This is a genomic window from Algoriphagus faecimaris (assembly GCF_900101705.1).
GTDB classification, from domain to species: domain Bacteria; phylum Bacteroidota; class Bacteroidia; order Cytophagales; family Cyclobacteriaceae; genus Algoriphagus; species Algoriphagus faecimaris.
Genome location: NZ_FNAC01000031.1, coordinates 1 through 56,660 on the forward strand (window position 1 = coordinate 1; position 56,660 = coordinate 56,660).

Below are 56,660 nucleotides of genomic sequence, written 5' to 3' on the forward strand. Positions count from 1 at the left end.
AACCATCCTCCAATTGGAGCAACTTGGTGAAAAGTCCCTCTGTAAACATCTTTTTGCTCAAAGGTAATCATTCCATTAAATTCAGGGTAGAACCTTAAAAAATTTGTTTAAAGACCAATTAGATAGCTTTTAATTCAATTTAGCGTTTTTCAGAAGATCCTAATTTAATTCACTCCGTTTTAGGAAGACTCGAAAATCCGTGTGTAGCAAATTCGAATTAAATGTATCAAGCTAATAGAATCTCTGCTGGAATTTTTAATCCTTTATATAATGACTTAATCATACCCAAAGTCAAACCTCTTTTTCTATTAAGAATCTCACTTACTCTACTCTGACTACCAAGGTATTTTACCATATCGGTTTTAGTCATTCCCATTTGTTCCATTCTAAACTTGATAGCATCAATCGGGTCAGGCGGAGTAATGGGATAGTTCTTCATCTCGTAGGACTCAATCAAGGTTACCAATAAATCTAGCTCATCACCTTCAGGTGAATCTTTTCTTGCTCCCCATAATTCTTCAACCCTGCTAAGAGCAGAATTATAATCTTCGTCTGTTTTAATTGGCCGAATATTCATAATCAAATCGTTTTTACATCAATTTTATCATATTGTTTATGCGTTCCTATGAATCTTATGAAAATCACTTGAAACTCATAGTCAATCGCAACAACTAACCTATAATCATTGCCTTTTATATTGAAAACTACTCTTCCCTCTCCGACGATACTTGCACTTTTAAATTGTTCTTTTAGCTCGTTTGAATTTTTCCACTGAGCTGCTTTAGCATCATGATACCAAGCCCTTAATGAGGCTTCAGAATCTGAGTATTCTGACTTTTCAAAGAACTCTTTTATGGTTCTGAAGGCAATAATTCTCATGATTCAAATATACAAAAAACAATCTATTTTTTCCCAAATTGGGATATTCTGTTTTCCTGCTTGTCTAGCAGCGCAGCAGAATGGGCTTGGCGTTGAAATTTACAAGAGCGATACAAAATTTTGAAAAAATTAAAACTCTCAAATTCATAAATACCGAAGATGGATAATTTTTTCAGTAAAACTTAATCCTCCCTTTTCCCCTGATAAAGTTCGTATTTCAATAATCGACAATCAATCGTTCCATTCCAAAATTCAATTCTCCGACTGGCTTTTAGGCCTACTTTTTTGGCGAGTTGCATATTTCCAGTAAAAATATAGCCGCGATAGCCAGCACATTTTTGCTTCATAAAATCCCCCATTCGCTTATAAATCTCCTCAAGCTCGGCTTCCTCACCTAGTCTCTCTCCGTATTCAGGATTAAAAATGATCACTCCACGGGGTTTTTCAGGAATAGGTGTTTCGGCAAAATCGCAGACTTCAAACTGAATCATATGATCCACTCCTGCGGTAGCCGCATTTTCCTGTGCAAAGGAAATCGCTTGCAAAGAGATATCAGAAGCAATGATTTTGAGTTCGGGAATCTCGGTGATTTTGTTTTTCAATTTGGTCACTTTAGCCTGATAAGCAGCTTCATCATAGCCCAAAATGGATTGAAAAGCATAGTGATCTCTAAAAAGCCCGGGGTATCTTTTGGTTGCCATCAATGCGGCTTCGATCGCCAAAGTCCCTGACCCACACATGGGGTTGATAAAAGGTACTCGGGTATTCCATTCTGTTGCATAGATCGTGGCTGCAGCCAAGTCCTCCATCATAGGAGCTTTGCCAGGAATTTTGCGATAGCCGTGCTTGGCGAGCGTATCTCCTGAAGTATTGATATAGACATTGGCGTGATTTTCTTTCCAAAAAATCTGAAAAACCAAACCATTAAAATCTGAACCAGAATCTGGTCTTCTGCCAAACTTATCCCGAAAACGATCTACGATAGCATCTTTTACTTTTACATTCACGATTAATGGTGTGGTTACCGATTCATTATCCACGACAGAATTAACCGAAAAATACCCATCCACATCCAAATAGTCCTCCCAAGGAATCGCCTTCATTCTACGATAGATATCATCCGCATGATGGAGATAAAATGATTTGATTTCGTAAAGCACATGGGAAGCCGTGCGGAGATGTAGGTTTAAATCCATACAATCCTCAAGAGAAGCCCTCAGCTCCACACCCGTTCGACTGACTGATTCAGGTACAAAGCCCAATTCGCGAACTTCCTTTTCCAAATACGATACCGAGCGATCCTTGCAAGTGACAAAGACTTTTTCCTTCTGATTAAAATCAAGCATGCACAAAAGTAGGGATTTCAGTTCAATCCTTATGGGCAAGCCTTAGCCACTATTCCAATATTTTTATGCGGAAACCCGCAAACGATTGCGTAATTTCAAGGAATGGCAATTTGTAGCAATCGCCTGAAATCTTGAATTTAGAAAACGAATTAGCATATTAAATCCATGAACAAACATTTCTTGAAATTTCTACCGGTACTTTTATTCCCTCTGATATTCGCCTGCTCCACGCCTGAGAGTAGCACTGATAATTGGAAAGAATTATTCAATGGTGAAGACCTCAGTGGTTGGAAAGCCGTGGCCGGCACTGCCGAATTTTCTATCGAAGACGGTGTGATCGTTGGAACGGCAGTAGCCGGATCTCCTAATACCTTTTTGATTACTGAGGAAAGCTTTGGTGATTTTATATTAGAACTTGAGCTAAAAGTAGAACATGAAACCTCCAACTCCGGCATCATGGCCCGCGGACAATATGATCCCCAAGCCAGAGACGGAAAGGGTTTGGTCTACGGCTATCAAGTAGAGGCAGACCCCACCGACAGAGGCTGGTCAGCAGGGATCTACGATGAAGCACGTAGAGGCTGGCTTTACCCTCTCGAACTTAATCCTAATGCCAAATCTGCTTTCAAAATCGGTGAATTCAATCAATACCGCATCGAAGTCATTGGCGATGAAATAAAAACCTGGCTCAATGGTCAGGAAGTAGCCTATGTAGTAGATGATACGGATAAAAGTGGATTCATCGGGCTACAAGTCCACAGCATTTCCAATCCAGAGGATGCCGGAAACAAAACTTACTTTCGAAATATCCGCATCAAAACCGAAAACCTAGACCCGAAGCCCTTTAATTCAACTGTTTTTGTGGTCAACAACCGACTCAATCAGCTCACTGATTATGAGCTTACTCAAGGCTGGAGATTACTTTTTAATGGCGAAAACGCAGAAGGCTGGGTAGGTGCTTATAAAGAGACTTTTCCAGATTTTGGCTGGTCGGTCAATGAAGGTGTTTTGACCATCGCTGCTTCAGGCGGAGGAGAATCCACCAATGCGGGAGATATTGTGACAGAAGAGCAGTTCTCAGCCTTCGATTTAGCGTTTGATTTCAAACTTAGTGAAGGAGCCAATAGTGGTGTGAAGTATTTTGTCACCCTTCAAGAGGAAAATACCGGTTCGGCTATAGGATTGGAATATCAGATTCTGGATGATGAAAATCACCCTGATGCCAAGATGGGAAGAGAAGGAAACCGGACTCTAGCTTCCCTTTATGACCTGATCAAAGCCGAAAAGCAAGATCGATTCTTAAAGCCAATCGGCGAATGGAACAAGGGAAGAATAGTCGTTCATCCAGACAATAAGGTGGAACATTACCTTAATGGAATCAAAGTGCTAGAATACACAAGAGGATCTCAAGACTACAGAGACCTGGTCGAAATCAGTAAGTATAAAGTTTGGGAAAACTTCGGAGAGGCACCTGAAGGGCATATCCTACTTCAAGATCATGGAGACGAAGTCAGCTTTAAAAATATCAAAATTAAAACCTTGAACTAACCACCCTAAAACCATGCATAACCAGAAAAGAAGAGATTTTATCAAAAAAAGCACGGCAGCCACCCTAGGCCTTTCAGCCTTTGGAGCAGTGGGTTTTTCAGCAAAATCTTATGGGAGAATCATCGGAGCAAATGATCGATTAAATGTTGCCATCGCAGGCTTAGGCAGAAGACTTGGTGCATTCTATGAGCCCATAGCTCTGCCATCTTCCAATGTCAACCTGCTTTATCTCTGCGATGTCATGCAGCGTCAGATGAATAATGCTGCTTCTAATTTTTCCAAGCATATTGACTATCAACCCAAGCTTGAAGGAAATATCATGAAAGTATTGGAGGACAAAGATTTGGATGTTCTCATCAATGCCACTCCGGATCATTGGCATGCGCCCGGCACTTGGTTAGCCATGGAGCGTGGAAAGCATGTGTATGTCGAAAAGCCCTGCTCGCATAATCCTCGAGAGGGAGAACTTCTCATTGCTTTGCAAAAGAAATACAACAAGGTCGTGCAGATGGGAAATCAACAGCGATCTGCGCCAGAAAGTCGAGAGATCATTACCGCTATTCATAATGGAGCTATTGGGAAGGCATATAAAGCTGTGGCCTTTTATTCTAATGCAAGAGGCGAAGTAGTCAACCCCTCTCCTGCCCCTGTGCCGGAAGGGTTGGATTGGGAACTATTTCAAGGACCAGCCCCCCGCAAACCTTATATGCATGACACTTGGGATTACAACTGGCACTGGTACGGTTGGGATTATGGGACCGCTGAAACAGGCAACAATGCCACCCATGAATTGGACGTAGCCCGATGGGCCCTGCAAGTGGATTATCCGGAACAGGTTTTTGTCGACGCAGCAAAGGAGCACTATCCTAATGACGGCTGGACCATGTATGACACCATGGAAGCAACCTTTAAGTTTAAAAACGGCTCGACGATCATTTGGGACGGCAAAAGCCGAAATGCCTACAATACCTATGGTTCAGATCGAGGAACCATCATTTTCGGTACCGAAGGAAGCGTTTTTGTCAATAGAAATGGCTACAAACACTATGACCGAGCTGCCAAATTGATTAAAGACAGTAGCTCTAGCGGTTCGGAAGCTGGTACAGCCCTAGGAGGCGGAGGAGATATGAGCACTACCCACGTGGTCAACTTCTTCAATGCTGTCAGAGGTAAAGAGAAACAAAACTCCAATATCGAAGAAGGAGCGGTCAGCACCTTGCTTTGCCATTTGGCAAATATCGGCTATAGAACCGGAGAGATACTGGAATGCGATTCCTCCTCAGGCCGAATTACCAATTCTAAAGAGGCCATGAAGCTATGGTCTAGGACCTATGAAAAAGGCTGGGAACCGCCGAAGGTTTAATTCTATAAAAGCCACTTCACTCAGAGGTGGCTTTTTTTATCGTACTAAAGTAGACTCACGAATTGTCAATTTGCTAGGTAAGGAAATCACCTCATTTGGCAAATCTGGCTGTCGGGGTTTAGTCAACTTTTTAATTAGGATTTTTGCACATTCTTGACCAATAGCCTCTGCAGGTTGTGTAATCGTGGTGAGTGATGGATTCAAAAGATTTGGAATGCTCATATTGGAAAAAGAAATCACTTTAAGGTCATCGGGAATAGACAAATCGGTCTTTTTAACGGCATGATAGGTAGATAGAGCTAACTTTTCCACCGAAGCCAAAATTCCATCCGGACGAGATTTAGAATTCAGCAGTTCGGTAATCAGTTGGATATTTTCCGCATCCTGATGACTACAGCAAATACTTAATCTCGACTCAGGTTCAATACCCGCATTTTTCAAAGCATCCAAATATCCTCGATGTCGTTCGCGGGTGATAGAAAGTTCCATGCTCAGCATCAAAAATGCGATACGTTTACAACCCTGCTGTAATAGATGTTTTGTTCCTTCAAAAGCACTTTCATAATCATTGGTGATAAATTTTGTAGTGGGGATCTCAGCACATACTCGATCAAAAAACAAAATCGGTAAACCACGCTCATAAAGATTTTTTAAATGGGAAATATCATTTGTTTGACTCGAAACAGACATTACAATAGCATCTGCTCTTCCATTTTGAAGAAGCGAAACAATTTTTTTCTCCTTTTCCACATCCTCATGGGTACTATAAACTAATAAATGATACCCATGCTCAGATGTGATAGATTCGATTCCATCTATGACTTGGGCAAAAAAATTATTGATACGCTCCGGAATAATAACTGCGATGGATTTGCTTTTGTTTTCTCGGAGGCTTCTGGCGAAAGGATTGGGTTGATAGTTGAGTTTCTCGGCCATTGAAATAACCTTTTTTTTAGTAGCCTCAGAAATTTCGTAACTATCATTCAAAGCTCTTGAAACGGTCGATGGGGCAAGTTTTAACCTTGCTGCCAGTTCTTTTAAGCTAATACCGTTCTTCATTTGGTTTTAGGGTTTATCGGCTAAAAATCAACAAAATCAGCTTCCAAATAAAATTGATTCGGATAAATGGTGTAAAATATTCGAAAACGATTTCGTATTTAAATGTAAGAAAACCTCTAATTCGAGGTAAATTCAAGGGTACAAAAAATTTAAATATCAGTACCTAAACTCCATGAATTCAGCAAATCAGCCCATGTCTTTTTTATTCGATGATTTCCTACTTCAATCTACCTACGCCAAAACCTTATATCATACCTACGCCAAAAATCTCCCGATCATCGATTATCATAATCACCTCCCTCCTGCTGAGGTAAATGGCAACCGGCAGTTTAAAAACCTGACAGAAGCTTGGCTTGCGGGCGATCATTACAAATGGCGGGCAATGCGCACGCTGGGAATTCCTGAGAAATACATCACCGGAGAGGCAGGCCCCGAAGAAAAATTTGAAAAGTGGGCTTATTCGGTCCCTTTTACGATTAGAAATCCCCTGTATCATTGGACCCACCTGGAGCTCAAGCGCTACTTTGACTTTGAGGAATTATTGTCAGAGAAAAATGCAGCAGAAGTTTATGCGCATTGCAATCAGCTACTTCAAACTCCTGATTTTAGTACCCTTGGACTCTTGGGAAAAATGAAAGTGGAAGTCATTTGCTCCACGGATGACCCCATCGATTCATTGGGTGATCATGTGGATTTTGCTCAGAAAGGAAATTCACTACAGCTCTACCCTGCCTTCAGACCGGATAAAGCTTACGCCATTGAAAACCCAGAATCTTACCTTTCTTATTTGGAAAAATTAGGGCAAGCGGCTAATCTCAAAATCGATTCTTTTGAAGATTTGCTTGCGGCACTTCAGGTTCGGATAGCTTATTTTCATCAAAGAGGCTGCCGACTTTCGGACCATGGTTTGGAGCAACTTTATTATTTTGAAGGTGAAGACTATCAAATCGAGGAGCTTTTTACCATGATCCGATTTGGAAAAAAACTGAGTGATTCAGAATCTCGATTTTTCAAATTCAAAACTCTACAGGCCCTTTGCCGCATGTATTTTGAGAAAGGTTGGGTGCAGCAATTTCACTTAGGTGCACTGCGCAACACCAATACTTATCAATTACGGCAGTTAGGTCCAGACACAGGATTTGACTCTATCGGGGATTTTGATCAGGCCAAAGCCCTTGCGGGATTTTTGAATTCTCTTGAGGAAAGCGAACAGCTCACTAAAACCATATTGTACAATCTAAATCCTCGGGACAATGCCATTTTTGCTACGATGATTGGTAACTTCAATGGAGGAGAGATCAAAGGCAAAATCCAATTCGGTTCGGGATGGTGGTATCTTGACCAAAAAGACGGCATGGAAGCACAAATCAATACCCTTTCCAATATGGGCTTGATTTCTTGTTTTATCGGGATGCTGACCGATTCGAGAAGTTTCCTATCTTTTCCAAGACATGAATATTTCCGAAGAATACTTTGCAATCTTTTCGGGCAGGATGTTCAAAATGGAATCCTCCCTTGGGATGAAAAATGGCTGGGAAAAATCATTTCAGACATTTGCTATCAGAATGCTTGCAATTATTTCGACTTTTCACCTAAAAACTTTGATTTAAAATCATGAAAACCAATCTATTTGACCTTACTGGCAAAAAAATCGTCTTTTCCGGTGCTACTGGAGTGCTGGGGCACACCATGAGTTTACATTTGGCAAAAGAAGGAGCTGAAATCATCATTTTGGGACGCACAGAGACAAAAATGACACAGCTGCTTTCAGAAATAGAAGTGGCTGGTGGTACAGGAAGCGGCTACCGCTGTGATGTAACGGATCCGATCAGCGTGCAGAATGCCGCCGAGAGAATTAAATCTGATTTTGGAACGGTAGATATATTGATCAATGCAGCAGGTGGCAATATGCCTGGGGCAGTGGTGACTCCCGATCAAAATTTTCTCGATTTGGATACCAACTCCCTTAAAAATGTCATCGATCTAAACTACATGGGAACGGTTTTACCGATCAAATTTATCCTTCCATTGATGCTTAAAAACAATAGAGGTAATATACTAAATATCAGCTCAATGGCAGCATCAAGACCTATGACAAGAGTAATGGGGTATGCATCTGCAAAAGCGGCGATTGACAACCTCACCAAGTGGCTGGCGATCGAACTCGCCTCCAAGCATGGACCCAACTTTCGTGTCAATGCACTAGCTCCTGGATTCTTCCTAACCGAACAAAACAAAACCCTTCTCACCAAATCCGATGGGGAATTGACAACGAGAGGTAATCAAATTATTTCCCATACGCCGATGAATCGATTTGGTGCTCCAGAAGATTTACTTGGCACCCTGCAATGGCTTTGCTCCGATGCATCTGCCTTTGTAACAGGATCAGTCATTCCGGTAGATGGAGGATTCAGCGCCTACTCAGGCGTTTAAAAAATTATTCAACCCAAAAAACATAACCTATGGCTTATAAAATGGAACAAACCATGCGCTGGTATGGTCCAGGTGACCCAGTTAGTTTGAGCGATATCAGACAAGCTGGGGCAACTGGCATTGTCACTGCCCTTCATCACATTCCCAATGGAGATATCTGGACTCGGGAGGAGATTCAGCTTCGCAAAAAAACCATTGAAGATGCCGGCTTAACTTGGTCCGTGGTCGAATCTGTGCCCGTTCATGAGCAGATCAAAACGAGATCGGGTAATTTCGAAAAACTCATTGCCAATTATCAGCAAACCCTCCGAAATCTAGCTGCTGAAGGGATTTTTACGGTTTGTTACAACTTTATGCCTGTCCTGGACTGGACCCGAACAGACCTTTTCAAAGAACTACCTAACGGTGCAAAAGCGCTTTTTTACGAAAAGAAGGCCGTTCAGGCTTTTGATCTTTTTATCTTGAAAAGGCCTGCTTCTTTGGAAGAATATTCCAAAGAAGAGATAGCCGAAGTAAAAAAATACTATGAGGCGCTAAGCTCAGAAAAACATCAATTGATCATTGATAATATTTTAAAAGGACTGCCGGGTTCGGAGATTGGCTATACTTTGGATGAATTTCGGGCTATGCTTCAAACCTACGATGGCATCGACGCTCAAAAACTTCAGGCGCATCTGCGCCTATTCTTGGATGCAATCGTGCCAGTAGCTGAGGAAGTGGGAGTCTACATGACCATACATCCGGACGATCCACCATTTTCCCTTTACGGCTTGCCAAGAGTGGTCTCCACGGCAGCAGACGTACGTAGAATCATCCAAGATAATCCCAGTCCGCATAATGGACTTTGCTTTTGCACGGGAAGTTATGGAGTAAGGCCTGATAATGATTTGCCTGCCATGGTTGCCGAATTTGGCGATCACATCAATTTTATCCATCTCCGAAGTACCAAGCGGGATGAAGCCGGCAACTTTTTTGAAGACAATCACTTAGAGGGAGATGTTCCTATGGTAGCCGTCATCGAGGAAATTCTAAACGTCCAAGAAAAGCGAGGCAAATGCATCCCCATGCGCCCTGACCATGGCCATCAGATGCTGGATGATTTACAGAAGAAGACCAATCCAGGATACTCAGCGATTGGAAGGCTCAAAGGTCTTGCTGAAATCCGAGGTGTGGAGGAAGCTTTACTTTATACTAGAAAAAAATGACGGAAAAAGAGAAAATGCTTGCAGGTCAGCTTTATCAGGCTAGTGACCCTGAACTACTCGAGGAGCGGCTAAGAGCAAGAAAATTACTCCACAAGTTAAATCACTCAGACCCTGAGGACATGAGCTTTCGAAAGGAAATTCTGAATGCGCTTTTTGGAAAAGTGGGAGCTAATTTTTGGGTCGAGCCTCCATTTTTCTGTGATTATGGTTCCAATATCAGCGTAGGCGATGATGTATTTTTCAACTTCAACTGTGTGATTTTGGATGTGGTCAGCGTTAGCTTTGGCGATCGGGTATTGGTGGCACCCAATGTGCAATTTTATCCGGCGACCCACCCCATTGATTCCAAAACGCGGGGTGAACTTTGGGAATACGGAAAAGAAATACAGGTGGGTTCGGATGTTTGGATAGGTGGTGGAAGCATCATTTGCCCCGGAGTAAAAATTGGAAATCGCTCTATCATCGGTGCAGGATCTGTCGTGACCAAAGATGTCCCTGAAGGCGTAATAGTAGCTGGAAATCCTGCAAGAGTGATTCGGGAGCTCGAAAAGTAAACTGAATCGCCGATCAACATCTACGATTAATCAATCAAATCTCATTTTTAAAATTTGATTTCGAAGACATTTACTTATTTTTGATCGATTTGATTTGAAACCCTTTTAGAAAGAAATGAAAAGAATTTTAGTAAGTGGAGGTGGTGGATTTTTAGGAAGTCACCTTTGCGACAGATTACTCAAAGAAGGAAATGAGGTCCTTTGTGTGGATAATTTTTTCACAGGAAATCGCAGAAATATCCATCACCTATTGGACAATAAGAACTTCGAATTGCTTCGACACGATGTCACCCATCCGCTTTTCGTGGAAGTTGATGAAATTTATAACTTGGCTTGCCCTGCCTCTCCTATTCATTATCAGTTCGATCCCGTTCAGACCACCAAAACTTCGGTAATTGGAGCCATGAACATGCTCGGCTTGGCCAAGCGACTCAAGATCAAAATTCTTCAAGCGTCTACTTCAGAGGTCTATGGAGACCCAGAAATTCATCCGCAGCCGGAATCTTACCGGGGAAATGTCAATCCCATTGGGCCTCGAGCTTGCTACGATGAAGGCAAAAGATGTGCAGAAACTTTGTTTTTTGACTACCACCGTCAGCACAAAGTTGATATCAAGGTGATGCGAATTTTCAACACCTACGGACCGAGAATGCATCCCAATGATGGACGTGTGGTCAGTAATTTTATCGTACAGGCATTGAAAGGCGAGGACATCACGATCTATGGAGATGGCAAGCAGACTCGATCCTTCTGCTACGTAGATGATAACATCGAAGGCATGTATCGCCTGATGAATTCCAGAGATGGATTTACCGGGCCGGTTAATATTGGAAATCCGGGAGAATTCACCATGCTTGAATTGGCAGAGCTTGTGATAGAATTAACCAACTCAAAAAGTAAACTAGTTTTCTTACCCCTACCTCAAGACGATCCCATGCAGCGAAAGCCGATTATTGATTTGGCCAAAAAAGAATTGGGATGGGAACCCACAGTGCCCCTTAGAGAAGGACTGGTTAAGACGATTGAATATTTTGAGGGGGTGATTTAAGAAACCCTCCAAAAACCAAAAAGCCCGAGAAGATTTGATTTTTCTCGGGCTTTTTTAATGTTTTTTTCAAAGTAATTGCTCACCATTTAAACGGGAGGATTTGAAAATATCATTGAATAACACAATCAATCAACCGTTTAAAATATCACCAAATATTACAAACATGGGCCTTTATTGGTCAAATATATTGATTCAATAAGCATTTTTTTTGCTTGGACTGATAAGGAAAATGAATTTAAAAAACTAAATTAACAGATAGAAAATAAGGAAATGACGTAAATAGAATTTGCTTGGAGAACGCAAATTTTGATAAGATTTTTAATCAATGAGTGAACAAATAAAAAGACTGAAACCGAGAAAGGCGCTGAATAAAGCCTTTCTGAAAGTAAAACCCAACAGGACTGAAATCGAAGGTTTCAAGGCGAATCTTATCCAATTACTTGACCGAACCAATGACACGGAGTCTGAAGAGTTTCATAAAAACCTTGTTATTGATTTTCTCAAAAAGACCTATTATGACCCAAATCATTTCATCAATACCAAAGGAAGAAACGATTTGGTCATTCACAATGGGGACAAGGCAAAAAGCACAGTTGGTGTAATCATCGAGGCCAAGAAACCGACCAATAGGACAGAAATGATCTCATCTGACAAGCTGAATGCAAAGGCTTTTCAGGAATTGGTACTTTACTACTTGCGAGAGAGAATCACACAAAACAACCTTGAAACTAAGCATTTGATTATTACAAATATCAATGAATGGTTCATTTTTGACGCTAACACTTTCGACAGACTTTTCGCCCAAAACAAGAAACTCGTCAAGCAATTTCAGGACTTTGAAGGTGGTAGATTGGCAGAAACCAGAACTGACTTTTTCTACAAGCAAATTGCCGAGCCTTTTATTGCAGACATCAAATCCGAGATTGAGTTTACCTACTTCAATTTGCAGGACTATCAAAAGCCTTTGCGAAATGAAGACAAAGCAGATGACACCAAACTTATTGCGCTTTTCAAACTCTTATCCCCTGAACATCTTTTAAAACTTCCATTCACGAATGACAGCAATAGCCTTGACAAACGATTTTACAGTGAATTGCTGCATATCATTGGTTTGACGGAAATAAAGGATGGCAGTAAGAAACTTATTCAGCGGAACAAGGCAGGCGAACGACACACCGGAACTCTCCTAGAGGATGCTATTATTCAATTGGACAGTTTGGACAAACTGAGTCGTTTAGAAAAGCCAAGCCAATTTGGAAAAGACCAGCAAGAAAGACTTTTCAATGTGGCACTTGAGCTTTCAATCACCTGGATCAATAGAATTCTTTTTCTGAAATTATTGGAAGCACAACTGATCACTTATCATAAGGGAGATAAGTCTTATTCGTTTCTGAATCTTGATAAAATCAAAAACTATGATGATCTGAATAGCTTGTTTTTTCAGGTTTTGGCAAGAAAACATGAGGAGCGTAACGAAGATGTTATCAAGGCTTTTGAGAAAGTCCCTTATCTGAACTCCTCGCTCTTTGAACCTACTGAAATTGAGCAGGATACTCTTTTTATCAGTAATCTTCGAGACGACAAGTCAATTCCGATTATTTCGTCAACCGTTCTGAAAGATCAGAATGGGAAAAAGCGAACAGGAAGACTGAATACCCTGGAGTATCTGTTTGAGTTCCTGAATGCTTATGATTTCAGCAGCGAAGGCTCAGAAGAAATTCAAGAAGAAAACAAATCTCTGATTAACGCTTCGGTTCTTGGCTTGATCTTCGAGAAGATTAACGGTTACAAAGACGGTTCATTCTTTACTCCTGGCTTCATTACCATGTACATGTGTCGTGAGACCATTCGCAAAGCCGTAGTTCAGAAATTCAACGAAACCAAAAATTGGAAATGCCAAGATCTTGAAGAGCTCTATGATCAGATTGAAGACCGGCAAGAGGCCAATGAGATTGTAAACAGCTTAAAAATTTGTGATCCTGCCGTGGGGTCCGGTCACTTTTTGGTTTCGGCACTCAATGAAATGATTGCCGTCAAAAACGACTTGAATATTCTACAAGACCGAAACGGTAGACGGTTGAAGGAATACCAGGTAGAAGTAGTCAATGATGAACTTATCATCACAGACGAGGAAGGAGAACTTTTCGACTACAATCCAAACAACAAGGAGAGTCAACGCATTCAAGAAACACTTTTTCACGAAAAGCAAACTATCATTGAAAACTGCCTTTTCGGAGTGGATATCAACCCAAATTCCGTCAAGATTTGCCGTTTGCGTTTATGGATTGAGTTGCTAAAAAATGCTTACTATAAAAACTCTACTGAACTCGAAACACTGCCAAACATTGACATCAACATCAAATGTGGTAATTCTTTGGTAAGCCGATTTGCCATCGATGCAGATTTGAAGCAGGCCCTGAAAAAAAGCAAGTGGTCTATAGACAGCTATCGGGTGGCGGTGGATACCTATAGAAACGCTCAAAATAAAGAGCAAAAAAGAGAAATGGAGAAGTTGATTGCTGATATCAAATCAGATTTCAGGAGTGAAATTTCCAATAATGATCCTAAACTTAAGCGAAAAGCCAAGCTAAGTGGAGAACTCTATAATCTTACGATGCAGACAGGGCTATTCGATGAATCCGCCAAAGAAAAAAGAGATCGGAAAAAGCGAATAGAAAAACTGGAAGTAGAACTCGAAAAGCTCAGCACCGAAATCGAAGAAATAAAAGCCAATAAAATTTTTGAAAATGCTTTTGAATGGCGTTTTGAATTTCCAGAAGTGCTCAATGATGAAGGTGATTTTGTGGGATTTGATGTGGTGATTGGAAATCCGCCTTGGGGTGCTTCATTAACAAAAGAACAAAAAAAGTACTTTAAGGCAAAGTATGATGAAATTGATAGTTCAACACCAAATACATATGCATATTTTATAGGTCTTTCTTTTCAAATTAGTCGCTCATTAATTACACAGATTTTGCCGGATAGTATTTTAGTTAAAGACTTCGAAAAAACAAGAATGCTCTGTTCTAAAAGTCTTTATAAACTGTCTTGGTATCAAAATACCGCAATACCAGATATTGTTAGACCCTTTTTAGATGTAGAGCATGATGTCTGTACTTTATTTATTGATAAAACATCTAATACTGAAGTTTGCAATATTTATACAAGATTTTACAGAAACTCAAAAGTAATTGAAAATAATGAACTTATAACAAAGGAAAACTTTATTTTAAAAGAATATGATTATACTTACAATATTCTTTTGAGCTCAGCTCATATAGCAATTCTTAATAAGCTAAGGTCTTTTCATACTTTAAATGAATTCCTCCAATGTCATGAAGGTATACATTCAGGTAATATTAGAGAAAAGCTATTCAAAAAAGAAAAAGTTTCAAGAAATGAAAAACCCATGTTTCTTGGGGGTAGAGCGGGCGATAAAATTGAGAATTATATTTCTTACAGGTCGGGGTGGTTTGTTGATTATAGAGAAAGTATAATTGATAAATCAAATGGAGAGTATGCCTCTTTGAGAGATGAAAACATCTTTAGTCAACCGAAAATCTATTTAACAAGAACAGGCAATCCATTTAAAGCTTTTATTGATGAAGCAAATTATGCTTCAAACAATTTCTTCTCTATTCAATTCAAAAATTATAATCAAAATAGTTATTTTAGTCTATTACCAATATTAGGGTTGCTTAACTCAAAATTTGCAAATTACTATATTCGAAAAATTATTGCTCCTTCACTAGGAAATACATTTGTAGAAACGAAAATAATTCATTTGCTTAAATTACCTTTCAATCCAATTCTGATTAAAGATGAAAAATTAATTCAATCCATAATTAATATAATTGAAGTCAAAAAACAAGACCTAACAGCAGATACTAAGACCCTTGAAAAAGAAATAGACCAATTAGTTTACCAACTTTATGGACTCACCGAAGAGGAAATAGAGATAATTGAAAATAGCGGAAAATGAGCATAGCTAGTATCGCTAGATAAAATAGTCACCATTAACTGAGAAGTAAACGGGTTGAGAAAATTGATCCTATTAAAGCTGGCTTGTTACAGTAAGGATAATAGCAGCAAAAGATGACCCGGTACATCAGAGAATAGAAAAATGAAAGAGCCACAAAAAATATCCATCCGTTTTTTTGATGACCGTGAGGTGCGTGCCTTGTGGGACGAGCAAAACGCCAAATGGTGGTTTTCGGTTTTGGATATTGTGGCAGTGCTTACCGATCAGGACGATTACACCAAAACCCGGAACTACTGGAAATACCTAAAAGCCAAACTAAAGAAAGAGGGTAGTCAGTTGGTTAGTGCCACTACCCAACTGAAGTTAACTGCCGCAGATGGAAAAAAATACAAGTCAGATATGCTGGACTACAAAGGCATTATAGCCTTAGGAAAAACATTTCCAAGTACAAAAGCCAATCGATTTATTGAATGGTTTACCTACAGCGACGAAAGCATAGACGGAAAAAGTAAAAAGAAGGCTTATGCGCTTTTTGACAGTTCGTTTCTTGAGCATATAGAAATAGGAACTTCTAAAGGATTGCAGCAGATTCATGCCTACTTGTTTGGTGGCTTATATGATTTTACCGGGCAAATCAGACAAAAAAATATATCCAAAGGAGGTTTTCAATTTGCTTTAGCTCGGTTTCTTGATTCCACATTAAAGCATATAGACTCGATGCCTGAAAACTCGTTTGACGAAATTGCTGAAAAATATGTGGAGATGAATATTGCTCATCCCTTCTTGGAAGGCAATGGGAGAAGTGCTCGCATTTGGCTGGATTTGATATTGAAGAAGCGTCTAAAAAAATGCGTCGACTGGAGTAAAATTGGTAAATCTGAATACATGCAAGCCATGGTGAAAAGTGTCACAGACAGTACCGCTATAAAAGGACTACTGGAGAAAGCCCTTACCAGCAAAATTGATAGTAGAGAGATGTTTATGAAAGGAATTGACTACTCCTACTATTATGAGGAAAATGAATGATTTCAAAAAGGATAGGTATTGAATTAACCCTCCAAAACCAAAAAGCCCGAGAAGATTTGATTTTTCTCGGGCTTTTTCCCGACTTCGGTCTCCCGTCTCCCGTCTTCGGTCTTCCGTCTCCTGCACTGTAAAATGAGTTTTGTCGACAGAATTCCAGATAATCACATTATTTTCTTACTGCACTTTCTCCTGATGGGCTTCTTTGATTTTTCGGCGAAGGATTTTTCCCACATTGGACTTGGGAAGTTCCTCAGTAAAATGTACTTCCTTAGGTACTTTGTAATTGGTCAGGGACTCATGACAGTGAGCAATGATCTTTTCAGCTGTTACTGAATTCTCATTTTTTACTACATAGGCAACTACCCTTTCGGTAGATTTAGGATCGGGTATTCCGATCACGCCTACTTCTAAGACACCCGGAAAGGATGCAATCACATCCTCTACTTCATTAGGGTAAACATTAAACCCAGAGACCAAAATCATTTCTTTCTTCCGGTCTACGATTTTCACAAAACCATCCTCATCCATTACCCCTATATCTCCACTCTTAAACCAATCCCCAACCATCACAATTTCTGTCTCCTCAGGACGTCTCCAGTAGCCTTTCATGACTTGTGGGCCTTTGATCAAGACTTCGCCTCGATCTCCAATAGGTATAGCTTTTCCCTCATCATCGGCAATCATCACTTCGGTATTGGGAAGTGGCACCCCAATGGTACCGATTCGCTCGGTTCCGTCAATGGGATTACAGGTGGCTACCGGGGAAGTTTCGGTCAGTCCGTAGCCTTCTGCCAAAGGAACTCCAGTTACTTTCTTCCATTTTTCTGCTGTGGCTTTTTGAACGGCCATTCCCCCTCCTACAGCTATCTTCAATCCGCTAAAATCGAGCTGCAGAAATTTCTCCTGATTGAGCAATCCATTAAATAGCGTATTCACTCCTGTAAAGACCGTAAACTGATGCTTTGCTAAATCTTTGATAAAAGCATTCATATCCCTAGGATTAGTAATCAATAGGTTATGTGCGCCAATTTTTAGCATAGCTAGACAGTTGACTGTCAAGGCAAAAATGTGATAAAGTGGCAAAGCAGTGACTACGATTTCCTCCCGCTCCTTAAGTTTGGGCTTCATCCAAGCAGAAATCTGCTGCATATTGGCTACAATATTTCCATGAGTCAATTCGGCACCTTTGGATACTCCTGTAGTCCCTCCTGTATACTGCAAAAAAGCCGTGTCCTCTAAGGACAGTGTAGCTGGAGAAAATGAATGCGAAGCCCCTTGGGATAAGGCTGATTTTAGGCTAATTACTCCAGGGATGGAATACGCAGGCACCATCTTTTTGATGTACTTGACCACCAAATTGACAATCGTGCCTTTCAGGCCACCCAAAAGATCTCCCAATTCGGTGACTATAATATGCTTTGCTCCGATGTGGGAACGGATCTTTTCAAGGTTATGAGCAAAATTGGCCACAATCACGATCACATCCGCCTCTGCATCATTAAACTGATGCTTCATCTCAGCAGGTGTGTAGAGGGGATTAGTATTCACAACTACCATTCCTGCTCGCAGCGCTCCAAACATTACCACAGGATACTGCAAAATATTCGGCATCTGTATCGCTATTCGGCTTCCCTTTTCCAATCGGAGCACCTGAGTCAAATAAGCTGCAAAATGTCCACTCAATCGATCCAAATCATGGAAGGAAAGGGTCTTCCCCATACATTCGTAGGACACTGAGTCCCCATACTTTCGGACACTTTCTTCAAAAAGTTCCGAAATACTGGAATAGGCCTTTACATCTACTGATTTATCAACTGAGGCAGGGTAGTGCTGTAACCAAGAGAATTCATTCATACATCAATTATTTTGGGTGGATTGCTATTTTAAATAATTCGGACAAATAATGTTTACTCGAAGCCCAATTTTATTTTAAAATTTTCCTAGCAATCAGTTCTTTCATGATTTCATTGGTTCCTGCATAGATCCGCTGTACTCGTGCATCGGCATAAGCTCTAGCCACTCCATACTCCCACATGTAGCCATACCCCCCATGAAGTTGGACGCATTCATCGGCCACCTTGCACTGCAGCTCGGTCATGTTGTACTTGGCCGCAGAAGCCATGGCAGGATCTAGTTTTTTCTCATTGTGAAGCATCACTAGCTGATCGCAGTAAATCCTACCCTGCTCCAATGCAGCAGTCATCTCCGCAAGCTTGAAACGGGTATTTTGAAATTCTGAAAGACTTTTACTGAAAGCCTTACGCTCTTTCACATAAGTCACCGTCTCATCCAGCATGTACTCTCCCAAGGCTACTGCTGCTAGGGCTACAACAAGCCTCTCTTGTGCCAATTCGGTCATTAAATATTTAAAGCCATCCCCTTCTTTTCCCAGTAGGTTTTCTTTTGGAACTTTCACATCCTCAAAAAAGAGCTCGCAGGTGTCTTGGGCATGAAGACCTACTTTTTCGAAGGGCTTTCCTTTAGAAAAACCAGGCATCTCTCTATCAATCAAAACTAAACTGATACCTTTTGCCCCTTTTGATGGATCGGTTTTCACCGCCACTACGACTACATCAGATAGGTAACCATTGGTGATAAAGGTCTTGGAACCGTTGATCAAGTAGTGATCTCCTTTGTCTTCGGCACTGGTTCTCATTCCCTGCAAATCCGAACCCGCACCGGGTTCAGTCATTGCTACTGCACCTATGTATTCGCCGGAGACCATCTTAGGAACATATTTTTTCTTAGCCTCTTCCGTAGCATAATGCAAAATATATGGCAGAACAATATCGCTATGAAGCGGATAACCAATCGCAGGGCCGGAGCACCCACTGAGTCCCAATTCTTCGATCAATATGGCATTGTATCGAAAATCCTGAATATTCATTCCTCCCAATTCTTCTGGGGCCTGTATTCCTAAAAATCCATTTTCTCCTAGCTTGAGCCAAGATTCTCGGGAGACCATTTTCTGCTTTTCCCATTCGTCATTGAAGGGGGTAATCTCTTTTGCGATAAAATCGCGAACACTTTGGCGGAAAAGATCATGCTCTTCCGTAAACATCATTCGTGGTAGTCCAAACATTTGGGTTTATACTTTATTGGTTTATCCTTCAAAAATAAAGATTTCAGTCGTTTTCCTTCTTATAAATGAGATTAGATTCATCGAACGGTCAAATCCAATTGGCAATGGGTTCAAACTTGAAATGAACAACACAAAAAAGTCCCTGATCGAAATCAGGGACTTTTGAATGTAGCTTCTTAAATGCGATTAGAAATATAGCTTCTTGCTTCTTCCTTTGGCATCCTTCAATTCGAAATAAACATCCTCAGGCGATATACCTCTTAGTTTGTAATTCTTTCTAAAGCCTTCCTTCTGAGATACATATTCAGAAAAAATGGTTTTATCATTCAAATTGTGCTTAAGGCTTACTTCTACCCCAGGCTCTTCAAGTCCGATGACTGATAAATTAAGCGTCTGCTGATCGACCACTTTTCCATATGCCATCAAAGGCAAGTTTTCTGCAGCAATACGTTTTTCGAAAGTAGCTACATCATAGACGACCTCTTCTTCATCTGTAGTGATTTTGACCTGATAAGCACCACAAGGCATATCATTCAAATCGTAAGGAAGGATCATTTGCTGATCAGTGACCGTTACTTTTTTGGTGTGGAGGATTTTGCCCTCCTTGTCCATTAAGACTACTTTTACTTTTCCCACTCCCTCTTTCAGTAGGACATTTACTTTTTTAAATTTTGCCTTGACCTCTGAGTTGGCAGCCAAGTCCTCAGCAAAAGAAGAGCTGAATAATCCGGTCGATAAAAGACCTGCAAGTGCGAATGTGAATAGCGTTTTCATAATTTTGTTGGTTTAGTATTGTTATGCCAGTCTAATTGCGAAGGATATACCAATTCAAAATCATGAGTCACTCTCATCAAACTAGGAAATCAAATTTTTTTGTAAATTTTAAGGGATTGTTAAAATTATATTTTGGACAAACCGACAATAATTCATGAAACCTGTATAAAAATTGGTCAATAGCCTGTCCAATTGTATCAAAAACGTACAGATTTAAGGAAAAAGAATTCCTCCTTAGGTTGCATTAAGTTGGGTTTATTAATGAAATTTAATTTGAATATTTTTTAAAAATTTGGAAGAGTCCTAGACCTTACAAAAAAACCTGTACGCTTTTGTACAGGTCTTGTCCGTTCCAACACAATTCCCGTTAGGAATCAGCCTCTTTTCAATTCGTTAGCAACTTGCTTCACTCGGTCTTTGATGGAAATGCTACTGATATCGAGGTCTCCGGAGGTAGCTTTGAGAAAATCCACCACTGCTCCCTGATGATCTGTAGATTTACCTTCGGCTAGCGTCACATAGCGCATCGTAGTCCAAAGCAAAGTCTTCAGATGACTCTTGACATCATCTGTCATATAATATTCTACCACGACAGTATTATGATTGTGCCAAATGATACGGCTCATGATTCGCACCCACTCTCCTACCATGGCAGATTTGACATAGCTGATGTTGTGATTATAGACTACCCAAGCGGATTTATACTTACGAATCATATCAAACATCTCCACTCCATATAATTTGGGAACCTGATCCTCACGGGCATTGAAGAAGTAGTCAAAATACTTTGCATTATTCAAATGCTGCAATGGATCGCAATCTTGGAAACGAATCACTACTCGACTTTCCGTTTCTTGGGGATAATGCTTTTCGGGATTGTATTCAAACATGGGCTTAAATTTGGGTAGAAAGAATCACTTTTACTCCTGCACTTTTCAGATCGACAAGGGCCTGATCTCCATCTGAAGGATTTAAATTGACGGGACGTGTCGCATCGGCGATCAAAAAGGTGTCAAACCCCAAACTTATAGCATCTAATGCAGTAAACTTGACACAGTAATCCTGAGCCAATCCGCATACATAGACTTTTTCGATTCCCTTTGATTTCAGAAAATCTCCCAATCCAGTATCTCCTCTCCGGGCATTATCAAAGAACCCTGAATAAGAATCTACCTTCGGGTTTTTCCCTTTCTGGAAAATTCCGGCCCAACGGCTTTGATCCAAGTCTTTATGAAATTTTGCCCCCTCTGAATCCTGCACACAGTGTACGGGCCAAAGAATCTGCTTCAATCCTTCTAGTTGAATGAAGTCACCGACATTTTTACCTTCATGATTGGCAGCAAAGCTTTTGTGATCTGCTGGATGCCAATCTTGGGTAGCGAGGATAAGGTCAAATTCGGCTTGTAGCATATTGATTACAGGAATGATTTCATCTCCTTGATGGACTGCCAAAGCTCCTCCAGGGAGGAAATCATATTGTACGTCGACTATTATCAGGGCAGAATTAGAATTCATCTTTTTCATTTTCAAATTTTTTCGCTTTTAGTACCAACTCCATTCTTAGATGATGGAGATTTTCTTCCAAGCCTACCGGGTAAAGATGCGGGTTGACCAGTCGCTTATGAGAACTATCAAAAGCTGCTAATTGGCATTTTGCTCTTTCTTTGATGTCCAGAAGGCTTGGGCTTTTATAGATTACTTTTCCCCCTTTAAATATCGGGATCAGTAATTCTTCCTCTTGGTAAAAAGCCGGCATAATCCGCTTTCTTCTGGTAGGGTCAGAGGGGTCAATGATGACCGTTCCTCGCGGATTGATTTCTTGATTTTCGAGGTAAATCATATCAGCTACAGCTTTCCCATTGGAAGAATACCGTCTGACTCTATGCGCCCCCGGTATATTTATTTTTAGGGATTGTTGGGAGAGTTTGATTTTTGGCACCCATTCTCCCGTCTCATCTTTGATGGCGGAGAGCTTGTACACCGCACCGAGTGCAGGTTGATCAAAGGCTGTAACCAGTTTAGTTCCTACCCCCCAAATATCAATCGAGGCCTCCTGCGTATTTAAGGAACTGATCAGATGCTCATCGAGGTCATTGGAAGCGACGATTTTGGCATCAGGGAATCCAGCTTCATCCAGCATTTGCCGAGCTTTGTTGGAGAAATAAGTCAAATCTCCCGAGTCTATACGAATACCCATCATCTCTTTTCCTTTGGCTCTGAGTACCAAACCTACTTTGATGGCGTTTTTGATTCCATTGATCGTGTCATAGGTATCGACAAGGAAAATGCATTGATCGGGAAATGCATCAGCATAGGCTTCAAAAGCCTCCAACTCTGTCTCGAAAGACATGATCCAACTGTGGGCATGTGTGCCAGAAACAGGGATTCCGAAAAGTTTTCCCGCCATAACATTACTCGTCGAGCTACACCCCCCAATAAAAGAGGCCCGACTTGCTGCTAATGCGCCATCGATCCCTTGAGCTCTTCGCAGACCAAATTCCAAAACGGGTGCTCCTTTAGCGGCTAAGTTTACGCGTGCAGCCTTGGTGGCGATAAGCGTTTGAAAATTGATAATGTTCAAAAGTGGGGTTTCCAATAATTGACATTGAATCAAAGGACCCTTTACCCGAATAAGGGGCATGTTAGGAAACACCACCGTGCCCTCTTCTATCGCTTCGATATCACAGCTAAATTGGAGATTATCCAAATAATCCAAAAAACCTTCTTCAAAAACGGCCGATCCATCTTTGGCTTTCATCTCACCGAGATACTGTAAATCCTCTTTTTTAAACTTAAAGTTATCCAGATAGTCGATCACATAGTCCAATCCTGCCGTCAGGGTAAATCCACCTTGGAACGGGTGCTTTCTAAAAAAAAGATTGAAAATCGCTTCCTGCTCCCCTTTTCCCGATTTCCAGTAGGCATAGGCCATGGTCAATTGATAAAAATCCGTCAGCAGCGTCAAGCTTCCTTGATATAAGTCTTTGGTAATTTTCATTTGCTTAAATTGATACTAAAATTAAAACAGCCTTTTGGACTTCCCGAAGCAATCCATGATTTCTTTTTAAGAAAATTCAAACTCAGGGCATTTCAAAAGAATTATTGAAATTACGATTACAAATCAAAAACCTGTTTCGACCTAGAAGTGAAATAGCCCATGAAGCCAAAGAAAGTATTTAATGATGAAGAAATCATTCAAATGATTCAGCATAAATCAAATCAAAATCAAGCCTTAAGTCAGCTTTATTCCCAGCATTACGGAATGCTGGAGCACTACATTCTGAGCAACTCAGGAGATGCAGACGATGCGGCGGATACCATTCAGGAAGTGATGCTGGTCTTTGTCAGACTGATACAGGAAGCCAAATTCAGAGGAGAATCGACCATTAAGTCTTTTCTGTACAGCATTACCAAAAATCTTTGGATCACAGAAATCAGAAAGCGAAAATCCACGCAGGCCAGAAATGAAAAGTACTATGATGAAGCAGAAAATCTATCTCCCGACATCAGCAAATCAATAAGCCAACAGGAGAATTTGAATTATATTATGAGGCTTTTTTCTGAATTAGGCAAAACCTGCAAATCCATTCTAACACTCTTTTATTATGAAGAAATGAATATGAAAGAAATCTGCGAGCGATTGGATTTCAGCTCAGAGCAAGTTCTGAGAAACAAAAAATACAAATGCCTAAAATCTCTTACTGAGTCTGTCAAAAACTCTCCTGAAGTTGCTCATAATCTGAAAAAAGCTTTGCGTCATGAATAATAAATTTGAAATAGATCAATTGGAAGAATACCTTCAGGGCACTTCATCTCCCGAATTAACCCGTCAGATCCAATCCGAGCTCATCAAAAATGAAGCCCTCAGGGTAGAGTTGGAGAGTTTGAAGCTTTCCACTGAGGCTATAAAACTGGCTGGATGGAGAGCAGAAATTCAAAAAGTGCAAGAAAGCTATCTGCATGAAAGAAAAAGTATTAAAGCGGAAACCAAGCAGGTAAACTTAGGTCTATGGCTTGGTAGAATCGCAGCAAGTTTACTTTTTCTCTTGGTAGGCGCGGCCACTTTAATGGTGATTACCATCAGCCCAGAATCTTTCCTGGAGTCCAAGACTGTTTCTTATTCGGTTCCTTTGACTCGTGGCGAGACAGATATTTCTGACCTCGAAAATGAATACAGAAATGGAAATCATGAAAGAGTCCTCGAATTAGTAGACAAAACTTTGGATCCAACTACAGAAATGAGTTTTCTGGCTGCTATGTCGGCCTTAGAGTTGAAAGAAGGAGCACAAGCGGAGCAATTGTTGAAAAGCATTGAAACTGCCAATCAATCTGTCGGGGCAAATCTCTATCAAGATGAAGTGGACTATTATCTAGTCAAAGCAAATATTTTGACCAAAGACTACGCGGAGGTTCAAGAAAGAATACAAAAGATTCTAAATGACCCGAATCATACCTACAGTAGGAATGTTTCGAGATTGGATCAGTGGAAAGTAAAGATTCTCAATTTGAAAAATTGAAAGTATTGAAATTTAGCGAATCGTAATACCCCAGAAAATGAAGACTTTCCGCCCTTCATAGCTTTCATTTCAAAAAAACCACACACCTACAAATCGTTGAAAATCAAGTAGAAATAACTTATTTCAATATTTATTTGAAAAAAAAGGATCAGGCTGGTTACATTTTTGCAAACAGGTACGACCAAGAAATAAACCAACATACATTATGAAAAACCTACAAAAACTATCATTTATTGGAGCGATTGCTCTTATAACCTTATTTTCATGTAATTCGGATGATGAGCCTACTGTCATCGGAGAAGGTGAAGTGAGAATGGGTATAGGAGTCAAACTTAGTAACAACAGTGTTCCCGGAGCTAGAGTCACTGCATCGGGATTGGATATTCGATCAGGATATCTTCAGGTTAAGGAGATTGAACTGGAAACTGAAGGTGTAGATGAAAATGGGGAATTTGAGCGAGAGATCGAGTACAAGTTTCCTGAAATCAAAAAAATTGATTTCAATGAATTGGATCCTGGCGTGGATTTCTTCATCAATATCCCTGCTGGAAATTATGAGGAGATCGAATTTGAAATCGATCTAATTGATAATAGAAATGAGCCTTCAATTTATCTTGAAGGAATATTTAATAAGCAGGACGGAAGCAGCATTCCTTTTAGGCTGGAAGTATTTGGAGACGATGACGATGATTTGGATTTTGAAGTAGAATTAGAAGCTGAAGACGATGAGTTGTTCTTCTTAGACGGAGTCAATAATCCATTGGCCCTTCTGGAGATAGACGGACAAGGTTGGTTTTCTGGCATAAGCAACGACGAGCTTGAAAATGCAGACTTAACCGACGGTGTATTGGTCATTAACAGATCAACCAATCAGTCAATCTATTCTAGAGTTTTGCAAAAGATCGAAGATTCAAGTGAAATCGAACTGGAATTGAAGTAAGGGCAACAATTTCAGCGATGCAATCCGGTGACGAAAGTTGCCGGATTTTTTTTGGGGTAATTATTTCAACAAACTCTTTTATCCCTTTGGCACAGGTCAATACTCAGTTCGATAGAGAATACTCTTTTTTCCTTCTTCCCAAATAAAAAATTACTATCAAGCTAATCACAATCCCAAGACCCCAAAACCAACTATTGCTTCTCCGCTCTTTCTCCACTTGACCGATCAAAATAGTATTAGACCAAAAAGCGGGATGCCGAAACTGAGCCATTTCAGGGTCGGAAAGCAATTCCAACTTGGCAGTCTGCAGAGCCTGAGAAGCGGTCTGTCCTGATGCTAATCGCTTATAAAATTTTTGTGACAGATAACTAGCTACCCGGTCCTCAGTCAGCCAAAGTGTGGTCACTACCTGTTTGGATCCTGCCAGCATAAAGCTCCTCGCCAAACTGATAGCTCCTTCCGATTCACTCAATTGTCCGCCTCCTGTCTCACAAGCACTCAAATACACCAATTCCAAGTTGTCAAATTGCTGAAAACTCAATTCCTTAGAAAACAACCGAAAGTTTTGATTTTCAGGGTAAAAGGCTATAAAGGAAGCATCAGGATCATCCGGAAAGGCCTTGGCATGGGTAGCCAAGTGGAGAAAGCGGGCATTTTGACATTGCTCCATAAATCGAGCAATTGTAGCTTCTCTTCCCAGATACTGTTTTCCGCTAAATTGACTCAATTCTTCTGCCGAGCCATAGAGCATATCTAATTCGGATGAATAAGCGGGTTCGTCCACAGAGAATGGAGCAAATCCCACTACTTCATCGAGCTTGAATTTCAAATTTTCACTAGGCACAATCTGAAATGCTGAAAGCTGATAAATCACAGGATGCTCCTCAATCAAAAAGCCTTCCTGATAGGGAAAGGCCTCAAAAGGTAATCCTCCAAATCTACCATGAGGAATAATCATTAACCTAGCATCTTTTCTCAAATTATCAGTCCAATCTTTAAAAAGTAAGCTGGAAAAAGAAATTAAATATTCAGGAGTTTGATACCGGACTCCTGCGGGCAATTTTTGCATTTCAACTCTCCATTGACTTAATTTTTTTAAGTCTAGGTAATCAAAATCCACCTGTTTGCCTTCCAACACTCCCTGATAAAACTTAAATAGGTAAAGCCTAGATTTCCCTTCAAAAAAAGAAAGTATGGTCAGATCATCTGGGATACCTTCTAAAATAGAATTGAAATTTTGACTTGTCTCTAAGTTCGTTTCGACTAAAAAATCATTTTGTTTTTCCCGCAATCGGGAGAGGGAAACCTGGAGTTCATTGTATTTATCTTCTAATTCTTCTTGTCGCTCCGGGTTTTCACTTGAAAACAATTCTTCATAGACCCTGGAAATGGCATAAAGCAGGTTATTTTCTTCCTCCCGCATCGCTAATGGTATTGCAGCTTCAGCCCGTTGTACCTGTCTATTTTTATTGATTCTAAGGGCATTGGCTTTACTTTGTTCAGCCCATTCAAAAGCCAATTGAATCCTATCCACTGCTAAATCGGAATAGCTAAAAAGAAACGCTATCCCCTCTCTATAAGCAGAAAGCACTTGATCACCTAAAAAAACTCTTGCTTCATCATTATCAAACTTTTGCCCGATGTAATTGGCAAGTTCGAAAGCAGATTGATAAGTCTCTTTACCCAGAGAATACCACTGCAAATCCCCAGATTCAGCATACAGTTTCCAAGCTGCCTTGGCCTTAAATGCCTGCATTTCGAAAAGTGAAATCGAAGACATTCCCAGTTCAAAATTTTCTGGATTGGAAAAGAGATCGGAATTAGTAAAAGTGGGATGCAATTCGATAATTCCTTGATGGTAGCTCTTGAGGGCTCGATTTAAGTCACCTTTCTGCTCATGGTACTGACCCAAAAGCCCATAATAAACTCCTTTTTGGTAGTTTTTTCTCCTTAGTCCCAAGCTATCAAGCACATCAGAGGTTCTTTTTAAATTTTGATGAGCCAATTGCTGATTATCATTCTGTAGGTAAGCTTTAGTGAGTAAGTTTAAATATGAAAGGGAGGAACGGACTTCCTCAGAATCCACTCGATCAAGCACCGATAAAGCATTTTGGGAGTTTTCTTCCTTCAAAAAAGTATTCGCTAAGTTCAAATTGACCTGATCGGTATTAATATCCCAATCCAGCAATTTCTCATAGATTCTTCTTGCGCTGTCATACTGCTCCAGATGATAGAGTGCAGAAGCTTTATTACTCAAAAAACTATACCGAGCATAACGCTCGTATTCACCTCCTGCACCGGAAATGTAGGATTCGGCCCTTGAGAAATATGCAATGCTGCGATAATAATTGCCCGTCTCAAAATAATAGACGCCTAGGGCATTGAATAATCTTTCTTCTTGAGTTGCACCAGTTAATGAGGATTGGATTCGTTCGGCCTGATTGAGATGATAAATTGAACTATCCAACTTGCTGAGGGAAAAAAGAGACTCCCCGAGATACAAGTGGGAATTGTAAATCAAAGAATCAGGAAGTCTATAGGCTCTTGCGATTTGAATGGCTTTGCGATAGGCAGAGCTGCCTTCTTCCGTATTTCCATACACAAGCAATAGATTTCCCAGACGTTCGGATGCTAAGACGTATTCTTCAGCATCCTCTACCTCGGGTGCATATTGAAGCACTTCTTGATAAATCGCAATCGCTCTTTGGTCATCTTCCTCTGTAGGTGACGCCAAGTTATACAGCCTATTTGCCTCCTTCAGCTTTTGCACAGATTGAAAAGCAAAACCTTCAAATGGAGCAAAGAAAAAACAGAAAATCAGAAAACTTAGGATTTTTCTAGGCACAGGAAAATGGATTTCCTACCAGGCCCTTTTATTCAAACCTTGCTACAATTACCACGAAAGGCGGTCTAGGTTTTCCGGTGGGCCGGGTAGTATTCAGTAATCTAAAATTAACTGAATTCCCCATCCTGAGTTCATTTATCAAGTCATTTTTTTCCTCAATATCATCCAAAAGCTCCTGAGGAACATCCCCAAGCGTTTCGTAATAAAAGAATCGAAGCGGGATAGAATTTAAAGCTGAAGCGCTCAGGTCCCGAATCCTGTAAAATAACTCCACATCCAATACTTGTCCATTGGTAGGTGTAGCACCGAAGGTGCCGTTTTCTACAGTGGCCTGTAAATCAAATACTCCTTTGTCGTCAATTTCAAAACCTAGGTCCTCCAACAACTGCCCGGAAGGATTGTCAACATCAAAATCACAATCATCGTCGTCGTCATCATCGTCATCATCATCGTCGTCATCAGAACAGGGAATGGGAAGACCGGGAACGCCATTGTAAATAGGCTCCACCAATTTTTGATTTTGATCTAAAATAAACACACCATCAGGATAGTTTACACCTCCTATTGTGACAAATTGCTCACAAGTGGTGGTTTGTCCCGTCGGCGTAAATGTGATTTTGTACTTTAGGCCAGTTTCACTCGCATTGATGTCAATGGCGCCTGTATCGGCATTTAGTGCCAGTCCCTCTGGACTGACCTCAAATGTACCCTCAACTGCATTGACAGGATTGATGACTATATTTTGAGTAGCGTTGAGGTAATAAATCGTATCTGAATAGCTGAAAAGGGCACAGTCAAAATCATTTTGACCATCCGTATTCCGCCCAGAATCCTCCAAGCAGGAGCTCATAGCCATCAAAAGCAGGATAAAAATAAATAAATTGGAAGTCGATTTAGGGCTCATGACTATAGGTAGTTTCTTTTTTGGTCGAAGCAGAGTGGGGAGATGTAACCACATCTTTTATTTTTCTTTCAAATTTAACAAGATCCCCGCCAAAACTAAGGCCATTCCCACATAAGACATCAACCCAAAAGTCTCTCCGAATAAAAAGAACCCAAAGAATAAAGCATAAAGAATACCCAAATAACTCAAACTTGACACTTTGGCTACGTTAGCGTTTTGATAGGCTATAGTCATGAAGTACTGGGCTGCTTGGGTACAAATTCCTATCCAAAGTAAAATAGCCCAATCCCAACCTTCAGGCTGCACCCAAGTGAAGTAACTCACCAATCCCGCGAAGGGCAAAGTCACCAAAGGAAAATAGAAAATGATTACCAAAGGATGCTCTGTGTTTTTCAATTTACGGATCACATTGTAAGCCAATCCAGAAAATAATGCCGAAACCACTCCTATGGATCCATACAGTAGGTTGACCCGTGTATCAAAGCCCTGCAAGACAAAAACCCCTGCAAAAGATATCCCAAACCAGAGAAATTGAATCGGTTTTACCCGTTCTTTAACTAAGAATATTCCTAATATCGTAGTGAAAATCGGCGATAAGTACTGAATCGTCACCGCACTGGCCAAGGGGATCTTCTGCAGGGTGTAGAAGAAAGCGATCAAACCAATGGAACCTACCACTCCTCTCAGTATCAAAAGTTTTTTATTATTTCCAAAAACGGGTACATGCTGTTTTTTCAGAATTAAAAAACTAAATATCAAGCTGAACAGAGATCTGAAAAGTATAATCTCAATGGCTGGAATATGAGGAACATATTTGACCGAAACATTCATGAGCGCAAAGAAGATCCCTGCCAAAATCATGGATTGCACACTATTGATTTTCACGCTAGCTTTTTTTCGGGTGGATTAAGATTAGTAAAGTCAAAGTAAACAGAAAGAGTTCTGAGAAAATCATCCAAGAGCGAACATTCCTTGAAAAATTTCAGTTAAATGCGCATATGGCACTTAAAATTGGTAGCAAAGCACCTGATTTTTCGCTCAAGGGGACGAGTGGAACGACGCTTAGACTTCAGGAAGATTTGAAAGGGAAGGCAGTGATTCTTTATTTTTATCCCAAGGATTTCACCAAGGTTTGCACGGCCGAAGCTTGTGAATTCAGAGATCAGTTCGCCGCATTCCGGGATCTGAATATTCCTGTTTTTGGAATCAGCAGAGATGATTTGGAAACGCATGAGCGATTCAAAAAGGAGTTTAGACTGCCTTTCGAGCTGCTTTCTGATGGAAGTGGAAAAGTCTGCAAAGCCTATGATGCGCTTATTCCATTGGTCAAAATGCCCAAACGAATCACCTACCTGCTAGACGAGGAGCACAAGATAGTCGCAGCATTTTCTGACATGTTTGAGTCCAAAGGTCACATAGAAAGCATGCTAAAGAAGCTCAGTTCAAAATCATAGAATCAAGCCATCCTGCATCATTACTTTTCTATCAGCCATCTCGGCCAGCTCTTCATTGTGGGTAACGATGACAAATGCATGTCCCAGCTCCTCTCTCAGTGCAAAAAACAATTCATGAAGCAGTTTTGCGTTTGTTGAGTCTAAATTGCCACTAGGCTCATCAGCAAATACCACTTTGGGCTGATTAATCAATGCCCTTGCAACGGCTACCCGCTGCTGTTCCCCACCGGATAATTCAGCAGGCTTATGGTCCAATCTCCCCGTAATACCGAGCATCTCGGCCAATTGATGTGCTCTTCGCTGAGAACTTATTTGACTCTCGCCTTGAATGTAGGCAGGAATTTGGATGTTTTCCAATGCAGTGAACTCAGGTAATAAATTATGAAATTGAAAAATAAATCCGATCTGTTGATTTCGAAAAGTAGCAAGCTTTTCACCTCTCATTTCTGATATTTGCTGACCCTCCATTTCCACAATTCCCTTATCCGCATGATCCAAGGTCCCCAAGATATGAAGCAGCGTACTCTTGCCAGCTCCAGAAGAACCGACTATGGAAACAATCTCGGAAGGTTTGATTTCTAAATCTACCCCCTTCAATACATGAAGCGAACCGTATGACTTGTGGATCCCTTTGGCTTTCAGCATAGTTAAGAAATTTAATCTTGCAAAAGTAAAATTTTTGAATGGGGAAAAGCCCATAATAATCATTAATTAAGCGCTTTTTTCCAGAAAAAAGAGATTTAGCAGGTTTGATTTATCCACTTGAAGCACTTAACTTCGCACAAAAATTTTGAGAGGATGAACATTCACGAATATCAAGCTAAAGAAGTACTAAAAGGCTACGGAGTTAAAATTCAGGAAGGCATCGTAGCAGATTCACCAGAGTCTGCACATGAAGCAGCCGAAAAATTGAATGCCCAGACCGGAACATCTTGGTTTGTCATCAAGGCGCAAATTCACGCCGGAGGTCGTGGAAAAGGTAAGGTTCAAGAAACTGGATCTAACGGTGTAGTCCTCGCAAAAAACTTGGGAGAAGTTTCTGAAAAAGCAAAAAACATCCTTGGAGGCACGCTAGTCACACATCAAACTGGACCTGAAGGTAAAAAAGTGAATAAAGTCTTAATCGCTGAGGATGTTTATTATCCTGGCGATTCTGAGCCAAAGGAATATTACCTTTCCATTCTTCTTGATAGAGCAACAGGGTCAAATGTGATCATGGCCTCTACCGAAGGTGGAATGGATATCGAAGAAGTCGCTGAAAAGACTCCTGAGAAAATCATCAAAGAATGGATCGATCCAAAGGTAGGGCTTCAAGGTTTTCAGGCTAGAAAAGTTGCATTCAAACTAGGATTGAGCGGTAATGCATTCAAAGAAATGGTGAAATTCATCACTGCTCTTTACAATGCTTACGAAGGCACAGATTCATCCCAGTTTGAAATCAATCCTGTACTCAAGACCTCTGATGATAAAATTTTGGCAGTAGATGCCAAAGTTAATCTTGACGATAACGCACTTTACAGACACAAAGATTTGGCCGAATTGAGAGATTTGGCAGAAGAAGATCCTTTGGAGGTAGAGGCTGGCGAATCAGGACTAAACTATGTAAAGCTTGACGGAAACGTAGGCTGCATGGTAAATGGAGCTGGACTTGCTATGGCCACTATGGATATGATCAAATTATCCGGAGGAGAGCCTGCCAACTTCCTTGATGTGGGAGGAGGAGCAAATGCTACTACAGTAGAAGCTGGTTTTAGAATTATCCTTAAAGATCCTAATGTCAAGGCTATTCTAATCAACGTTTTCGGAGGTATCGTAAGATGTGATCGGATTGCAAATGGAGTAGTTGAAGCTTACAAATCAATCGGCGATATCCGTGTTCCGATCATCGTGAGACTTCAAGGCACCAATGCTGAAGAAGGTGCAAAGATTATCGATGAATCAGGATTGAAAGTTTCCTCAGCAATTACACTTAAAGAAGCTGCAGAAAAAGTACAGGCTGTACTAGAAAGCTAAAATAAAGAATAGGCACTCGTAGTTCAACTGGATAGAATATCGGATTTCGGCTCCGAGGGTTGAGGGTTCGAATCCTTCCGAGTGCACCAAAGCTCAGACGACTGTCTGGGCTTTTTTTTTGCGTTAGTAAAAAAGAAATTTTCTTCTTGCACTACTTTTTGTAGCCCTATTTCTGATTCTCTTTCCTTTAATTTAAAAGCCCTCCCCGTTCCCTAATAGAATGGTTAGATCTCTAAATTTTCAAGTCAAGGAATAGCCATATTTGGAAATTATATGATAGGATAAAATGCAAAAACCTACACTTGGCATTTAGAGGAAATTTTGGATTTATCCAAGACCTGTATTAGCTGGATGAAGAAAAGTCAGGTAGCTGTCTTTATTAAAAATTAGACTGTTTATTTGAAAAAATTGAACTATTCCGGGTATAAAGTAAAAAAGCAGGAGAAAATCTCCTGCCCTTTATTTGAAAACTAAACCAACTATTATTTAACTACCACAATGAATTCAAAAATAATACAATTCTGAACAAAACAAAATACAAAATAAAAATTTGCTTAATTTTATTTAGTCCTTAGGAAAGCTACTTGCCTTAAATGCAATTCCTAAAGCTAGTCCTTGGCTAAATTGTACTTTATCGTCTTGGTCAAAATCATATATGCTCAAACTAGTCAATGATACATTGATCAGGTTAGAGACTTTGGCAGTAAGTGTGAAGTCTATGCGATGGTCAATCTCTCGGATACTGAGCGTTTCATAATTTGCATAGAGCTGATGTCGAATAAGCAATGTGACATTTTCTGAGAGCCTCTTATTCCATTCTAGCAAGGAGCTAAATGCCAGCCACTCGGTTCTAACTTTCTCCCCGATAGGCACCCCATAATTTTCAGGAACGTTCAAATACAAATTGGTATCTGTAACAAAAGTTAAACGTGGAGAAAAAGGAGAAAGACGAAGGAGAAATTCATTGTTGGGCTTGTATTCCATGCCTATTGCAGTGGTAAAATAAGCCGGATTAGCAAACTTGGAAATCAATGTTCTATTTCCATCTGCAAAGTTGTAACCAGGGGCAAACTGAGTCAGAAAATTTAAAGAGCCGAAAACGTTCCAATTTTCTGAAACCTTATACCCTACTTTTGAATCTAACAAAAGCCTATCATTGGATTTTCTGGCATCTTCGTCTTGGTTTTTGACTACCCCATAGATGAAGTCCATAGTATTATCCCATGTCCAATTTTCTTTTTGGTAATTTGCTCTACCATTCAGGTAGATACCCAATGCGATGGAGTTCACGCCACCACCTTTCCAGTTGCCACTAAAAGAACCCTGATTGAAATTCAAGCCACCACCAATTTCTTTAAGCCAGAAAGTAGTGTCTTGAGAAGCAGAATCCTGTGCATAGGAAAACTGCCAGGTCAAAAGCAATAGACAGATAGTAAATAGTCTTTTCATAAAATAGAATGCTAAATTTGAAGTAAAATTAATTTTACAAATATGGAAAAGGACTTTGAAAATGAATTAATTGTTCGGGATTTTTTAGCACGTCAAAGAACTACCTTGGCCAATGATCGGACATTATTATCTTATATTCGAACTTCACTCTACTTTCTCGTCAGTGGTACTGCCCTATTTGAAGTGAAAAACTTAGAACATATCAGTGAGCTCGGCTACTTATCTTTAGGACTTTCAGCTGCTTTATTGTTTGTAGGCTTTTTTAATTACTTTAAAGTCCGCCGCAAATTGAGGCAGGGCAAATACCATAAAATGTAAATTAATGACCTTCGAAATCGGTTTAGTTTTTAGCATAATTGGAGTATCAATGCTCTTATTTTTTTCAGAGCGATTTTCTATTGATACAGTCAGCATTTTAATTATGGTGACTTTGATAATTACTGGAATATTGGATTTGAAAGAAGGCTTTGCCGGATTTTCTAATTATGCCACGATCACGATAGCTGCGATGTTTGTGGTTTCTTCGGCTATTCTCAAAACCGGTCTACTAGACAAATTCATATCGATCATGACCAAGCAGGCTGACAAAGGCTATTTTGCCTTGACGCTTAGCCTCATGCTCATAGCAGGTATTCTTTCGGCTTTTATCAATGATACCGCAGTGGTAGCACTTCTGATGCCTGCGGTCATCCAATTAGGGAAAAAGAAAGATATCCCTCCCTCACGATTATTGATTCCCCTTTCATTTGGAGCGCTAATGGGTGGTGTCTGTACCCTTTTGGGGACTTCTACCAACATGCTAGTCAGTGGGATTGCAGAACGAGAGGGGCTTCCAGAGTTTGGTATCTTCGAAATGTCAAAAGGAGGTTTGGTTTTCTTTGCCGTAGGGATCGTTTATATCCTCCTGATTGGAAAATGGTTGATTCCCAATCGTAAGGCAAAAGAAGGGATAAGTGACAGTAGCAATCTAGGGAAATACCTCAGTGAAATTTCTATAGATGAAGACTACGAACAACTCAACGAACCTGTTTTCAAACAAAAAGTCTTCAATTCGTTAGGAGTTGAGGCGATTCAAATCATTCGAAGTTCTGGACAAAAAATAAAAGTCTATCCCAATACCAGTGTACAGGAAGGTGATGTCATTCGCATTACCTGTGAAAAAAGTGTTATCGAAAAACTAGATAGTACGGAAGGTATTTCCATCAAATCCGAGCTAGAGTGGAGCCATGAAAACCTAACTGATGAGGAAGAAAACATCTATGAGGCGATGGTGACTCCCCAGTCAAATTTGATCAATAGGAAAATCAATTCCATCAATTTTAGAAATTTACATCCTGGAGTAGTGGTCATCGGAATTCGACACCGAAGCGGCCTAATGGATACTTTAACCAAGAAAGCACAATTGAACCCCGGAGATATACTCCTACTCCGTGCATCAGAAGAAAGTATATACTCCATAGACCAATCAAAAAACCTCCTGCTCCTATCCGCTTCTGAATCGCAGTCGACTCATACATTTCAGAGCGTCCTCACTGTCTTGATTTTAATCGGAATCATCGGGCTTTCTGCTTTGTCTATTTTACCTATCGCTTTATCCGCCGTCGCAGGAGCAGTGGTTTTAATTCTTTTCAAATCACTCGAACCCAAGGAAGCTTATGAAGCCATCGATTGGAAAGTGATTTTTATGCTTGCAGGGGTTTTATCCATGGGGGCAGCGCTGGAGAAAACGGGAGGAGCTACCTATCTAGGCGCTTTAATTACTGATAACCTTGAAGAATATGGACCAAGAGCAGTCCTTGGGGGCGTATTTGGATTAACTTTTCTTTTGACCAATATCATGTCAAATAATGCTACCGCTGCTATACTAGCCCCTATCGCGATCAGCATCGCCGAAAACATCGGGGTAGAAAGTCGGCCTTTTTTAATGGCGGTCACCTTTGCGGCTAGCTTGAGCTTTATGACTCCAATGGGTTATCAGACTAATACGATGATTTATAATCCTGGTAATTACAAATTTAAAGACTACTTAATCGTAGGCACACCTTTGAATATTATCTTCTGGATATTAGCTATTTGGCTGATCCCTATTCTTTATCCATTCTAATAATGCTTATATTGGATAAACAGATTTACTCAACAAACCCTTGTTCTATGAAAATTTTTGGAATTGTACTAGTGGTGATTGGTATCATCATGCTACTCATGACGAGCATTAGTTTCACGACTGAAGAGACGGTAATTGATGCAGGACCTATTCAGGTCAACGCTGACAAAGAGCGTTCCGTAGAATGGCCTACCTACGCTGGAGGAATAGTATTGATAGCTGGCGTAGTTTTGATAGCTGTCGGAGCTAAGAAAAAGTAACAAAAAGGCTGAGTTTCATGACTCAGCCTTTTTCATTGTCTTAAGTGTTTACTTCTCAACCAAGGAGTTGGACTTGGCTTACTTTTTCAGGGTCAAGATTAAAAAACTCCTTGTGGACATTAAAGACTTCTTCGCCTTCTTTGGGACTTTTAGCTAAGTAAGAACCGTCTTCCTGCATGACATAGGCATTGGCATTATCTTTCAGGTTATAGGCCAAAATATTCATGAGTTGCTTCTCTAGCAGTGGGGCTTCTACCTTAAACAAGGACTCCAATCTCTTATCAAAACTCCTCACCATCATATCCGCACTTCCAGCATAGGTACGTGTTTCACCATTATTATGGAAATGGTATATCCTCGAATGCTCCAAAAAGTCTCCAACGATAGAAATTACCTCAATATTTTCACTCAATCCCTGACGTCCAGGACGTAAACAACAAATCCCACGGATGATCAGCTTGACCGTAACCCCGGATTGAGAAGCTCTGTACAATGCATAGATGATTTCTGAATCCTCCAGTGAATTGACTTTGATAAAAATCCCGCTTGGCAAACCATTTCTGGAGTTCTCTGCTTCTTGCTCGATGTACTCGATCAGTTGATTTCGCATATCACGAGGAGCAGTGATCAGATTTTTATACTGACTAGGCATGCTATGACCTGTGATTACATTGAAAAATTCGGACACATCATTTGCCAATACTTCATTGGTTGTCATCAATCCGATGTCTGTATAGAGTCTAGCCGTATCTTCATTGTAGTTTCCTGAACCCAAATGAACATAGCGCGTGATTTCATTACTGTCTTTTCTTACGATCAAGAGCAGTTTGGTATGTGTCTTAAGGTGGGTAATACCATAAATAACGAAGCAACCTGCTTTCTGAAGTTTCTTAGCTTCTCTGATATTATTCTCCTCATCAAAGCGAGCTTTCACTTCAAAAAGCACAGAAACGTGTTTGCCATTCTCTGCTGCTTTGAGGAGGGCTCTTGTGATTCTACTTTCCTTTGCCAATCGATAGATGGTCATTTTAATGGCCATCACATCGGGATCTTCTGCTGCTTTTTCGATCAGGTCAAGAATGGAATCAATGTTATTATAGGGATGATGAAGGAGAATGTCTTTTTCCTTCAAAATTTCAAATATTTCCGCCCTACCCTCTTCTTGGTATGACAAAGGCTTAACAGGCTCCGGAATCTGAGGCAGACGATCTCTGAACTTCTTGTTCCCCACTATTTGCCATAGTCCCGTAAAATCAATCATACTACTTCTCTTCACCAGAAAAACAGAATCCATTTTCAAATTCCAGCGCTCCAAAAGAGAATTTAACATCCATTTACTATACCCTTCTTCAATCTCAATTCGAACAACCCGCCCAGTTTTTCGCTCCATGAGTTTTCTCTTTACTTCTTCCAGGAAGTTGGCATCCATATCTTCACTTTCTTCGAGCGTAAAATCACCATTTCTAGTGATTCTAAATAAGCTGACCCCTTCGATTTCTACATTTCTAAAGAGCGAGACGATATTTTCTCGGATCACTTCCTCAATAGGGATAAGCAGTAAAGCATCCTCTCTTTCCACTTCAAAAAATCGCGGAATATTTGCAGGAATTTGAACAAAACTGAGCTTTCGCATGTCCTTTCGCTCACCTGGACTAGTTGTAACTACTCCAAAGATCAGTAACTTATTCATCAAAATTGGAAAGGTACGATAGCCATCATACACCATTGGAGTCAGCATAGGGTATATAGCCCTTTGAAAATACTGCTTGACCTTCTCCTGCTCTTCTGTAGAAAGCTTGGATGTGTTGCACAGAATAGTACCCTCTTCTGATAGTTGGGGAAGAATATTTTTGGTAAAATGATCGTGTTGATCTTGGTGAAAAATCTGACAATCTTTCATCAATCTTGATTTGAAAGGCTCTTCTCTTAAGCCCGAATAATCAATCCGCTCTTTGTCATAGTCTAGGTAATTATACAATGAACCGACGCGAATCATAAAAAACTCATCCAGATTGGATGCAGTGATGGCTAAAAACTTCAATTTTTCAAAAACGGTTCGGTGGGCTTTTTTTGCCTGATCCAAAACGCGCTCATTAAATTTTAGCCAGCTTAAATCTCTGCTGACTAAGTCACTATTGTGAATTACCGAATCATATCTGTCGCCTACTTCAAGTTTCATTTGTCCAAAATTTTCAGATGATTTGCCCATTCCCTCAAGACTCTTCTCCCATTTAATTTTAAGGTAAAAAAAGGGGCCGAAAGCCCCTTTTTTGATGATTAGGTATCGATTTTAGCGTATTTGGCATTTTTCTCGATAAATTCCCTCCTCGGAGCTACTTCATCACCCATCAACATGCTGAAAAGATGATCTGCTTCTGCCGCTGAGTCTATATTGACCTGTTTAATAGTTCTCATATTTGGATCCATGGTGGTGGTCCAAAGCTGCTCAGGGTTCATTTCCCCGAGACCTTTGTACCTCTGAATTCCCACAGAATCCTCTTTTCCATCTTTGGCCATTTCTTTGACAAGTTCCTTTCGCTCTTCTTCAGTCCAGCAATACCTTTCATCTTTGCCTTTCTTCAAGAGATAAAGCGGTGGAAGTGCAATGTACACGTAGCCATTTTCGATCAGGCTACGCATATACCTGAAAAACAAGGTAAGAATCAAGGTACGAATATGTGATCCGTCAATATCCGCATCCGTCATAATGATAATCTTGTGATAACGCAGACCGGATAAATCAAGCTCTTTGTCGTCATTGACAGTCCCGAATTTAACTCCTAAGGCTGTGAGTATGTTTTTGATTTCGTCATTATCGTAGATTTTATGCTCATGAGCCTTTTCTACGTTTAGAATTTTTCCTTTGAGCGGAAGAATTGCTTGAAAGTCTCTATCACGACCTTGTTTGGCAGAGCCACCTGCTGAGTCCCCTTCCACAAGGTAAAGTTCACATACGGTGGGATCACTATTAGCACAATCGGCAAGCTTACCGGGCAAGCCTCCTCCTCCGAGTACATTTTTCCGCTGCACCATTTCTCTCGCTTTTCTGGCAGCGTGACGGGCTTGGGCAGCCAAAATGACTTTACCTACTATGGTTTTTGCCTCGCGAGGATGCTCCTCTAGCCAAGATTGTAAGGTTTCGGATACGGCCGAATCCACCGCTCCCACCACATCCGAGTTTCCAAGTTTGGTTTTCGTCTGTCCTTCAAATTGAGGCTCAGCTACTTTTACAGAAATGACTGCAGTCAGCCCTTCACGGAAATCATCTCCCGACACTTCTATTTTTAGCTTGTCCAACATGCCGGATTTATCAGCATAGGACTTTAAAGTACGCGTAAGGGCTCTACGAAAACCAGTGACATGAGACCCACCTTCGTAGGTATTAATCGTGTTTACATAAGAAACTACATTTTCGGTGTAAGAACTGTTATAGTTCATCGCTACTTGAACTGGAACATCTTGATCAAGAGACTCAATGTAAATCGGTTCTGCGATTATTTTCTCTCTAGTTTCGTCTAAGTACTGAACAAACTCAACTAAGCCTCCTTCTGAGAAAAATTCGTCCGACTTAGGATTTCCATCATCCTCAATCTCCCGAAGGTCTTTGAGATGAATTCTGATTCCGGCATTCAAAAAAGCCATTTCTCTCAGCCTATTGGCAATGGTTTCGTATTTAAACTCTGTAATGGCAAAAATACTTGCATCAGGCTTGAAATGGATACTAGTTCCGCGCTTATCAGTCTTACCTATCTCCCTCGCAGGATACTGAGGTACACCTATTTTAAACTCCTGCTCTGTAATGACACCATTACGATAAACAGTGGCTTTTAGATCTGTAGAAAGTGCATTTACACAGGATACACCAACCCCATGAAGACCTCCAGAAACTTTGTAGGTATCCTTGTCAAACTTACCTCCAGCATGAAGAACCGTTAAAACTACTTCCAAAGCTGAACGCTTTTCTTTCTCATGCATGTCGGTGGGAATCCCACGACCATTATCCTCTACAGTGATCGAATTATCTTCATTTACTGTCACGTGGATCGTATCACAGTGACCTGCTAGTGCCTCATCGATGGAATTATCAACTACCTCCCAAATCAAATGGTGAAGACCTTTGACCCCCACATCTCCGATGTACATGGCCGGTCGCTTTCTTACAGCTTCCAGACCTTCGAGAACTTGGATATTACCAGCGCCGTATTCTGATGGATTCTTCGCTTTTTCTTCGCTCATATTTGTTGGAAAAAAGCCCTTTAAATCGGGCTGAAACGGTGATTTTGTTATTTTTAATGATTCGGCAAGTTAATCAAAAAAAGTGACTCAAACGAGAATAACTCTATCAGAATTGAATCAATTTTCACGCATGTACTCGTCTCGATATTCCAAATTTTCTTCTACGTTTTAAAAATTTACCAAAATTAATCATAACAGATTATCGACATAAAATAGACGTACATACCTGTTTTTTAACAGCTTTTCACTTTTTGTTTATTTTTTGGTTCAATTAATTAAACAAATATTATTCTGATTCTATTTAGATGTCAAAATTAATCCATTCACAATTAACCTTAAACACTCATGAATTTCACCTTAGCAGCAGAATTAGTCGGCTTGGACCGAATCATTAATTCTGATCCAGTCGCCATCACCTTCTTTATCGGGTACATGGCTATGTTTGCATCTGCAGTCTTCTTTTTCGTAGAAAGAGGGTCAGTAGATGGTAAATGGAAGACCTCCTTATTGGTTTCCGGTTTGATTACAGGTATCGCAGCAGTTCACTACTACTACATGCGAGACTTCTATCTTCAGACGGGTTCCAGTCCTACAGCATTTCGGTATGTGGATTGGACCTTGACAGTTCCTTTGATGTGTGTGGAGTTCTATCTTTTGACAAAGCCATTCGGAGCAAAAGGTTCTACTTTATTCAAGTTGATTGTAGCTTCTTTATTGATGTTAGTTACGGGCTACATCGGAGAGACTTCAGGAATTGATAGCAATATCTTCTGGGGAGTTCTTTCTACTGTAGGTTACCTCTACATCGTTTATGAAGTATTTGCTGGAGATGTAGCAAAACTTGCTAAAGGTTCAAACAGCCCTGCACTTGGTAGAGCAATGTTCCTTTTGAAAATTTTCATCACTCTAGGATGGTCAATTTATCCAATTGGATACATGGTACTTCCAGGCAACTTATTGTCAGGTGCTTTCGAAGTGAGTTCTATTGACTTATTCTACAACCTTGCTGATGCTATCAACAAGATCGGATTCGGATTGGTTATCTACACAGTAGCAATCTCTGAATCTAACAAAAACAAAACAGCTACCGCTTAATTTAAAATAGGGACATCTCAAGGGGTGTCCCTTTTTTTCACCATGAAAGAATACGACTTCATATTCGCAGGAGCCGGATGCGCAACTTTGAGCATGGTGTATTACATTTTAGAGAGTTCGCTGAAGGATTCAAAAATACTGTTAATTGATCCCAAAGCAGGTCAAATTCCCTCCAAAACTTGGTGCTACTGGGCAGAGAAGCCGCTGGCTATTCACCCAAAATTAGCCTCTTATTCTTGGAAAAATATCAAGCTATCCTCTCCCGACCTTGAGGAAAACTTTTCAATGTCAAACTTAAATTATTACCATTTAGATTCTTTCCACTTTTTTGAAATGGTAATGAGCAAAATCGCAAATAAATCTAATATTGAGCTACTTGCTTCAGAGGTAGTAGATATAGTTGAAAAAGGAAATCTTGCGCAAGTAAGCTGCGGCGATGGAAAGCAATATATTTCTAAGCAGGTTTTTGACTCTAGGATTTCTGATGAAAGTTTTGATCAACCGGACGTATTAAAGCAAATCTTTGCAGGATGGGTTATCGAGACTGACTTTCCTGTTTTTGACAAAAATTCTATCACCCTGATGGAATGGAATCATTCTGACTCCTCCGATTTTGATTTCTTCTATCTCCTCCCCTTTCAGGAAAATAAAGCACTTATTGAATATACTGTATACTCAAAATCTAGTGTATCAAAAGCCAGTCTGGAAAAACAAGTCCAAAGCTACATAGAAAGTAAATTCCCTGGGGCGACCTACACTGTCACTTTCAGAGAAACGGGAGTGATCCCCATGACAACCAAAATAAATCAGCCTAAGGCTAGCAAATATATTTATCCTATCGGCACTAGGGCTGGATGGACCAAAGCCTCTACGGGCTACACCTTTCAAAGAATCCAAGAAGAGTCTATCAAGATTGTTGATCATCTGAGCCAAGGAGCGCCTTTGCCGCTAAGTTCGCAGTCTAGAAGGTTTACATTTTATGACAACATTTTGCTAAATATCGCTCATAAATGGCCGCATGAGCTAGTCAAGCTCTTCAAGGATTTGTTTAGAAAAACACCTACAGACCAACTCTTTCGCTTTCTCAGCGAAAAGACTTCATGGTGGGAGGATATCCAAGTACTTTATAGATTGAACTATGGCATTTTCATAAAAAGCTTGATTCATTATGAAAAACGCTGAATTTTATTCTAAGATTTTAGGACTAGCTCTTTGTCTTTTCTTTATCCTCACGGGCATCAACAGTCCGATGACTGAGTTTATTATTTTTGGTGGAATTTTGCTGTCGATTGGAATTCCTCACGGTGCCATTGACCACCTAACTTCCGATCCTAAGCTTTCGAAAAAGTCATTTTCAAAATTTCTTTCGATTTACCTATCACTTATCGTCGTTTATTCGGGCATTTGGTACTTATTTCCCTTATTCGCGCTTGTTATTTTCCTACTTTTTTCAGCCTATCACTTTGGACAGACACATTATTTGCAACAAACCGATACAGCGACTTGGAAGGAGTTTCTTTTATATTTGAGCAAAGGTTCTTTTTTCTTGAGTGTGATACTTTTTGGAAGCTTTGAGGAGACCCAATTCATTCTAAGCTCTATTGTTTCTATCGGATTTTTAGAAAATTTCCAATTTCACATTATTCTTTTCTTTCTCCTAGCCATTCTATTTTCTCAATTTCTTGGCCATGTATCTTTCAAGAAATCGGATATTTTAGAACTTACGTTATTACCTATATTACTGTATTACAGCCCTTTGTTTATCAGTTTTGCGGTTTATTTTGGCTTTTGGCATTCCTTGCCTAGTATGATCAGTGAGTATACGTATTTGTCAAAATTCCCTGCTTACTCCAGCCTTAAAAAATTTATAGCCCAATTACTCCCATTTAGCCTAATTAGCGTTGTTGGAATTGTCTTGATCCTCTTCTTTGGGCTTAGGAGCCTTGAGGTGGCTGAACTGACTCTTCTATTTTTTATTATGATCTCCGTGATTTCCTTTCCCCATATCATTTATATGGATAGGTTTTTTCGAAAAATTTCTAAAACTGACCCGTACTCAGCATAACAAGATTACAGGCGGGGACCACTTCTACTCCTTGATCTTTAGCTCTTCTGAAAAAATCAGGGTTTTCTGTTCCTGGATTAAAAATAATTCGCTTTGGCTTGAGCGATAAAAGATAGTCGATCCATTCCTCTTGATGCTGTGGCCCGATGTAGAGGGTTATCGTATGAATGCCTTTCAATGGGGGCTGCTCTTTCAGGTCAAGGATTTCCCTCCCAAACACCTGTCCTTTTTTGATCCCAATCGGTACAAATTCCATGTCTCGCTCAGAAAACATCGATGCGGCATAATAAGCATAGCGACTAGGGTTGGTAGTGGCGCCTACGATCAGCGTTTTTTTATCAGACATTTCTACTTCCAAATTTTCTATCTCGTTCAAAGGTATCCATGTGCCTATGCTTTTTGGTCTCGTAGATATCCTCCAAAGTGATCAATATTCCTGTCTCCTCTACTGCTCCAAATTCATCATTCAGTGCCGTCCCAAAGGTCATCATGGTCGGAGATAGATTCATGTATGTATTGATCAATGGAGGAATATTCTCCCCATAGCTTCTGACTTTACTATTAAGCAACTTGTATCCTTCTTTGTATTCCAGGTTTTCAAAAGGATTTTGCTCCATATTGATATCTGTTTCAAAATCCAGCTCCAACTCTTTTTTCGGTCTGACAAGCGACTTTTTGTCGGGAAAATAATAAGTCATAAAAAGTAGTAAAAAGTCCCTAGCTTCTCGATTAAAATGTGGATACATGGTCACTTTACCGAAAAGATATTTGATCTCCGGGCTGAGTAAAACAACTGCGCCTAAGCCGTCCCATAGATTATCCAAGCTAAAGATCCCCTTTCTATTGTCAATGCTGGGTTGATATTTGGGTTGTACAAATGACCTTCCCAATTCGATCGTATAGGGGATGTAGTTTTTTATAAATTCATCGGAAAAATCAAATAGATGGGTAGTGGACAAATTGATTCTACCTTCAGGGTCCATTGCTTTTTGGCAGTGAATCAATCGGTATCCCGCGACAATCTCCTCATCTTCCGGATTCCAAGTGATCAGCTGATCGTAACAAATATCACCTGTGTCATTTTCGTCAAGGTCCAGTGCCATACCCGTACCACCTCCCGCTGCTCGGAAAGTCAGTTCTCTTAATCTACCGATCTCCCGCAAGGTATGGGGGGAATTGTGTTGATTGACCAAAAAAACTAGATTGTTTCCATTATTGGTATACCGAAGAAAACGTGCCTCAGTCAATTCTGACTTTAGTAATCTCCGGTCCACAGCAGGAATGATTTCTTCCAACTTATTCATTTTCCATTTCTAATTCATATACTTTTTTCTTGACAAAAGCTGCCCATTGCAAATCGGATTTACTTGAGTCAAGTTGTTCAGGTCGGATGCAATCACCCAGTCTAATCCTTACTTTTTGGCCTTTTTGCTTATACATCTCATCAGCCAGATAAAACATTTCAATATTAGCTTTTACCCCAATTTTTTTTCTCCAGCTAGCCAGATTATAGAAGAATTTTGAATTTCGACCTTTAATAAAACAAGGTAAAATTTCTTTTCCATACTTTTTAGCCTTGGTGATAAAGCTTTTTTTCCATACCAGGTCCTGAATACCGTTTTCCGATTTTCTCGAGACTAATCCTGCTGGAAACAAGAGTACAGCAAAATCTTTGGCAAATACTTCATCTATCGTGTCAAGCGCTTTGAATGAATTCTTGCCATGTTTATTGACCGGGACGAAAATAGGCTGAAAATTTTCAAAAGCCATCAATAAGTCATTGACCAAAAACCTTATATCGGGCCTTATCCTACCTATCGCATACATCAGGGCTATTCCGTCTAAGCCCCCCAAAGGATGGTTGGAAGCCACAATAAAGCCCCCGCTAAGTGGGATCTTTTCCTCTCCAATCAACTCCACTTCCATACCAAACTCTTCAATCACGGCATTGACAAACTCCAGCCCTTTCAGATGACCTATTTTATTCATCACTTCATTGATCCAAGTCTCGTGGGTGACTTTTTTGATATAAGAAATTGCAAAACCCGGAAGCCATTTGAGCAGCTTAGGGTTTTTTGAGGCAATTGCCTTTTCTATATCAATGTATTTTTTTGACATGGATCAATTACGAAAATATGCAGTGGATTTCCCTTCGGAATTTGCATCAAACTAAGTCCAAAACTACAAATTCCCAGCATTTATTTAGATTATCTATTTCTAGCAAATGCCAGCTAACTGAAAACCAAGAGAGTACTTTTTGAGTCTAAGTAATAAAACACCTATGACAATCCTACTCACAGGCAGTACCTCCGGAATCGGATGGGAAACGCTAAAAACACTCTATCATCATGCCGATCAATGGATATTGCCAGTTCGCAACATCCAAAAGGCCGAGGAGCTATTCCAAAAACTCCCTAATCAGGATCGCTTAAAAATATACCAATTTGACCTCAGTAATATTAAGAAAACCCATGAAGTAGCAGCAGAAATAAAGTCAAATCATCCCCAAATTGATGTTTTGATCAATAATGCAGGAGGAATGTTTCCCGGAGGAAAAAAAACGGCTGAAGGACTAGACATGACATTTGCTGTTAATCATCTTGGCCCAATGGCACTGACCAAAGCTCTTTTACCAACCCTCTCCAAGAAAACTTCTAAAATCATCTACGTGAGTTCGGAAGCCCATCGGATTCCTGGCTTGGACCTGAATGACCTTATGCTGGATAACTACAGCAGTACCATTACAGCCTATGGAGCAGTAAAGCTTTACAATATTCTAGCATCAAAGTATCTCACAAGTCAAGGATACCAATCTTATTCCCTACATCCCGGTGCAGTAAAAACAGCATTTGGAGCCGAGACCGACCCTATCAGCAAAGCGATTATCCGAGCCACTCAGATATTCTTCATATCTCCTCGAAAAGGCGCTGAAACCACCATTCATCTGATCAAAACTCCCCTGGAGGGTCTACAAAATGGGGCCTATTATGTCCGCAAAAAGCCAAAGAAAACTTCCCAACTTGCTCAATCGGTATCCTTGGCACAAAAACTCTGGAGCAAAAGCGAAGAAACCTTGTCAAAGTTGGGTTGCTGATAATTTACTTATTTTTGTGATGGAAATATCACCCAAGCATGAACGAAACAATTTTGTCTCTCAGTCCCGGTCCCTGGAAAGATTATGAATTAATTGACACCGGAGGTTTTGAAAAATTAGAGCGATTTGGAGAATTTATTTTAAGCCGACCTGAGCCACAAGCCATTTGGGACAAAAGCCTTCCTGATTCGGAATGGAAAAAAATGGCTCATGCCCATTTCTCAAAAGAAAAAAACAACCCGGAAAAAGGAAATTGGGAGCAATTGAAAAATATGCCTCACAATTGGTCAATTAGCTATCAAAATGAAGAGGGACTCAACCTAAAGCTCAATCTTGCTCAAACCTCATTTAAGCATATCGGATTGTTCCCAGAGCAGGCCGTCAATTGGGATTATTTATACCATAGCCTGAAAAAATCTCCAGTCAAAAATCCTAAAGTCCTTAATCTTTTTGCCTATACAGGCGCGGCTTCAGTAGCGGCACGGGCCGCTGGTGCAGAAGTCACTCACTTGGATTCCGTTAAGCAAGTTGTTACTTGGTCAAGACACAACATGGAATCTTCTGGGCTCGATAATATTCGCTGGATTATAGACGATGCTATGAAATTCATTAAGCGTGAGGCTAGACGTGGCAATATTTATCAGGCAATTGTATTAGATCCGCCTGCCTACGGCCGAGGCCCTGATGGTGAGAAGTGGGTCCTCGAAGAACAAATCAATGAAATGTTGAAAACCTGTGCGGAAATACTCGATCCTACACATCGTTTGCTTTTGCTAAACATGTATTCTCTGAGCTTCTCCTCACTGATTGCCGTCAACTTGATCAAATCCAATTTTGGGCAAGTCCCAAATGCCGAGCACGGAGAACTTTATTTGCAAGACCGATTCGAAAAAAAGCTGCCTTTAGGTGTCTTCTTTCGTTTTTCGAGTTTTTGAACTGAATTCAAATCATGAACAACCGACAATTATTTCTGTCTCATTTAGCACAGACTACTGATTTTCCACTCCTCATAGAGATCGAAAAGGCAGAGGGAGTTTACCTTTTTGGACCTGAAAATAAAGAATATATCGACCTGATCTCAGGCATTGGCGTGAGTAATGTCGGACATCGACATCCAAAGGTTTTGACTGCTATTCAAAATCAACTGGATCACTACCTGCATCTGATGGTCTACGGCGAGTATGTGCAAAGCCCTCAGACCAAACTTGCCAAAGCCTTGGTAGATACTTTACCCGACTACCTTGATAATGTCTATCTCGTCAATAGCGGATCGGAAGCTATAGAAGGAGCAATCAAGCTGGCAAAAAGGCACACCGGCAGGCCCAATCTTGTCTCCTGCGTCAATGCTTATCATGGTAGTTCGCATGGTGCATTAAGTATTGGGGGAAATGAAGTCTTCAAAAGAGCCTACAGGCCCTTGGTTCCGGGCGTGAGCAACATCGTTTATGGAGGCTTTGCAGATCTAAATAAAATCGATCACTCTACGGCAGCAGTAATCATAGAAACCATCCAAGGAGAAGCTGGAATCCGTATAGCCTGCAAAGAATATTTTCAAGCCTTACGTAAACGATGCGATGAAGTAGGCGCACTTTTGATTTTGGATGAAATTCAGGCAGGTTTTGGTAGAACAGGGAAATTTTGGGCATTTGAGCACTTTGAGATCGTTCCCGACATGGTGGTCTGTGCCAAAGGAATGGGCGGAGGAATGCCTATCGGAGCTTTCGTCGCAAACCAAGCCGTAATGGCTGCTTTCAAAGACAATCCTTTATTGGGTCATATCACTACTTTCGGCGGTCATCCAGTAAGTGCTGCCGCAAGTTTGGCCACGATAAACGTTCTACAAGAGGAAAAGCTCATTGAGCAGGTAGAAAGCAAAGCAGTATTGATAAAGAAGTTACTCGTCCACCCTAAAATAAAAAGTATTCGAAACAAAGGACTTATGATGGCTGTAGAATTTGAGTCATTCGAAGTGGTAAAGCCCATCATAGATAGAGCGATTGAACTTGGAGTGATCACCGATTGGTTTCTTTTTTGTGATGATGCCATGAGGGTGGCACCTCCTCTGACCATCACGGAGGAAGAAATAAGAAAAGCTATAGCTATTGTACTTCAGGCTATTGAAGAAACTACTTAAAACCAATTTTTGAATTATGGGACAGAAAAAATGTCCACACTGTGGAAAATGGTCAAACTGGGAAATGAATGTCACCGATCGTTGTGAGCATTGTGGTCAGACGCTTGGAGGCAAAGATTTAGAAAACCAGGAGAAAAGAGAAAAAGACAAACTGAAGAATGAGGAAGATTGGCTTTTTAACATCCATGAAAATGACTCCTCAATAGTTGTAGGGCTAAAAAAAGTAGGTAATTTTTTCTACACAATTTTCATGGCAATCATTTCTTTTATCCTCTGGTTAATTGCAGCTCTCCCAGGTTGATGACTGTCCTAAAAAACCCCTACTTCTTAATACCGGTTTTACTTTTTACGATCAATCAATATTTAGAAAAAGTAAGTGGGATTTTTATCCAATGGGTTCATGCTTACTTGGACGATATGTTGGCTATGCCTGTTATTTTAGGCATTACGCTCCAGGTATTTCGCTGGATTCATCCTCAAAAGAATCAATTTGTTTTTAAGAAAACACCACTTCTGGTAGCTTGGATTTATGTTTCAGTAGTTTTTGAATGGTATTTACCTTCTACAGCAGACTATTACATCAGGGATCTCTGGGATGTAGTCTGCTATGCGCTCGGGACTCTTTTTTTCCACTTTAAGATTAACCTACCCATAGATTGATCCATGTCATGGTTTTGGTCTTCTCCCTTCAAAATGGCTAAAAGTCATTTCAGAATTCTAGGGAAGAAGCTATCTTTTCAAAAATTATTGACATATGAAAAAAATTGGAATAGCCTTCGGAGTTTTTTTGCTTCTGGGAGTAGTGGTAATACTGCTTCTTATCAGCGTTCATACTCCTCAATACGAAGGGAAAATCAAAATCCAAGGGCTTGAAAATTCTGTGGAAGTATACTTTGATGAGCATGGTATTCCCCACATCTATGGTCAAAATGAGAAAGACACCTATCATGCCTTGGGCTATTTACATGCACAGGATAGACTGTTTCAGATGGAAATGATGAGAAGAGTAGGCACAGGAACACTAGCTGAACTACTGGGAGAAGAGCTTGTCGACATTGATCGGTTTTTTAGAACGCTGGGAATTCCCGCATATGCTTCAATTACTACAGCTCAACTCCAAGAAGAATATTCTACCCCTTGGAGAGAAGCTACCGAGGCCTACATCTCTGGTGTCAATGAATTTATCGAAAATGGAAATTTACCCCTCGAATACCGCTTATTGGGACAAAAGCCTAGGGCTTTTTCAATCAATGACATCCATGCTATTACGGGATATATGTCTTTTACTTTTGCTGTCGCCCTAAAAACAGACCCTTTGGTCACTTTGATTCACCGGAAACTAGGCGATAACTACCTGAATGCTTTATCCGTCGAAATGCTCCCGGAGCATCATTTTATCCCCAATCATTATCCAGATTCCATAAAAACCCCATTAAAAACAACAAAACCTTCTCTTATCTCTCTTTTGGACAAACTTCCTGTCCCTGAGCTAGAGGGCTCCAACTCATGGGTGGTTTCTGGAAAAAAAAGTAAAAGTGGCCAAGTCCTTTTTGCCAATGATACTCATATCGGTTTTTCTTCACCCTCAGTATGGTATGAAGCGCATCTGATTTATCCCGGATTTGAGTTTTATGGCAATCACTTGGCGGGAGTGCCCTTCGGCCTTGTAGGACATAGCAGACATCACAGTATCGGACTGACCATGTTTGAAAACGACGATCAGGATTTTTTTGAACTGGAACTCGACCCTCAGAATCCTAACGCATATAAGTACGGTGAGGAATACCTGCCTTTTGAAATCCTAAATGAGAGTATTACTGTCAAAGGCCAAGAGCCCGTTAATCTAGAAATCAAAAAAAGCATTCACGGCCCTGTCATGAACGGGGTGGTTCCCGAAATAGAAGCGCTTACCTCTAATCCAGTAGCCTCTTGGTGGGTATATTTAAATGAAAAAAACAGGGCATTGGAAGCGCTCTATCGCATGAATCATGCAAAGGATATTCATGAAGTAGCACAAGCGGCAGAATTAATCCATGCCCCGGGACTGAATATCATGTATGGCGATTCAATTGGAAATATCGCTTGGTGGGCAGCGGCTAAGCTGCCTATACGGTCTGAAAAAGTTCATTCAAAAATTTTTGCAGATGGCTCTGACCCCGAGACTTTACCATCCCAATGGTACCCTTTTACCGAAAATCCAATGAGTATCAATCCTGTGTCGGGCTATGTCATTACGGCAAATAATCAGCCCGATACCCTTATTAATGGAAAACTATTCCCAGGGTATTATTATCCTGGAGAGCGGTGGAAGCGAGTAGCAGATGCCCTGGAAAGCCGAAACGACTGGACAATTAATGATCTAAAAGATGTTCAACTCGAAACCGTAAATGAGCGAAGTCCAGAGACGTTAAGGTATATAGTTGGTCAAATAGACCGACGTGATTTTGAGGAATTTGATGCTGTTTTTAAGTACATGGAAAACTGGAAGGGTGATCATCAAGTCAATGAAATTGCTCCTACGATCTATTACAAGTTGATCTATCATATTTATCGTCTCAGCATGGAAGATGAAATAGGAGAAGCAGCCCTTGAAGCCTATCTAAACACCTTTATGATGATCAGGTCTACTTCATTTTTTATTCAAAATGAAGAAAATCCATGGTGGGATGATGTGAACACCTTAGAAAAAGAGAGTCAAGGGGATATCTTCAAAAAAAGTTTAGCTATTACTTTGCAGGAATTAAAGGCTCAATTCGGTGATGACATCACCAAATGGCGCTGGGAAAAATCCATTATTGCCGAGCATCCACATCCGCTCGGATCAAAAAAACCACTGGATAAAATCTTCAATGTAAAAACTCAAGCAACGCCAGCAAATGAAGAGTCAATCAATAAATTGGCATTTAACCTCAATGGAGAGGGGATTTACAGAGTGAGAAGTGGGCCTGCCATGAGAATTCTGATTGACTTTGCTGATGTTGCTCGCTCCTACTCCGTACTCCCTACTGGACAAAGTGGAAATCGATTTAGCCCCTATTATAAAGACCAAGCAGATCTTTTTGCCAATGGAAAATATAGGTGGCAATACATGGATAGAAATGACATCATCAAAAGCGCTGGAGAACCCTTAATTCTAAAACCTGAGTAAACTCTACTTGGATTTTGCTGGTTGTAATGTTAAAGCCTAAATATGAAAGACCAAGAAAAGAAAACATATTCCAAACAATTTTCCGAAGAAGAATTAAAAGCAAAGCTTGATTCTGAATCCTATCACGTTTTACGTGAGAAAGGTACAGAGAGACCATTTACAGGACAGTACTACCTCAACAAAGACACTGGCATCTACGAATGTAAAGTCTGCGGAAACGGGATTTTTCACTCTTCGAAAAAATATGACAGTGGATGTGGCTGGCCAAGCTTCACAGAACCTCTATCCAAGGATGCGATTGATGTGAAGATGGACTACAGTCACTTCATGATTAGAGAGGAAATTCTCTGTGGGCAATGCGGTTCTCATTTGGGACATAGGTTTCCTGACGGTCCCAAAGACCAAGGAGGGATTCGATACTGCATCAATTCGGTCAGTATGGATTTTAAAAAAGCCTAAAAAATGGCTGATCTTTTCTGGATCAGCCATTTTTTTAGATAATTCCTTTTTCAGGATGTCGGGGAGTAATACTCCTACCAAACTCCTTCATTTCCTCAATTTGCTCCTCCATATTGCCATTTGGATAGATACAAGGACCGATACCGGCCTCCTTTTTTTTGTAGTCGAGGTATCCAATCACCACAGGAACCTCTGCTCCAAGTGCAATGTGATAAAAACCTGATTTCCATCGTTTAACCGCGCTTCGAGTTCCTTCGGGAGTCACCATAATCACCAATTCATCGGACTCCTTCAGCATAACTGTCATGGCTTCGGTATAGGTTTGCTTTCTCCCCCCGGGCACCCTTTTACGATCTATCGCTATTCCACCCAGTCCTTTGATCAACCAGCCCAATGGCCCTACCATTACTTCATTTTTAATGGTAAACTTCACCGGAATATCCATCAAGAAAAATGCCGCTCTGGCATAAAGAAGATCCCAATTAGACGTATGTGGAATGGCTATTAAAACTGCTTTTTTGAGACCTTCTGGCCAATTTGCATTCAGTGACCAGCCACTCAACCAAAATACAATTCTAGAAAGAAACTTCATCATACAGGCTCTTGGGATATTTTGGTTTCACTTAATTCTAAAAGGGAATGGTTTTCTTCTGCATAAGTCATCGTTTGATCATAGCCCGCTTGGAATAGCTCAGAGGCTTTCTTAATATCAAACACACCGTATCTGCCTAAACCAGGAGCTTCGATAAAAAAGTCACATTTAGACTTTCTACTGTACACATTGTAATTCATTGACATGATTACCGATCGCTCGATAAGATTTTTCATGTTTTTAATATTACTGTCTTCAGGCAACTGATTACAATTGACCCCGATGACATAATCGCAAACTCCTTCAAGCGGCTCTACGGGTAGATTATTCAAAACTCCACCATCGACTAGATACTTATCCCCTATTTTTATAGGTTCAAACATCCCGGGAATACAACTTGAAGCCATTATAGGTAGGATCAATTCACCTTCAGAAAAGTAAATCGCCTTGCCTATATTGATATCTGTAGCCGCCACAGCAAGTGGAGTTTTAAGCTTTGCAAAATCATTGTGAGGAAGATAAGTTTGAAATAAACTCTCGATACTGCTCATTTTGAGAATTCCAGATAATGAAATAGCCGGCCTCAGGAATTTAAAGTAATTAGTTTCTACTATGATCTTCAATATCTCTTTGGGTGCAAAGCCTTGACAATACATAGCTCCCGCGATAGCGCCGGCAGATGTTCCACTGATTTTGGTAGGAAAAATCCCCAATTCATTCAGTGCCTGCAAGACTCCTAAATGAGAAATTCCCCTGACTCCTCCTCCTGAGAGTGCTACCCCTATTTTCAATTTAGATTTCATCGAGACGGAAAGTTTGGTCCACACGTATACCCTTTTCGGTCATTTTTACAGTACAGCATTCATTCACCGGATCATGCTCAAAGAACAGAATGTAATTCTCCCTTACTGCCTCTTCTAAAAATGACGCCTTTTCATCCATAGTCAATAATGGACGCGTATCATAGCCCATCACATATGCGATAGGGATATGCCCCACTGAAGGCAAAAGATCAGCGACAAAAACCAAGGTTTTGCCCTTATACTGAATCTTGGGTAACATCTGCTTATCTGTATGTCCATCTACGGTGATAAAATCAAAACCCGGAAAAAGGCTTTTTGACTTAAGGTCAACAAATTTCAATTGACCTAATTCATGCATGGGCAAAATGTTTTCTTTAAGAAATGAGGCCTTTTCACGTGGGTTAGGTACAGTGGCCCATTCCCAATGCGCCTCGTTTGACCAATAAGTGGCTCTTGAGAAAGTCATTTCGTATTGACCGTGCGAGCCATAACTCACTCCCCCTCCACAATGGTCAAAATGCAAATGGGTAAGAAAATTATCAGTAATCTGATGAAGACCTACACCGAGTTGCTTTAAGGAACTTCTGAGAGAGTCATCCCCATGCAGATAATAGTGAGAAAAGAATTTTGCGTCTTGCTTGTCTCCTATGCCATTATCAATCAATACTATCCTATCCCCATCCGCTGCCAAAAGAGAGCGCATAGCCCAAGTACAGAGGTTATTCTCGTCAGAAGGATTGGTACGTGACCAAAGTACCTTTGGCACCACGCCAAACATAGCCCCACCATCCAACTTAAAAAATCCAGTGTTTACAGTATATAATTCCATTTTGGGTTTCTAGGGTTTAAAAACCAAAAGCAACCTCATCAATGAAAAGATTGCTTCTGATTTTGAAGTGAAACTGAGTGTACTTTCAGCTAGCAGTAGCTTACTTATTCTACTACCACTCCCATTTTGCAGAATTTATCAATTCGCTGATCAATTCGCTTTTCTGGCTTAAGTTTATCCAGTTCTTTGAGCGATGTTTTAATGGCCTCCTTCAGTGTTTGAGCCATCCCTTTCAAATCTTTGTGAGCACCTCCCAAAGGCTCAGGAATAATATCATCAATCAATCCATTCCCTTTCATATCCTTTGCAGTTAGCTTCAAGGCTTCGGCGGCCTGCTCTTTATAATCCCATGATCTCCATAGGATAGAAGAGCATGATTCTGGAGAAATCACCGAATACCAAGTGTTTTCTAACATAAAGACTTTATCACCGATTGCAATGCCTAAAGCGCCACCAGATGCGCCCTCACCTATGATGATACAAATGACCGGGACCTTGAGCATAAACATCTCTTTAAGATTACGAGCAATGGCTTCCCCTTGTCCTCGTTCTTCTGCTTCCAATCCTGGAAATGCTCCCGGCGTATCTATCAACGTCACAATGGGCTTTCCGAACTTCTCAGCCATTTTCATCAAACGAAGGGCTTTTCGATAACCTTCAGGATTAGCCATCCCAAAGTTTCTCTCCTGTCTTTGTTTGGTGTTTCTTCCTTTCTGCTGTCCGATAAACATGACTGTACGGCCATCTATATCTCCGAGTCCGCCAATCATGGCTTTGTCATCTTTTACAGTTCTATCTCCATGAAGCTCTACAAAGTCACTGGTGATTTCGTAGATATAATCCAATGCATACGGTCTATCGGCATGCCTAGATAGTTGAACTCGCTGCCAGCGCGTCAAATTCTCAAATGTTTCTTTTTTCAAAGCATGGATTTTTTCTTCCAGGGATTCAATATCTGAACTTAAATCGATATTACGGCCTTTGGCCAGATCCTTCATTTCTTGAAGTTTCTGCTCTAGGTCAACAATGGGTTTCTCGAATTCTAATACCATTTTGGTGAATTTTGAAAGGAACAAAGATAAGGATTATCCTCCAGTGACAAACCCTTTGGTATAAATCAAGGCAAGAGAGTTTTTCTAAAAAATTATTTCCCTGAATCAGAATAAGATAGATTCAATTGATAAAAAATTATTGGGGGAGGTATTGCAGAAAATGCCGAAATACCTACCTTTGCATCACTTCAAACGAGGAGGAAAACAAGATATCACGAAATAATAGTTCTTCTATTTAGAATTTCAGTCCCGATAGCAGAGAATGTCGCTAGTCAGGGTTCAACTTGAAAAAAAATATTGGAGTGGTAGTTCAGCTGGTTAGAATGCTTGTCCCGATACTCGGGAAGGCCGCTAGGCAGGGTTCAACT

At 40.4% G+C, this 56,660-nt stretch carries 51 protein-coding genes and 1 tRNA gene; 28 read left to right on the plus strand and 24 right to left on the minus strand.

Features of this window, described 5'->3' with window-relative positions; genetic code table 11:
* Window positions 1–226: 226 nt before the first annotated feature.
* From BLQ57_RS14745 to BLQ57_RS14755, 3 genes are all read right to left on the minus strand, one after another.
* Entirely contained in the window at window positions 227–577 is a 351-nt protein-coding gene (locus BLQ57_RS14745; protein ID WP_087940322.1) for a helix-turn-helix domain-containing protein, read from the minus strand.
* Between the two features lie 2 nt (window positions 578–579).
* The gene (locus BLQ57_RS14750) at window positions 580–879 is read right to left on the minus strand and encodes a type II toxin-antitoxin system HigB family toxin (protein ID WP_087940321.1); all 300 of its coding nucleotides are present in this window, start codon (window positions 877–879) and stop codon (window positions 580–582) included.
* Window positions 880–1,061: 182 nt separating this feature from the next.
* Window positions 1,062–2,225, minus strand: a complete 1,164-nt coding sequence (locus tag BLQ57_RS14755; RefSeq protein ID WP_087940320.1) for a THUMP domain-containing class I SAM-dependent RNA methyltransferase — start codon at window positions 2,223–2,225, stop codon at window positions 1,062–1,064.
* 165 nt (window positions 2,226–2,390) lie between these two features.
* On the opposite strand from BLQ57_RS14755, the gene BLQ57_RS14760 reads away from it, so the two are divergent.
* Complete coding sequence (locus BLQ57_RS14760; protein ID WP_087940319.1) at window positions 2,391–3,773, plus strand: 3-keto-disaccharide hydrolase; 1,383 nt, start codon at window positions 2,391–2,393, stop codon at window positions 3,771–3,773.
* 13 nt (window positions 3,774–3,786) lie between these two features.
* The gene (locus BLQ57_RS14765) at window positions 3,787–5,136 is read left to right on the plus strand and encodes a Gfo/Idh/MocA family protein (protein ID WP_087940318.1); all 1,350 of its coding nucleotides are present in this window, start codon (window positions 3,787–3,789) and stop codon (window positions 5,134–5,136) included.
* 36 nt (window positions 5,137–5,172) lie between these two features.
* On the opposite strand, the gene BLQ57_RS14770 is transcribed toward BLQ57_RS14765, so the two are convergent.
* On the minus strand, window positions 5,173–6,195 hold the full coding sequence (locus tag BLQ57_RS14770) for a LacI family DNA-binding transcriptional regulator (protein WP_087940317.1): 1,023 nt from the start codon (window positions 6,193–6,195) through the stop codon (window positions 5,173–5,175).
* 172 nt (window positions 6,196–6,367) lie between these two features.
* Between BLQ57_RS14770 and uxaC the strand changes: the two genes are divergently transcribed.
* The 7 genes from uxaC to fic all read left to right on the plus strand — a co-directional run bounded on the left by uxaC (window position 6,368) and on the right by fic (window position 16,443).
* Window positions 6,368–7,813: a glucuronate isomerase gene (gene uxaC / locus BLQ57_RS14775; RefSeq protein ID WP_087940316.1), complete on the plus strand. Its 1,446-nt coding sequence runs from the start codon at window positions 6,368–6,370 to the stop codon at window positions 7,811–7,813.
* The gene (locus BLQ57_RS14780) at window positions 7,810–8,628 is read left to right on the plus strand and encodes an SDR family oxidoreductase (RefSeq protein WP_087940315.1); all 819 of its coding nucleotides are present in this window, start codon (window positions 7,810–7,812) and stop codon (window positions 8,626–8,628) included. The genes uxaC and BLQ57_RS14780 overlap by 4 nt, the downstream gene beginning before the upstream one ends.
* 29 nt (window positions 8,629–8,657) lie before the next feature.
* Entirely contained in the window at window positions 8,658–9,833 is a 1,176-nt protein-coding gene (uxuA, locus tag BLQ57_RS14785) for a mannonate dehydratase (RefSeq protein ID WP_087940314.1), read from the plus strand.
* Entirely contained in the window at window positions 9,830–10,387 is a 558-nt protein-coding gene (locus BLQ57_RS14790) for a sugar O-acetyltransferase (protein WP_087940313.1), read from the plus strand. Before uxuA ends, BLQ57_RS14790 begins: the two co-directional genes overlap by 4 nt.
* A gap of 115 nt (window positions 10,388–10,502) precedes the next feature.
* Window positions 10,503–11,435, plus strand: a complete 933-nt coding sequence (locus BLQ57_RS14795) for a UDP-glucuronic acid decarboxylase family protein (protein WP_087940312.1) — start codon at window positions 10,503–10,505, stop codon at window positions 11,433–11,435.
* A 325-nt stretch (window positions 11,436–11,760) separates the two neighbouring features.
* Complete coding sequence (locus BLQ57_RS14800; protein WP_087940311.1) at window positions 11,761–15,417, plus strand: DUF7149 domain-containing protein; 3,657 nt, start codon at window positions 11,761–11,763, stop codon at window positions 15,415–15,417.
* 141 nt (window positions 15,418–15,558) lie between these two features.
* Window positions 15,559–16,443, plus strand: coding sequence for a protein adenylyltransferase Fic (fic, locus tag BLQ57_RS21700; RefSeq protein WP_087940310.1), 885 nt, complete (start codon window positions 15,559–15,561; stop codon window positions 16,441–16,443).
* 174 nt (window positions 16,444–16,617) lie between these two features.
* Here fic and BLQ57_RS14810 read toward each other — a convergent pair whose 3' ends face one another.
* From BLQ57_RS14810 to BLQ57_RS14835, 6 genes are all read right to left on the minus strand, one after another.
* Window positions 16,618–18,297 (minus strand): AMP-binding protein, encoded by a 1,680-nt coding sequence (locus BLQ57_RS14810; protein ID WP_087940309.1) that lies wholly within the window; start codon window positions 18,295–18,297, stop codon window positions 16,618–16,620.
* Window positions 18,298–18,367: 70 nt separating this feature from the next.
* Window positions 18,368–19,525, minus strand: coding sequence for an acyl-CoA dehydrogenase family protein (locus tag BLQ57_RS14815; protein WP_087940308.1), 1,158 nt, complete (start codon window positions 19,523–19,525; stop codon window positions 18,368–18,370).
* A gap of 186 nt (window positions 19,526–19,711) precedes the next feature.
* Complete coding sequence (locus tag BLQ57_RS14820) at window positions 19,712–20,299, minus strand: hypothetical protein (RefSeq protein ID WP_087940307.1); 588 nt, start codon at window positions 20,297–20,299, stop codon at window positions 19,712–19,714.
* Between the two features lie 374 nt (window positions 20,300–20,673).
* Window positions 20,674–21,189 carry an acyl-CoA thioesterase gene (locus BLQ57_RS14825; RefSeq protein ID WP_087940306.1) on the minus strand — a complete coding sequence of 172 codons (516 nt, stop codon included), beginning with the start codon at window positions 21,187–21,189 and terminating at the stop codon, window positions 20,674–20,676.
* 4 nt (window positions 21,190–21,193) lie between these two features.
* Window positions 21,194–21,823 carry a bifunctional nicotinamidase/pyrazinamidase gene (gene pncA / locus BLQ57_RS14830; protein ID WP_240507835.1) on the minus strand — a complete coding sequence of 210 codons (630 nt, stop codon included), beginning with the start codon at window positions 21,821–21,823 and terminating at the stop codon, window positions 21,194–21,196.
* Entirely contained in the window at window positions 21,804–23,297 is a 1,494-nt protein-coding gene (locus tag BLQ57_RS14835) for a nicotinate phosphoribosyltransferase (protein ID WP_087940305.1), read from the minus strand. Before BLQ57_RS14835 ends, pncA begins: the two co-directional genes overlap by 20 nt.
* A 159-nt stretch (window positions 23,298–23,456) precedes the next feature.
* Here BLQ57_RS14835 and BLQ57_RS14840 point away from each other — a divergent pair, with 159 nt between their 5' ends.
* The 3 genes from BLQ57_RS14840 to BLQ57_RS14850 all read left to right on the plus strand — a co-directional run bounded on the left by BLQ57_RS14840 (window position 23,457) and on the right by BLQ57_RS14850 (window position 25,756).
* Window positions 23,457–24,065 (plus strand): RNA polymerase sigma factor, encoded by a 609-nt coding sequence (locus tag BLQ57_RS14840; RefSeq protein WP_087940304.1) that lies wholly within the window; start codon window positions 23,457–23,459, stop codon window positions 24,063–24,065.
* Entirely contained in the window at window positions 24,058–24,816 is a 759-nt protein-coding gene (locus BLQ57_RS14845) for a hypothetical protein (RefSeq protein ID WP_087940303.1), read from the plus strand. Before BLQ57_RS14840 ends, BLQ57_RS14845 begins: the two co-directional genes overlap by 8 nt.
* A 205-nt stretch (window positions 24,817–25,021) precedes the next feature.
* Window positions 25,022–25,756, plus strand: a complete 735-nt coding sequence (locus BLQ57_RS14850; protein ID WP_087940302.1) for a hypothetical protein — start codon at window positions 25,022–25,024, stop codon at window positions 25,754–25,756.
* A 103-nt stretch (window positions 25,757–25,859) separates the two neighbouring features.
* On the opposite strand, the gene BLQ57_RS14855 is transcribed toward BLQ57_RS14850, so the two are convergent.
* From BLQ57_RS14855 to BLQ57_RS14865, 3 genes are read right to left on the minus strand one after another with little or no spacing between them, the layout of a single operon-like run.
* The gene (locus tag BLQ57_RS14855) at window positions 25,860–28,601 is read right to left on the minus strand and encodes a CHAT domain-containing protein (RefSeq protein WP_087940301.1); all 2,742 of its coding nucleotides are present in this window, start codon (window positions 28,599–28,601) and stop codon (window positions 25,860–25,862) included.
* Window positions 28,602–28,629: 28 nt separating this feature from the next.
* Window positions 28,630–29,505, minus strand: a complete 876-nt coding sequence (locus BLQ57_RS14860) for a hypothetical protein (protein WP_092824148.1) — start codon at window positions 29,503–29,505, stop codon at window positions 28,630–28,632.
* 57 nt (window positions 29,506–29,562) lie between these two features.
* Window positions 29,563–30,366, minus strand: coding sequence for a DMT family transporter (locus tag BLQ57_RS14865; RefSeq protein WP_087940327.1), 804 nt, complete (start codon window positions 30,364–30,366; stop codon window positions 29,563–29,565).
* Window positions 30,367–30,503: 137 nt separating this feature from the next.
* Between BLQ57_RS14865 and BLQ57_RS14870 the strand changes: the two genes are divergently transcribed.
* The gene (locus BLQ57_RS14870) at window positions 30,504–30,959 is read left to right on the plus strand and encodes a peroxiredoxin (protein WP_087940299.1); all 456 of its coding nucleotides are present in this window, start codon (window positions 30,504–30,506) and stop codon (window positions 30,957–30,959) included.
* Here BLQ57_RS14870 and BLQ57_RS14875 read toward each other — a convergent pair.
* Window positions 30,954–31,604, minus strand: a complete 651-nt coding sequence (locus tag BLQ57_RS14875) for an ABC transporter ATP-binding protein (RefSeq protein ID WP_087940326.1) — start codon at window positions 31,602–31,604, stop codon at window positions 30,954–30,956. The genes BLQ57_RS14870 and BLQ57_RS14875 overlap by 6 nt on opposite strands.
* Window positions 31,605–31,757: 153 nt before the next feature.
* Here BLQ57_RS14875 and sucC point away from each other — a divergent pair, with 153 nt between their 5' ends.
* Window positions 31,758–32,972, plus strand: a complete 1,215-nt coding sequence (gene sucC, locus BLQ57_RS14880) for an ADP-forming succinate--CoA ligase subunit beta (RefSeq protein WP_087940298.1) — start codon at window positions 31,758–31,760, stop codon at window positions 32,970–32,972.
* A gap of 12 nt (window positions 32,973–32,984) precedes the next feature.
* A tRNA-Arg gene (locus tag BLQ57_RS14885) sits at window positions 32,985–33,061 on the plus strand.
* Window positions 33,062–33,536: 475 nt separating this feature from the next.
* Here BLQ57_RS14885 and BLQ57_RS14890 read toward each other — a convergent pair.
* Window positions 33,537–34,421 carry a DUF3078 domain-containing protein gene (locus BLQ57_RS14890; protein WP_087940297.1) on the minus strand — a complete coding sequence of 295 codons (885 nt, stop codon included), beginning with the start codon at window positions 34,419–34,421 and terminating at the stop codon, window positions 33,537–33,539.
* Window positions 34,422–34,463: 42 nt separating this feature from the next.
* Here BLQ57_RS14890 and BLQ57_RS14895 point away from each other — a divergent pair, with 42 nt between their 5' ends.
* The 3 genes from BLQ57_RS14895 to BLQ57_RS14905 are packed head-to-tail and all read left to right on the plus strand — an operon-like array spanning window position 34,464 to window position 36,785.
* Window positions 34,464–34,739: a DUF202 domain-containing protein gene (locus BLQ57_RS14895; RefSeq protein WP_087940296.1), complete on the plus strand. Its 276-nt coding sequence runs from the start codon at window positions 34,464–34,466 to the stop codon at window positions 34,737–34,739.
* 49 nt (window positions 34,740–34,788) lie between these two features.
* Window positions 34,789–36,525 (plus strand): SLC13 family permease, encoded by a 1,737-nt coding sequence (locus BLQ57_RS14900; RefSeq protein ID WP_240507834.1) that lies wholly within the window; start codon window positions 34,789–34,791, stop codon window positions 36,523–36,525.
* 47 nt (window positions 36,526–36,572) lie between these two features.
* Window positions 36,573–36,785, plus strand: a complete 213-nt coding sequence (locus BLQ57_RS14905) for a hypothetical protein (RefSeq protein ID WP_087940325.1) — start codon at window positions 36,573–36,575, stop codon at window positions 36,783–36,785.
* Window positions 36,786–36,840: 55 nt separating this feature from the next.
* Here BLQ57_RS14905 and ppk1 read toward each other — a convergent pair whose 3' ends face one another.
* Window positions 36,841–38,964, minus strand: coding sequence for a polyphosphate kinase 1 (ppk1, locus tag BLQ57_RS14910; RefSeq protein ID WP_087940324.1), 2,124 nt, complete (start codon window positions 38,962–38,964; stop codon window positions 36,841–36,843).
* Window positions 38,965–39,062: 98 nt separating this feature from the next.
* Entirely contained in the window at window positions 39,063–41,021 is a 1,959-nt protein-coding gene (gyrB, locus tag BLQ57_RS14915) for a DNA topoisomerase (ATP-hydrolyzing) subunit B (RefSeq protein WP_087940294.1), read from the minus strand.
* Window positions 41,022–41,366: 345 nt separating this feature from the next.
* Here gyrB and BLQ57_RS14920 point away from each other — a divergent pair, with 345 nt between their 5' ends.
* From BLQ57_RS14920 to BLQ57_RS21705, 3 genes are all read left to right on the plus strand, one after another.
* Window positions 41,367–42,116, plus strand: a complete 750-nt coding sequence (locus BLQ57_RS14920; RefSeq protein ID WP_087940293.1) for a bacteriorhodopsin — start codon at window positions 41,367–41,369, stop codon at window positions 42,114–42,116.
* A gap of 42 nt (window positions 42,117–42,158) precedes the next feature.
* On the plus strand, window positions 42,159–43,298 hold the full coding sequence (locus tag BLQ57_RS14925) for a lycopene cyclase family protein (protein ID WP_087940292.1): 1,140 nt from the start codon (window positions 42,159–42,161) through the stop codon (window positions 43,296–43,298).
* A 67-nt stretch (window positions 43,299–43,365) separates the two neighbouring features.
* Window positions 43,366–44,181 carry a Brp/Blh family beta-carotene 15,15'-dioxygenase gene (locus tag BLQ57_RS21705; RefSeq protein ID WP_394331273.1) on the plus strand — a complete coding sequence of 272 codons (816 nt, stop codon included), beginning with the start codon at window positions 43,366–43,368 and terminating at the stop codon, window positions 44,179–44,181.
* Here BLQ57_RS21705 and BLQ57_RS14935 read toward each other — a convergent pair.
* From BLQ57_RS14935 to BLQ57_RS14945, 3 genes are read right to left on the minus strand one after another with little or no spacing between them, the layout of a single operon-like run.
* On the minus strand, window positions 44,156–44,527 hold the full coding sequence (locus tag BLQ57_RS14935; protein WP_087940290.1) for a CoA-binding protein: 372 nt from the start codon (window positions 44,525–44,527) through the stop codon (window positions 44,156–44,158). The genes BLQ57_RS21705 and BLQ57_RS14935 overlap by 26 nt on opposite strands.
* Window positions 44,520–45,476 (minus strand): glycine N(alpha)-acyltransferase GlsB, encoded by a 957-nt coding sequence (locus BLQ57_RS14940; RefSeq protein WP_087940323.1) that lies wholly within the window; start codon window positions 45,474–45,476, stop codon window positions 44,520–44,522. The genes BLQ57_RS14935 and BLQ57_RS14940 overlap by 8 nt, the downstream gene beginning before the upstream one ends.
* A 1-nt stretch (window position 45,477) precedes the next feature.
* Window positions 45,478–46,299, minus strand: a complete 822-nt coding sequence (locus BLQ57_RS14945) for a lyso-glycine lipid O-acyltransferase GlsA (protein WP_087940289.1) — start codon at window positions 46,297–46,299, stop codon at window positions 45,478–45,480.
* A gap of 163 nt (window positions 46,300–46,462) precedes the next feature.
* On the opposite strand from BLQ57_RS14945, the gene BLQ57_RS14950 reads away from it, so the two are divergent.
* From BLQ57_RS14950 to msrB, 7 genes are all read left to right on the plus strand, one after another.
* Window positions 46,463–47,275, plus strand: coding sequence for an SDR family NAD(P)-dependent oxidoreductase (locus BLQ57_RS14950; RefSeq protein ID WP_087940288.1), 813 nt, complete (start codon window positions 46,463–46,465; stop codon window positions 47,273–47,275).
* Between the two features lie 38 nt (window positions 47,276–47,313).
* Window positions 47,314–48,210 carry a class I SAM-dependent methyltransferase gene (locus BLQ57_RS14955; RefSeq protein ID WP_087940287.1) on the plus strand — a complete coding sequence of 299 codons (897 nt, stop codon included), beginning with the start codon at window positions 47,314–47,316 and terminating at the stop codon, window positions 48,208–48,210.
* Window positions 48,211–48,224: 14 nt separating this feature from the next.
* Window positions 48,225–49,409 (plus strand): aspartate aminotransferase family protein, encoded by a 1,185-nt coding sequence (locus BLQ57_RS14960; RefSeq protein WP_087940286.1) that lies wholly within the window; start codon window positions 48,225–48,227, stop codon window positions 49,407–49,409.
* Window positions 49,410–49,425: 16 nt separating this feature from the next.
* Window positions 49,426–49,710: a hypothetical protein gene (locus BLQ57_RS14965; RefSeq protein WP_087940285.1), complete on the plus strand. Its 285-nt coding sequence runs from the start codon at window positions 49,426–49,428 to the stop codon at window positions 49,708–49,710.
* Window positions 49,710–50,069, plus strand: a complete 360-nt coding sequence (locus tag BLQ57_RS14970; protein ID WP_087940284.1) for a magnesium citrate secondary transporter — start codon at window positions 49,710–49,712, stop codon at window positions 50,067–50,069. Before BLQ57_RS14965 ends, BLQ57_RS14970 begins: the two co-directional genes overlap by 1 nt.
* Before the next feature lie 94 nt (window positions 50,070–50,163).
* Entirely contained in the window at window positions 50,164–52,557 is a 2,394-nt protein-coding gene (locus tag BLQ57_RS14975) for a penicillin acylase family protein (RefSeq protein ID WP_087940283.1), read from the plus strand.
* Window positions 52,558–52,599: 42 nt separating this feature from the next.
* Window positions 52,600–53,016: a peptide-methionine (R)-S-oxide reductase MsrB gene (gene msrB / locus BLQ57_RS14980; protein WP_087940282.1), complete on the plus strand. Its 417-nt coding sequence runs from the start codon at window positions 52,600–52,602 to the stop codon at window positions 53,014–53,016.
* 34 nt (window positions 53,017–53,050) lie between these two features.
* On the opposite strand, the gene BLQ57_RS14985 is transcribed toward msrB, so the two are convergent.
* From BLQ57_RS14985 to BLQ57_RS15000, 4 genes are all read right to left on the minus strand, one after another.
* Window positions 53,051–53,611, minus strand: a complete 561-nt coding sequence (locus BLQ57_RS14985) for a 1-acyl-sn-glycerol-3-phosphate acyltransferase (protein WP_087940281.1) — start codon at window positions 53,609–53,611, stop codon at window positions 53,051–53,053.
* The gene (locus BLQ57_RS14990) at window positions 53,608–54,411 is read right to left on the minus strand and encodes a patatin-like phospholipase family protein (RefSeq protein ID WP_087940280.1); all 804 of its coding nucleotides are present in this window, start codon (window positions 54,409–54,411) and stop codon (window positions 53,608–53,610) included. Before BLQ57_RS14990 ends, BLQ57_RS14985 begins: the two co-directional genes overlap by 4 nt.
* Window positions 54,401–55,240, minus strand: coding sequence for an MBL fold metallo-hydrolase (locus BLQ57_RS14995; protein ID WP_087940279.1), 840 nt, complete (start codon window positions 55,238–55,240; stop codon window positions 54,401–54,403). Before BLQ57_RS14995 ends, BLQ57_RS14990 begins: the two co-directional genes overlap by 11 nt.
* 104 nt (window positions 55,241–55,344) lie before the next feature.
* Window positions 55,345–56,292: an acetyl-CoA carboxylase carboxyltransferase subunit alpha gene (locus BLQ57_RS15000; protein ID WP_087940278.1), complete on the minus strand. Its 948-nt coding sequence runs from the start codon at window positions 56,290–56,292 to the stop codon at window positions 55,345–55,347.
* Window positions 56,293–56,660: the final 368 nt, after the last annotated feature.

What these genes read in the sequence shown, in the direction of transcription:
- BLQ57_RS14745 (WP_087940322.1), bottom strand. Translation starts at nt 577, where the DNA reads ATGAATATTCGGCCAATTAAAACAGACGAAGATTATAATTCTGCTCTT.
- BLQ57_RS14750 (WP_087940321.1), bottom strand. Translation starts at nt 879, where the DNA reads ATGAGAATTATTGCCTTCAGAACCATAAAAGAGTTCTTTGAAAAGTCA.
- BLQ57_RS14755 (WP_087940320.1), bottom strand. Translation starts at nt 2,225, where the DNA reads ATGCTTGATTTTAATCAGAAGGAAAAAGTCTTTGTCACTTGCAAGGAT.
- BLQ57_RS14760 (WP_087940319.1), top strand. Translation starts at nt 2,391, where the DNA reads ATGAACAAACATTTCTTGAAATTTCTACCGGTACTTTTATTCCCTCTG.
- BLQ57_RS14765 (WP_087940318.1), top strand. Translation starts at nt 3,787, where the DNA reads ATGCATAACCAGAAAAGAAGAGATTTTATCAAAAAAAGCACGGCAGCC.
- BLQ57_RS14770 (WP_087940317.1), bottom strand. Translation starts at nt 6,195, where the DNA reads ATGAAGAACGGTATTAGCTTAAAAGAACTGGCAGCAAGGTTAAAACTT.
- uxaC (WP_087940316.1), top strand. Translation starts at nt 6,368, where the DNA reads ATGAATTCAGCAAATCAGCCCATGTCTTTTTTATTCGATGATTTCCTA.
- BLQ57_RS14780 (WP_087940315.1), top strand. Translation starts at nt 7,810, where the DNA reads ATGAAAACCAATCTATTTGACCTTACTGGCAAAAAAATCGTCTTTTCC.
- uxuA (WP_087940314.1), top strand. Translation starts at nt 8,658, where the DNA reads ATGGCTTATAAAATGGAACAAACCATGCGCTGGTATGGTCCAGGTGAC.
- BLQ57_RS14790 (WP_087940313.1), top strand. Translation starts at nt 9,830, where the DNA reads ATGACGGAAAAAGAGAAAATGCTTGCAGGTCAGCTTTATCAGGCTAGT.
- BLQ57_RS14795 (WP_087940312.1), top strand. Translation starts at nt 10,503, where the DNA reads ATGAAAAGAATTTTAGTAAGTGGAGGTGGTGGATTTTTAGGAAGTCAC.
- BLQ57_RS14800 (WP_087940311.1), top strand. Translation starts at nt 11,761, where the DNA reads ATGAGTGAACAAATAAAAAGACTGAAACCGAGAAAGGCGCTGAATAAA.
- fic (WP_087940310.1), top strand. Translation starts at nt 15,559, where the DNA reads ATGAAAGAGCCACAAAAAATATCCATCCGTTTTTTTGATGACCGTGAG.
- BLQ57_RS14810 (WP_087940309.1), bottom strand. Translation starts at nt 18,297, where the DNA reads ATGAATGAATTCTCTTGGTTACAGCACTACCCTGCCTCAGTTGATAAA.
- BLQ57_RS14815 (WP_087940308.1), bottom strand. Translation starts at nt 19,525, where the DNA reads ATGTTTGGACTACCACGAATGATGTTTACGGAAGAGCATGATCTTTTC.
- BLQ57_RS14820 (WP_087940307.1), bottom strand. Translation starts at nt 20,299, where the DNA reads ATGAAAACGCTATTCACATTCGCACTTGCAGGTCTTTTATCGACCGGA.
- BLQ57_RS14825 (WP_087940306.1), bottom strand. Translation starts at nt 21,189, where the DNA reads ATGTTTGAATACAATCCCGAAAAGCATTATCCCCAAGAAACGGAAAGT.
- pncA (WP_240507835.1), bottom strand. Translation starts at nt 21,823, where the DNA reads ATGAAAAAGATGAATTCTAATTCTGCCCTGATAATAGTCGACGTACAA.
- BLQ57_RS14835 (WP_087940305.1), bottom strand. Translation starts at nt 23,297, where the DNA reads ATGAAAATTACCAAAGACTTATATCAAGGAAGCTTGACGCTGCTGACG.
- BLQ57_RS14840 (WP_087940304.1), top strand. Translation starts at nt 23,457, where the DNA reads ATGAAGCCAAAGAAAGTATTTAATGATGAAGAAATCATTCAAATGATT.
- BLQ57_RS14845 (WP_087940303.1), top strand. Translation starts at nt 24,058, where the DNA reads ATGAATAATAAATTTGAAATAGATCAATTGGAAGAATACCTTCAGGGC.
- BLQ57_RS14850 (WP_087940302.1), top strand. Translation starts at nt 25,022, where the DNA reads ATGAAAAACCTACAAAAACTATCATTTATTGGAGCGATTGCTCTTATA.
- BLQ57_RS14860 (WP_092824148.1), bottom strand. Translation starts at nt 29,505, where the DNA reads ATGAGCCCTAAATCGACTTCCAATTTATTTATTTTTATCCTGCTTTTG.
- BLQ57_RS14865 (WP_087940327.1), bottom strand. Translation starts at nt 30,366, where the DNA reads ATGATTTTGGCAGGGATCTTCTTTGCGCTCATGAATGTTTCGGTCAAA.
- BLQ57_RS14870 (WP_087940299.1), top strand. Translation starts at nt 30,504, where the DNA reads ATGGCACTTAAAATTGGTAGCAAAGCACCTGATTTTTCGCTCAAGGGG.
- BLQ57_RS14875 (WP_087940326.1), bottom strand. Translation starts at nt 31,604, where the DNA reads ATGCTGAAAGCCAAAGGGATCCACAAGTCATACGGTTCGCTTCATGTA.
- sucC (WP_087940298.1), top strand. Translation starts at nt 31,758, where the DNA reads ATGAACATTCACGAATATCAAGCTAAAGAAGTACTAAAAGGCTACGGA.
- BLQ57_RS14890 (WP_087940297.1), bottom strand. Translation starts at nt 34,421, where the DNA reads ATGAAAAGACTATTTACTATCTGTCTATTGCTTTTGACCTGGCAGTTT.
- BLQ57_RS14895 (WP_087940296.1), top strand. Translation starts at nt 34,464, where the DNA reads ATGGAAAAGGACTTTGAAAATGAATTAATTGTTCGGGATTTTTTAGCA.
- BLQ57_RS14900 (WP_240507834.1), top strand. Translation starts at nt 34,789, where the DNA reads ATGCTCTTATTTTTTTCAGAGCGATTTTCTATTGATACAGTCAGCATT.
- BLQ57_RS14905 (WP_087940325.1), top strand. Translation starts at nt 36,573, where the DNA reads ATGAAAATTTTTGGAATTGTACTAGTGGTGATTGGTATCATCATGCTA.
- ppk1 (WP_087940324.1), bottom strand. Translation starts at nt 38,964, where the DNA reads ATGAAACTTGAAGTAGGCGACAGATATGATTCGGTAATTCACAATAGT.
- gyrB (WP_087940294.1), bottom strand. Translation starts at nt 41,021, where the DNA reads ATGAGCGAAGAAAAAGCGAAGAATCCATCAGAATACGGCGCTGGTAAT.
- BLQ57_RS14920 (WP_087940293.1), top strand. Translation starts at nt 41,367, where the DNA reads ATGAATTTCACCTTAGCAGCAGAATTAGTCGGCTTGGACCGAATCATT.
- BLQ57_RS14925 (WP_087940292.1), top strand. Translation starts at nt 42,159, where the DNA reads ATGAAAGAATACGACTTCATATTCGCAGGAGCCGGATGCGCAACTTTG.
- BLQ57_RS21705 (WP_394331273.1), top strand. Translation starts at nt 43,366, where the DNA reads ATGACTGAGTTTATTATTTTTGGTGGAATTTTGCTGTCGATTGGAATT.
- BLQ57_RS14935 (WP_087940290.1), bottom strand. Translation starts at nt 44,527, where the DNA reads ATGTCTGATAAAAAAACGCTGATCGTAGGCGCCACTACCAACCCTAGT.
- BLQ57_RS14945 (WP_087940289.1), bottom strand. Translation starts at nt 46,299, where the DNA reads ATGTCAAAAAAATACATTGATATAGAAAAGGCAATTGCCTCAAAAAAC.
- BLQ57_RS14950 (WP_087940288.1), top strand. Translation starts at nt 46,463, where the DNA reads ATGACAATCCTACTCACAGGCAGTACCTCCGGAATCGGATGGGAAACG.
- BLQ57_RS14955 (WP_087940287.1), top strand. Translation starts at nt 47,314, where the DNA reads ATGAACGAAACAATTTTGTCTCTCAGTCCCGGTCCCTGGAAAGATTAT.
- BLQ57_RS14960 (WP_087940286.1), top strand. Translation starts at nt 48,225, where the DNA reads ATGAACAACCGACAATTATTTCTGTCTCATTTAGCACAGACTACTGAT.
- BLQ57_RS14965 (WP_087940285.1), top strand. Translation starts at nt 49,426, where the DNA reads ATGGGACAGAAAAAATGTCCACACTGTGGAAAATGGTCAAACTGGGAA.
- BLQ57_RS14970 (WP_087940284.1), top strand. Translation starts at nt 49,710, where the DNA reads ATGACTGTCCTAAAAAACCCCTACTTCTTAATACCGGTTTTACTTTTT.
- BLQ57_RS14975 (WP_087940283.1), top strand. Translation starts at nt 50,164, where the DNA reads ATGAAAAAAATTGGAATAGCCTTCGGAGTTTTTTTGCTTCTGGGAGTA.
- msrB (WP_087940282.1), top strand. Translation starts at nt 52,600, where the DNA reads ATGAAAGACCAAGAAAAGAAAACATATTCCAAACAATTTTCCGAAGAA.
- BLQ57_RS14985 (WP_087940281.1), bottom strand. Translation starts at nt 53,611, where the DNA reads ATGATGAAGTTTCTTTCTAGAATTGTATTTTGGTTGAGTGGCTGGTCA.
- BLQ57_RS14990 (WP_087940280.1), bottom strand. Translation starts at nt 54,411, where the DNA reads ATGAAATCTAAATTGAAAATAGGGGTAGCACTCTCAGGAGGAGGAGTC.
- BLQ57_RS14995 (WP_087940279.1), bottom strand. Translation starts at nt 55,240, where the DNA reads ATGGAATTATATACTGTAAACACTGGATTTTTTAAGTTGGATGGTGGG.
- BLQ57_RS15000 (WP_087940278.1), bottom strand. Translation starts at nt 56,292, where the DNA reads ATGGTATTAGAATTCGAGAAACCCATTGTTGACCTAGAGCAGAAACTT.